This is a genomic window from Legionella sp. 39-23 (genome assembly GCF_001897665.1).
GTDB classification, from domain to species: Bacteria; Pseudomonadota; Gammaproteobacteria; order Legionellales; family Legionellaceae; genus Legionella; species Legionella steelei.
Genome location: NZ_MKTO01000007.1, coordinates 57,672 through 115,342 on the forward strand (window position 1 = coordinate 57,672; position 57,671 = coordinate 115,342).

Sequence of the window (57,671 nt, forward strand, 5' to 3'; positions counted from 1 at the left end):
TAAATTGATTTACATAATGGCTGATTTGCTCTGGATCTCCCTCTGGGAAACCAAGAGTTTTAAAGGTTTCACTGAACCGTTCTTCACGTTTTTGGCTTTCTACGGCAAATTCTTTTTGTGCTTCATAACGAGCAATAGCCACTGCAAAGCATTGTTGACATTGATTCAATGCTGGCTTTATTTCCTCAAGAAACTTCTCTGCTTCTTCTGCTTTGCCCTTTTTTAAAGTGATAACATTCTTCAGGCTTTGCCCAATGGCTTTGTACATTGAAGTCCATTGTAAGTCTATCCCTGAGGTTCCTGGATCCTTTTGTTTCAATTTTTTCGCTGCACCAACAGATGCTTTCTCCTCTAGGACTAAGATGTTAAAAGGAGTTCGCATGAAGTCAACCAATTTAAGTACGGAGTCAATGAGTTCATTTACTTTTTCTACATACTTATCTTTGAACATCCCTTTTTGATGTTCAGGAAGAATGTCTTTAAACATTAAAAGTTTTAATATTGCTGCATGTTTTTGGGATGGAGTGCCTTTGAGGCCTTCAAAAAATTGCTTTGGGGTAAAACCTTTAGGGATTAATGGGTTAACAAAAGCATGTACTGCCTCAATTTGTTCACCACTTAATTCAACGATAGGCTTGCCATCAAGTGTTATACCTAAACGTAAATAAGCACCTAACAAGGCGGAAGTATCAACTGCTGCTCTACCATGTTGAGGAATATGTAGTCTTTGAGCTCCTAGTAAGCTTATAAATTTACTTATATTTTCTGCGACTTTTGCATAAGCCAAGTGAAGATCTTTTCCTTCGTTTGTTTCTAATTGTAAAAAAGAAAAAAGATTAAACAGAAGTTTAGCTATTAGATCCGGATTGCCATGGGTCCATTGTGATAATTCATTTGCTTTTAAACTGCTGGGCATATATTAAAACCTTAAGTAAATTCTTGTAGCGAGAAGTATATAATGTGATCAATTTGATCACAAAATGAGTTTCAGACTAAAGTTGTAAGGGAGGTTTGATCTAGTTCATTGATTTTAAGAAGATTTTTCCATTGGGGATGACAAGGAAACACGCAAATACGGCCGTATTTACAACAGACACCAAAACACCTGCTCTCTGATACTGTTAGGGAGATAGAAAAAGACTATATGTTGCTGTATTCAAAAAGTAGTCTGGGTGAAGGTAAAGTCGTAAACTGGGTTGCCGATAAAAAATCAGCACTTCTACTCCTAACAACTTCGCCTAAACGTTGCAATGGTGGTCCCAAATAAATAGGAGGCCGGCCAATTTAAGATTAATGTGGAAAAATAAATTGATAATCAAAGGACTATTTTAATTACTGAATAGGTAAAGAGTATTAAAAGCAATCCATTCTTGACTCTTGTCATAGTTCAAAAATCCAAAATTATCGTTGATGTACAAAAAATTCACTCTTTAAATTTTAAATTGTTGGCAAGAACTGTCGATTTTTATCCAAATTTAGGATAAAGTAACGCACAAAAAAAAGAACAGGATATTGCGGTTATGTTCAGAAAATTAAGGGGCGTGTTTTCCAACGACTTATCAATTGACTTGGGAACAGCTAATACATTGATTTATGTAAGAGATAAAGGGATTGTCTTAAACGAACCCTCCGTAGTTGCTTTGCGTAATGAATCAGGACAAAAACGAGTTGCAGCGGTTGGCCTCGAAGCGAAGCGAATGCTGGGAAGGACTCCAGGCAATATTAATGCCATTAGACCAATGAAAGACGGTGTGATTGCTGACTTTTTTGTTACTGAGAAAATGTTACAGCATTTCATACATAAAGTTCATGAAAATAAATTTTTAAGACCAAGCCCGCGTGTTCTGGTTTGTGTTCCTTGCGGCTCTACACAAGTAGAGCGTCGTGCAATTCGTGAGTCTGCAATGGGTGCTGGAGCTCGCGAAGTATTTCTAATTGAAGAACCTATGGCAGCTGCTTTAGGCTCTGGAATGCCTGTTGAAGAAGCCAGTGGCTCTATGGTTGTGGATATAGGTGGCGGCACCACGGAAGTTGCTATTATTTCTTTAAGTGGTATTGTCTATCATCAATCGGTGCGTATTGGTGGCGACAAATTTGATGATGCTATTGTATCTTATGTACGCCGCAACTACGGTACGTTAATTGGTGAGACTACAGCAGAACGCATTAAGCATGAAATTGGCTCAGCGTTTCCAAGCCGTGATTTATTTGAAATAGAAGTTCGTGGAAGAAACCTTGCTGAAGGTGTTCCTCGTAGCTTCATCCTGACCAGTGCTGAAATATTGGAAGCACTGCAAGAGCCTTTATCCGGCATTGTTGGTGCTGTGAGAGCGGCGTTAGAATTAGCTCCACCTGAACTGGCAGCCGATATTGCTGAGCGTGGTATGGTTCTCACTGGAGGCGGGGCTTTGTTGAAAAACATCGATACTCTGCTGATGGAAGAAACTGGTTTACCTGTATTAATTGCTGAAGATCCGCTAACCTGTGTAGCACGTGGTGGTGGTAAAGCTTTAGAAACCATGGACTTGCGTGGCGGTGATTTCCTCTCAACAGAATAAAATATACAACAGATTATTTAGCAGGAGCGGGTACAGTTCTATAGGATTTGTACTCGCTCTTGTTTTTTCTGTTTTTTTAATGTTCTCTGATTATCACTATCGTTATCTAGATAATGTGCGTAGTGGCTTTTCCTTTATTGTTGCCCCTTTGCAATATGCGGTAGATTATCCTGTGCGAGTAATTGGCTGGGTGCAGTCACTTGTCAGCGCGAAAAAATCATTAATCGCAGAAAATATGCAATTGCGTTACCAGCAAGCCATGTTGGAAGCAGAATTACAAAAGTTAATTGTGATTCAAAAGGAAAACTCACAACTAAAAGAGTTGCTCCTTACTTCATCACAGGCAGAAATGCGTGCAATGGCGGCCCAAATCCTTGCTGTTGATACCAGCAATTCGCGTCAAGTAGTTGTTTTAAACAAAGGAAAACGTGATGGTGCTTATGTAGGCCAGCCTGTTCTGGATGCCAAAGGTGTTATGGGGCAAATTGTTGATGTTGGTCCTATAACCAGTACAGTCTTACTTATTTCTGACTCTAAGAGTGCAGTGCCTGTGCGCAACAATCGCACCGGAGAGCGGGCAATTCTTGTTGGCACAAATGATATAGAGAAATTATCCTTAATTAATTTACCCAAAACTTCCTCAATTCATCCTGGTGATGTATTGGTCACCTCAGGTTTAGATAGGCATTATCCAGAAGGTTACCCTGTGGGATCTGTCGAAGAGGTAAATAGCATTCCTGGCGAAGATTTTGTCAAAGTGAAAGTGAAACCGGTTGCACTTCTTAATCGTAATCGACTTGTATTGCTGATCTGGCCTGATACCGAGCAAGAGCAATTGAATGCACAAATTAATGAGCGTTTAAATGCTAAGGAGACGATGTGATGAGAAATCTTCGCGTACGTTTGTGCTTGGGATTTACTGTGGCTCTGCTTTTGTCTATTTTACCTATGCCTGAGTTAATCTCTGCTTTTCGACCTCCTTGGGTTTTATTGCTTGTACTGTATATAGAATATTTTTTGCCGGGTAATTTTAGACTGACCACATTGTTGTTTGTGGGATTATTATTGGATGTGTTACTTGCAACAGTAATTGGAGAACATTCATTTGCTTTACTTTCGGTAACCTGGCTTGCTTCCAACAAATCGAGACGATTCCAATTTTTTTCTATGATGCAGCAAATTTGCTTGATTGGATTTTTTTGTCTTTTATATCAATCGATTATTTCTTTAATCACCGCGCTACTCGGCTTTAATTATAGTTTATTCACACCTGTAACAAGTGCTTTAGTGGGTATGTTCCTCTGGCCATGGATTCGCCTACTAGGAGAAGACACTTTATTGAAGCGATTGGTTTATCGTTGAAAAATGTAGTTTGATGTAGGTAGGGCCTTGTCCAGGTTATACACGATATTTGAAATCGTGCTGTATTGTTCTATATTCACCAGGTTGTAAATTTTCTAATTTCCAATCACCAATTTGATGTCGTACTAATCTTAATGTGGGAAAACCAATTGCCGCAGTCATTTTGCGAACCTGATGATTCTTACCCTCTTTTAAAATAACTTCTAACCAGCAAGTAGGGATATTTTGTCTGAAACGGATTGGAGGATTTCGAGGCCATAATTGCGGCTCATTAATCAGTCTAACTTCTGCGGGCAAAAAGCGAATATCTTTAAGAACCAAACCTTTTTTAAGCGGCTCTAAATCGGCTTCAGAGGGTATTCCTTCGACTTGCACCCAATAATATTTTCTTTTCTCAAATTTTGGATGAGTTAATCGATGTTGTAATGCTCCATCATTCGTTAATAATAACAATCCTTCACTATTTTTATCTAATCGTCCTGCTGCATAAAAATTAGGCTTATTAATAAATGCAGCTAATGTGTGCTCATGCTCATCTCCAGAAAATTGACTGACGATACCATATGGTTTATTGAACAGAATAATTTCAGACATTAGAGATTTTATAAAAAGCGTTAAGAGCGCTTATAGTAGGTGTTTTCGCTATTGTGAGCAATTCCTTTAGTCAACTCATTGTTTTTATAGGTTAATTATTGTACAATAGCCGGCACTGTAAAATTACACTTGGATGGCTGTTGTTTATGAAATACACAATGCTGGTTTCACTTTTTTTCTGTCAATTTGCCTATGGGATGAATCATGTTGTTATGGTTGGTGATGAAAAAGTAGAAATTAAGCATGTAGTAGGTAGGGGAAAAACTTATATTCATGTGCACCATAATGAACAAACAGCTCTAAAGGCTGCTCAGGCGGTGATTCAAAAGGAAGGAGGGAGCCTTATTACTTTAGTCCATTCTGGAGGACGTAACATAGTATTCCGTTTAAATAACCAACGTTATGAATTTGATCCAAATCGTATTTTTACAGATAATGGAATTAAAAAAACCTTATCTCAGTTTGGCCAATATAATCCGCAAGCGCATCGAGAAGTAAATAAATTGGCAAGTAAAATCAAACAATTACTGCCTAAAGGCAAAGTAGTTGCCGTGCATAATAATTCAAGTTATTCACTTAAAGATTATCTTCCAGGAAATTCATTAGAAAATGATGCACAGGCGATTCATATGATTCCTGAAAATTATTTCCGTAATTTTTATCTAGTCACCAAAATCAATGATTTTCTTCGTTTAAAAAGCAAAGGATATAATGGTGTTTTGCAAAAATCTTCTGCAACAGATGATGGGTCATTGTCTATTTATTTGGCAAAAAATGATTATATCAATGTTGAGGCAGGATATGATCAACTCTTTGAGCAAATTAAAATGCTGCAACATGCATAAGCAAAACCGAATAAAATGCTAGGTATTTAATTCGGTTGCTTAGTAAGCATCCAAGTGAAGTAATTAAATAAAAATGATACTTGGGATTCCAAGTTATCACATGCTATCATTGCCTTTTCTCTAATTTTACGGAGTTGTCAATGACATACGATAAAATCAAAGTGCCTTCACACGGTGAAGCTATTACTGTTGCTCCAGATCTGTCACTTCGTGTACCTAATAATCCCATTATTCCTTTTATTGAAGGGGATGGTATTGGTGTAGATGTAACACCACCTATGATTCGAGTTGTTGATGCCGCAGTTGCTAAAGCATACGGCGATAAGAGAAAGATTGCTTGGATGGAAGTTTATGCAGGTGAAAAGGCAACTAAAGTTTATGGTGCCGATCAATGGTTGCCTAAAGAGACTTTAGATGCGATGAAAAAATATGTTGTTTCAATTAAAGGCCCCTTAACGACTCCAGTTGGTGGTGGGATTCGTTCACTTAATGTGGCAATTCGCCAAGAAATGGATCTCTACACGTGTTTACGACCAATTCGTTACTTCACTGGCGTTCCAAGCCCACTTAAAGAACCAGAAAAAACAGACATGGTTATTTTTAGAGAAAACTCGGAAGACATTTATGCTGGTATTGAATGGCAAGCAGATACTCCTGAAGCAAAGAAAGTAATTGAGTTCTTAATGAAGGATATGGGCGTTAAAAAAATCCGTTTTCCTGAGCACTGCGGCATAGGAATTAAACCAGTTTCTAAAGAAGGAACTACACGTTTAGTACGAGCAGCAATCCAATATGCAATTGATAATGATCGTCATACGGTTACTTTAGTGCATAAAGGTAATATTATGAAATTTACCGAAGGTGCATTTAAAGATTGGGGCTATCAAGTTGCGCGTGATGTTTTTGGCGCCAAGGAATATGAAGGTGGTCCTTGGATGGAAATCAAAAATCCTAAAACAGGTAAGCAAATCATCATTAATGATGTCATTGCCGATGCGTTTCTCCAGCAAATCCTTTTAAGACCAGAAGATTACAGTGTTATTGCTACACTTAATTTAAATGGTGATTATATTTCTGATGCTTTGGCAGCTCAAGTAGGTGGCATTGGTATTGCACCAGGTGCGAACATCAGTGATGAAGTTGCTGTATTTGAAGCAACTCATGGAACAGCACCAAAATATGCTGGTAAGAATAAGGTAAACCCAGGTTCGATTATTCTTTCTGCTGAAATGATGTTACGTCATATGGGATGGAATGAAGCCGCAGATTTAATTATCAAAGGCATGCAAGGTGCTATAGCCGCCAAAACTGTAACTTATGATTTTGAGCGTGGTATGACTGGCGCTACTTTGGTTAGTAGCTCTGGTTTTGGAGATGAAATAATTAAGCAGATGTAAATTGTATGGGTATGATGTAGCCGAAGTGAAATGTAGAAGTCATTTGAGAGTGCGAAGGCTGTCTCTTAGGGCATCTTACATTGCTAAGGCTACAAATTTATACCTTTTTTCAGTTTATACCGTAATGAATGCTATCTAACCAATATGTTTTTGATTATTTCAAAGGCTAATTTTTTCATTAAAAATAACTGATTTTACTGGCCAAAAGTGCATAGTGAGTCTATAAAAATAATATAGAGGTTGTATATTATGACTGGGCAAAATCTAGAGGAAATTGTAAGGCATGAAGTTGCTGAGCCGGAGTTGGGCACAGAAATTAGGGTGCCTAGAAAGTACAAGGTGGTGTTGCTCAATGATGATTATACACCTATGGATTTTGTAGTTGATGTACTGAAGCATTTTTTTCATCTTAACGAAGAAATTGCGATTCAGGTGATGTTACAGGTTCATATCCAAGGAAAAGGCGTATGTGGGGTATTTACGCGAGATATAGCAGAAACAAAAGTAGCGCTGGTAAATGAATACGCCAGAATGAATCAGCACCCATTGCTATCCAGCATGGAACCCGAGTAATTTGCTGTGGGCTGAAGAGGAGCAACGACAATGTTAAATAAAGAACTTGAATTCACCTTGAATTTAGCTTTCAAGGAAGCAAAAGAGAAACGTCATGAATTTATGACCGTTGAGCATTTGTTGTTGTCATTGCTTGATAACCCAGCGGCTGGAAGTGTATTGCAAGCATGTGATGCAAATATTGAAGCACTACGCCGTGATTTAGTAGAGTTCATTGATGAAACTACGCCTAGAATTCCTGAGGATGAGTTAGATAGAGAAACTCAGCCAACTTTAGGTTTTCAACGAGTACTGCAACGCGCTGTGTTCCATGTTCAATCTGCGGGGAAAACAGAGGTAACGGGGGCTAACGTTTTAGCAGCAATTTTTAGCGAACAAGAAAGCCAGGCAGTTTATTTCTTACGACGTGAGAATATCACTCGACTTGATGTGATTAATTATATTTCTCATGGTGTTTCTAAGTATCAAAACAATGACATGCATGAGAACATGAACTCTATGGAAGATGATATGAGTTCATCAGAAGGTAATGAGTCACCTTTAGAAAGTTATTGCACAAACCTCAACAGACGTGCAAAACAAGGTAAAATAGATCCTTTAATCGGACGCCACGAAGAAATCCAACGTACAATTCAAGTATTGTGCCGTCGCAGGAAGAATAATCCATTGCTTGTTGGTGAAGCAGGTGTTGGCAAAACCGCAATTGCTGAGGGACTTGCTCGACGTATAGTAGACGGTGAAATACCTGATGCAATCCGTGACTGCATTGTTTACTCACTCGATCTTGGCGCGTTACTTGCTGGTACTAAGTATCGTGGTGATTTTGAAAAACGATTAAAAGCTGTATTAAAGCAATTAGGACAACAAGAAGGCGCTGTTCTGTTTATTGATGAAATTCATACTATTATTGGTGCTGGTGCAGCATCAGGTGGTGTTATGGATGCATCAAATTTAATTAAACCTTTACTGGCAAATGGCGAGCTAAAATGCATTGGTTCTACAACTTATCAGGAATACCGTGGTATTTTTGAAAAAGACAGAGCCTTAGCAAGACGTTTCCAAAAGATAGATATTCCTGAGCCTACAATAGATGAAACTTTTGAAATATTGAAAGGGTTAAAAGGGCGATTGGAAGAGCATCATGGCGTCAAATTTACGATTCCTGCATTGAAAGCGGCTGCTGAACTGTCTGCTAAATACATTAATGATCGATTTTTGCCTGATAAAGCAATCGATGTTGTTGATGAAGCAGGTGCATATCAAAATTTATTAACAGCAAGCAAGCGTAAGAAAATAATTAGTGTCACTGAAATTGAGAGTGTTGTTGCAAAAATTGCACGCATCCCCATTAAGAAAGTATCTGCTCGTGATAAAGATACCTTGCGTAATTTAGAACGTGATTTGAAACTTTTAGTTTACGGACAAGATCAAGCAATTACGGCATTAGCTTCTGCAATTAAATTAGGACGCTCTGGCCTGAGAGATCCGCAAAAACCAGTTGGTTGTTTCCTATTCGCAGGGCCAACAGGTGTGGGAAAAACAGAAGTCACTCGACAATTAGCTAATGTTTTAGGCATAGAATTACTTCGTTTCGATATGTCTGAATATATGGAAAAACATACTGTTTCACGCTTAATTGGTGCTCCTCCAGGATATGTTGGTTATGATCAAGGTGGTTTGTTGACAGAGGCTGTGACTAAAAATCCTCATGCGGTGTTATTGCTTGATGAAATAGAAAAAGCACATCCAGATGTATTTAATTTGTTATTGCAAATTATGGATCATGGTACTTTAACTGATACTAATGGTCGTCAAGCAGACTTTAGACATATCATTTTGGTAATGACCTCTAATGCCGGTGCAGGTGAGTTAGTACGAAACTCTATCGGTTTTTCACAACAAGACAACAGCAATGATGGCCTTGAGGTAATTAAAAAGCAATTTAGCCCTGAGTTTAGAAACAGACTCGACGCAATCATTAATTTTGCTCCATTAGATGCAGTAACTATAGGTTTAGTCGTTGATAAGTTCATTATGGAGTTGGATGAACAATTAAGTCATAAAGGCGTTACTTTTAATGTGGATAAAATGGCTCGTGAATGGCTTATTGAGCATGGTTATGACAAAGTAATGGGCGCTCGTCCAATGGCCAGGCTGATTCAAGAAAATGTTAAAAAGCCTCTTGCTGACGAACTTTTATTTGGTAAGTTAATGCATGGTGGCCATGTAACCTTGAAAGTTAAAGATGGTAAATTACATTTTGATAGTCATGATCATAGAGAGGGCGTTTTTTAAATGACGTTGACTGTAATAATAATAACCAAAAATGAAGAGAGGAATATTAGACGGTGTCTGGAATCCGTTCAATTTGCAGATGAGATAATTGTTCTGGATTCGGGAAGCACCGATAAAACAGTTCCCATTGCCAAAGAATATACCGAAAACGTGTTTTCTACTGACTGGCCTGGTTATGGTGTGCAAAAACAAAGAGCTTTATCAAAAGCTCAGGGTGATTGGGTATTGAATCTTGATGCTGATGAATCAGTAAGTGAACAATTGCAACAGGAAATTCTTGATGCGATGGCATCTGATTCAGCGGACGCTTTTAGGGTTGCAATTCAAATGTATTTTTATAATCAGCCCCTAAGGTATTCTTCTAGTCCCAAGCGCCATATTCGTCTTTTTAAACGTGCAAATGCACATTTTAGTAATGATATTGTGCATGAAAAAATCGTGCTTCCAGAAGGGATCCGTATTGGTAAAATCAAAAATAGCATTATGCACCATTCGTTTAAAGATGTGAGTCATGTGCTTTATAAAATGAATAAATATTCATCTTATAGTGCAAAAACATATCTCATGAAAAAAAGAAAGCCAAGTTTCATTAAGACTATGGCAAGTACTTCGTGGATGTTTTTGCGATGTTATATTTTGCAGCGTGGATTTTTAGATGGACGATTGGGCTTTTTATTTGCGGTGTTTAATGCACAAGGAACGTTTTATCGTGGCATTAAACAGCTTTATCAAGACAGTAACTTAGATCAATTGCCTTCTTTGGCAAAAAGTGCTGAGGAATTAATTTGAGCTTGGACTTGTTAAAAGAAAAAACTAATTTATTAGTTCCTATTTTTCTTGTTCTGTTGATTTTTTTTATCCCTATAAGTTCCAGCATCAAATCAATTTTAATCATACCAACCTTACTCTTATTACTGTTCGCTCCTTATTATAGAGCCTATTTAAGTTATGCTTTGAATACATTATGGGCCCGTGCTGCGCTTATTTTATTTATTTATATTCTCATTTCTTGTTTTTGGTCAGAAGCACCTTTATCAATGCGATACAATGTGATTGATAAATATTACAAGTTAATTTTCTTACCCATTCTTGCTGTAGGTTTTATTAAACCACAAACAAGATTTTGGAGTTTAAATAGCTATATTTTCGTGGCGTTACTTACTTGTTTCCTTTCAATACTTAAAGCAAAAAATCTTCTGATGATAAATACCCCGGATCCTGGAGAAGTTTTTTATAATCATATTGTTACTGGTTTTATGATCGCTTTAGGGGTTTATTTTGCTGGAATCTTAGTGTTTCAAGCTAATATAAACAGCGGATTGCGAATTGTTTATATATTTATGATGTTATTAGGAAGTTATCAAATATTTTTTATCAATACGGGAAGAACAGGCTATGTTGCTTATGGAATTTTAATGTCACTATTGATTATTCAAAAATTTCCACCTAAAAAAGCGTTTATAGGCATTATGACTTTTCTGGGTATGATTAGTCTGATCTATGCTTTAAGCCCTGTCATGCAAACACATGCTCACATGATGATAAATGATATTAAGCTATTGCAAAATAATCAAACCAATACTTCTTTGGGTTTCAGAATACAGTTTCATCATTATGCTCAATCTTTATTTGAAAAAAATCCTGTGATTGGTGTAGGAACAGGAGGGTTCCAATACAGTTTTTCTAAAGATCAACCAGTTCCTTCTTGGGGGCATAAACTGAATGATCCCCATGGCCAATATTGGCTGGTTCTTGCAGAGCAGGGCTTGATTGGTTTGGTACTTTTTATTGCTTTTTTAGGGGCTTTATTGGTTACCACATTCCAACTTAAAGAAATGAAACCATTCCTTTTAGGACTGCTGGTTTCTTTTTGTATGCTATGTTTCTCAGATACGGTATTTTGCTATTCAACAATAGGCTATTTATTAATCTTCTTCAGTGCTCTATGTTTTGGTGAGCTAATTGAAAAAAGAGCGCATGCCACACTTAAAGAATTAGTTAAGAATCAATACGAACTTAATGCGGGTTCTTAAGTCCTCTAGTTTAACTACTTTGTAGCTTGGGTGAAGGCGCAAACTGTAACCCGAGTTTTCCTATTAGTGACTCCCTAGGTTTCGCCTCACCAAGGCTTCAAAACATCAAAGCTATATCTTTAAATATTGTCGAGCTGAACTGGCCAAAGATGATAAAAATGATGTACTGGCCCGTTTCCCAGGCCAACACTTTGTTCTTTTGCGGCATGTATGGCATGGAATAAATAATTTTTTGCAATGCGACACGAGGTAATTAAATCAATATTTTGAGCAAGACAGGCTGTTATTGCTGCCGAAAGAGTGCACCCAGTTCCATGGGTGTTTTTAGAGTTAATTCTTGGGCTTGTAAACCAATGAATGTCTCCATTTGCTCCCATTAATAAATCATTCGATTCTGGAGATTGTAGATGTCCACCTTTGAGCAAGACATATTTGGAACCAAATTCAAGTAGTTTATTACCAACATCCAACATTTCTTCTTCGTTCGTCGCATTTATCCCGGTAAACGCAGCAGCTTCAGGGAGATTCGGAGTAATTAGTGTAGCAAGTGGCATCAGCTGAGTAATTAACGAACTTACAGCTTCTGGTAATAGTAAAGGATCACCACTTTTAGCGACAGTTACAGGATCAATAACAATGGGAATATCAATTGCTTTTCTTTTAAGAAATGAAGAAACCAGCTCAATTATCTCGCTATTAAAGAGCATACCAAGTTTTATGCCGTCGGGTTTGATGTCATCAAACAGGACATTAAGCTGATCGTCTATAGCTTGTAAAGGTATATTGTAGCAGCGCTTAACGCCAGATGTGTTTTGTACAGGTAAGGCTGTAAGAACAGTCATTCCATAACACCCTAAAGCGGAAAAGGTTTTTAGATCCGCCTGAATTCCCGCACCACCAGAACCATCAAATCCTGCTATGGATAAAGCTTTATACTGCATCTTGTGATACCCTCTCAATGGTTTGTGACATCAAAGACCAGTCAGGATGAAACAGATTGTCGATAAATACTTGTTTGAAAGAGGCGGGGGCTTTTGCTTGCTCATGAGCTAATTGCCCGCATAAACCAAAATAAGCAGTTGCTTGCAGCGCTGCTTGAAAATAATCAGAATGACATGCAATAAATGCACTAAGAACGGCAGTCATGGTACAACCCATTCCTGTGATAAGTGGCATAAAACTCGAGCCAAAGGGCAGTATTTTATTCTGCACGCCATTCGTTATAAAATCTTTAGGCCCGCTCACTACAATCGTTGTCTGTGATTGTGCCAACAAGTGTGCACTTTGGATGGCAGTAGTTACTGAATCAGCGCTTTCAACACCTTTTGTCATTCCATTTGAACCTGCTAATGAAATGATTTCACTTGCATTTCCTCTGATAATTTGGGCATAAGGAAGTAATTTCATTGCTGAGGAAGTACGGAGTGTGCTTGCGCCGGCGCCAACAGGATCAAGAATTAATGGTTTACCTATAGAGTTTGCAATCTGAGCTGCGAATAGGGCTCTTTCCATAAATGGATCATTTAGAGTACCTATGTTGACATATATGGCTTGGCTAAGATGGACTAATTCTTCAATTTCTTCTCGAGACTCAGACATAAGTGGTGCCGCACCTATAGCCAATAGGCTATTCGCCATAAAATCCATAGTGACGTAATTGGTTAGGCAAAGGATCAAGGGCTTTTGTTTCTTTAATAAGCTGACAGTAGATTGTATCTGAGCGAGCATGGCGGGTCCTGATGGTTATACTGCACGGAATAGTAGAAGCCACGAAGTATAGATCGGAAACTTACCACGCTGCAATTTTCTGTTCTGGATTCAAAGAGCATTCTTCAGATATAGAACCATCATTACATACAACGAATCCTGTTATGCTGTAGGTAGTAACAGGGCCACCTTTCCATAAGCAGCAACCTCGAAATAGTTGCAAATCCATTACTGCGTGTGGTGTGCAATAACATGTTGAGTAAAAACCATTTTTACACACAAGCCGTCCTGCTGAAGAATCACAATAACTAATTCCACCCATGTTACTGCAACAGCCTTGTACATAAAATTGAGTTGTACCACCAGCATATGTGGGTGAGATCAGAATACTTAATATACTTGCGTAAAAAAAAGCTTTAAGTGATTGCATCTTGATTTCTCGAGTTATTTTTCTTTTTCTACGTTTAGAATAGCATAGAGCCTATTTACATTTCTACTGTCTTGACCAAGCTGGTACTGATTTTCTATGTCCCAAGGCTGTATCCGTCAGTCCCGTATGTGTTAGGTAGGCAGGGCTGTCAGCCCCGCGTTTGCTGCTTATCCATTGCTCCGAAGAAAGAAATATATTGGTGTTGTTACATTCTGGGCTTAGCAGCCCAGCCTACCTTTATTTAGCTTTAATGATTTAAAAATAATTAGATAAAACGATTAGCAAGTAATTGGGGTAAAGCCTAAATAAATAACTAACGGCTAAACCAGCTAGAAGGCCAAACAGATGGGATTCCCACGATACACCTTTTTCTTTAGGGAAAATTCCAAAGAAAATACCAGCAAAATAATAGACGCTGATGATACCTAAAATTATGGTAGTTAATGTACCCGTTTGGTAGATATTACTCACTAAAAATCCCCAATAACCAGTAATGAGGCCACTAGCTCCTACATGTAATCCTGGTTTAGCAAAGCACCAAATAGCAATTCCACTTAAAATAGTAATCATTACCGTAACAACTATGAAATAACCAGGCCCATTAATCAAAATGAAATTACTTAAAACCACTAAGGGGATTGAATTAAAAAAAATGTGATTGAAATTTGCATGCAAGAGTGGGGCAAATATAATGCCAGGCAAACCACGGATATGTCTTGGGATAATACCCAGTAATAATATTTTTCTGTAAACTATACTTACCAAAAAGAAAAACCAGGGTATTAGCAAAACGATTCCCAATATAGGAATGTTATTTTTAGTCTGGCTAATAATGAAGCTAAAACTGTTGTTTAATTCTTCAAGCATTTTTTACTCGTTTATTTGAGTGATTTCGCAAGTTAAATTTCCTTGTGCCAAAAGCACCTCGATAGAGTCACCAATAGTGACTTGTTGGCTGGAAAACAACACCTTATTTTTTTTCGTTGCAATTGCATATCCTCTATCCAGTGTAGCCAAGGGGCTGACCGCATGCAAGGTAGATAATTGCGTTCTTAATTGGTATTTCAGCTGATTCATTTTATTGTGCATGTGCTGAATTAATTCTGCGGTGATTTTTTGTAAAAGTATCTGAGTTTGCCTAATTTGTGTTTTGGGATTGTGGGCATTCAGATGATTGATGCACAGATGCAATTGATGCGTTTTTTGTTTGATAATAGAAACCATATGAGCAATTAATTGTCGCTCCAGATAGTCGGACGTTTGCCAGTAACTGGCAATGGCTTTTTGTGGTGAGGATATTTTGTCAATTAAATGGTGTAATTTGATTTGTTCTTTTTGCATCAATCGATGCATTGCTTCATACATCCGTGAGATGCAGTGATTTAATAATTTAAGTAACTCATTACAATCAGGAGTTACTGCTGTCGCAGCTGCTGTAGGAGTTTCTGCTCGATAATCGGCTACAAAGTCAGCAATTGTAAAATCTGTTTCATGGCCCACTCCAGATACGATAGGGATTGAGCTCATAGCAATATGACGAGCTAACTGCTCATCATTAAATGCCCAGAGATCTTCAATACTTCCTCCACCACGGGCAAGAAGAAGCACATCACATCGCTTTTCCTTATTGGCCTGTTGTACTGCTTTAATTAGCTGCTGTGCTGCACCAGCACCTTGAACTTCGCTAGGATAAATCAAAACATTTGCAATGGGGAATCGTCGAGCAAGAGTAGATAATATATCGCGGATTGCGGCTCCAGTCGTTGACGTGATTATTCCGATGACTCGAGGCATGACTGGAATGGCGCTTTTTTTTGCTGCATCAAATAAACCCTCTGCTGCAAGTTTATTTTTTAACTCTTCAAAACGTTGGTAGAGTGCCCCCAAACCTGCCTCAGTAATTTGTTCCACGATCAATTGATAATCGCCGCGTGCTTCATAAAGACTTAATCGCCCACTGGCAACTATATGTTGTCCATCAGTTAATTTGCTTGCATGTCCATTGATATTACGGTTTTTAAAGTAAACGCAACGGATTTGGGCATTGCTGTCTTTTAGAGTAAAGTAAAAATGTCCGGATGCGGGTTTACTCAAATTAGAGAGCTCTCCCTCAACCGAAACTATCCCCAGTTCGTTTTCAAGATAGCTTTTTACTTGTCGATTAAGTTGCGTGACAGTGAGAATTATTCTGTGTTTTTCCATGATAAATTAAGATGTTCCCATAAAATAACAAAAAGTTAGAGAACAATCCTTGGATGTAGATTAAATATTAAACACAAAAAGGAGGTTCTATCTATGATGCAGATTACCAAAATTCATCGCACACTTACAGCATGAAAGACTGAACTTCATGCATGCGCCATCTTGGCAAACCTTCTAAGAATAGGCTATGATCTTTCATCTAAAAAATAAGAATAAAATAAAATGAACTTTTTTGAAAATAGAAAATTAGGTGTCTTCAGCTCATTTTTGTTTTTACTCATCGCAATAAGCATGACTGGCTGTGTTGATTTATCGGGTGGTAGAGCCTCTGAGAAAAGGCCAATCCCCAAGACTGCTCAGTCTGTGTTTCCTAAATCTACGTCTCAGAAATCAGTGAAAACAGCAAAAACAGTGAAGGTGAGTAAGTCGCAACCCTATCATGGCGAAGTACATACTATGTTAGGTGGGCTAGGACTGTTTAGTACGGGTATGCGCACACTTAGTGGTACTGTTGTTGAAGAATGTAATATACCAGCTCCTAGCGATATGTGGTATAACGCAGGTGATGTGACACGTTCCATTGTTGCTTATTATCAAAAACATAAGCAGCATAGACCAATTATTCTAGTAGGGCATTCTTTGGGAGCTAACGAGCAAATTAAAGTAGCTCGCAATCTGGATAAATTAGGTATTTCTGTGGACTTATTGGTTACTGTTGATGCTGTATCTCAAACAATTGTACCGCCTAATGTAAAGCATGCGATGAATTTTTATAAACCTGGCTTTGTACCCATGTTTAGTGGTTTGAAGCTCAGAGCTGTCAATCCAGAACAAACGCATATTGACAATATCAATGTGACTAAGATAAAAGGCATTCAAGTGAATCATTTCACTATTGATAAAGATCCTGTAGTACAAGCAATGATTATGGATGAAGTGAAAAAGGTGTCGAGTAATGCAAATAAAGCAAAAGGGTAAAAACGACTGTCCTCGTGTCTGTGTGATTGGAGCTGGGCCCAGTGGGCTTGCTGCAATTAAAAATTTGCAAGAACAGGGAGTAACTGATATCACCGTATTTGAAAAAAACAATCAAATCGGTGGTAATTGGGTATATAGTGAAGAAAATAATCATGCCAGTATTTATGAGACCACACACATTATCAGCTCTAAGCGTTGGTCTGAGTTTGAAGATTTTCCTATGCCGGCGCATTTTCCCGACTATCCGTCACATGCTTTAGTTTTAGACTATTTCAGAAGCTATGCAAATCATTTTGATTTGACTAAATACATACGTTTTAACACCAATGTGTCAAAGGTAAAACATACGGACCAAGGCCAATGGCAAGTTATTTTTGAAAATGATCAAGGTACTCACGAAGAGTATTTCGATTATTTGTTAGTTGCTAATGGCCACCATTGGGATCCCTTTATGCCAGAATACCCAGGTCAATTTTCTGGGCAATTGCTTCATTCTCATCAATACAAAAAAGCCTCCATTTTTAAGGACCAGCGTGTTTTGGTAGTTGGCGGTGGAAATTCTGCTTGTGATATCGCTGTAGAGATAGCACGCATTTCTCCAAAAACCTGTATCAGTATGCGCAGAGGTTATAATATTTTCCCTAAATTTGTTTTTGGTAAACCAACTGATGATGCTGTGGCTAAAATCAGATGGATGCCTTCTTGGTTAAGACAGAAAGTTTTAAGTTTTTTTATTCGAATTCTGCAAGGACGATATGCCAAATACAAATTAATGAAACCTGATTGCGGACCTTTAGAAATCCATCCGACTATTAATTCAGAGTTGCTTTATTTTATTCGGCATGGAGAAATTTTTCCTCGCCCGGGAATTTCTCATTTCGAAGGAAGTCGAGTTTATTTTACTCATGGCGATTCTGAAGAGTTTGATACTGTAATTTTCGCTACAGGCTATAAAATCAGCTTCCCATTTATTGATAAAGAAATTGCTGATTTTAGTAACTCGACCAAAATCCCACTTTATCGAAAAATGATGCATCCAGACTATGATAATTTATATTTTATCGGTTTGTGTCAACCTCAAGGATGTATTTGGCCGCTTGCGGATTATCAGTCAAAAATAGTCGCACGTATTATTATGGGCACTTTAAAACGACCTGATAAATTGCACGACAAAGTACTTCAAGAAATGGATAAACCCCATTATCGATTTAAATCACATATACGACACGCCGTAGAGGTGGATTATCATAAATTCCGTCGAGAGTTGTTGGATATGTTAGAAGCATGATTGAGTAATTGTAGCCTGGGTGCAGCGAAGCGAAACCCGGGTTATTCTGTCGTCATCCCTCGCTATATTCGGGATTGTATGTGTTAGGTAATTCGTTGATGAATAAGCAAGTGTAGGCTGGGCTGTTAAGCCCCGCGTTTGCTGAGCTAACTCCTATTCTGCAAAATGTCCATGATGCTCATACATTGGCATTATTACATGTTGGGCTTAGCAGCCCAGCATGCACTTACCCCCTTGATTCTTGACGCTTCATGAGTGCACACATTAATTTTTCAATATTGGTAACATGCGGCTTTTCTTGCAATATCATTGCCTGGGTTCGCTCTTCACAATATCCCTTTACTTCCTTATCTGGAAAAATATAGAACTTTTTTTGCCCTACTTCATGAACTATATGTTCGGCAATATCGATGGCGGATCGTGAATGCGATAAAAGTGACTTTAATGCCTCATGAAAAGAAGAGTTAGTACTGGAGTTATGTGATAAAAGGGCTGTATCAGTAAAGGATGGAAACACTACTGAAACATCGACAGGTTTTTCTTGACGTATCAGATCAAAATGCAAGGATTCAGATAAAGCAAGTACTGCATGTTTTGACATCGCATAAGCAGCAGTTTGTGAACCTGTGCACAAAGCATATAAACTCGCTATATTGATAATATGTGAGTGGAATGTTTGGCGAAATAAGACAGGAGTAAATGCTTGAATGATATGAATCATTCCATATAGATTCACATCCATAACTTTTTGGAGCTGCTCGTGTGATAAGTCCCAGATAGGGGCTAATTGACCGATAATACCTGCATTATTATAAATCCAATCAACACGTCCCAACTGATCCACAATCTGTTTTACCAGCTGCGTCACTTCATTGGGTTGCGTCACGTCGCAAGAAATTTCCAAAATTTTTTCTGGAAATAGGGCCAATAATCGTTTGGCTTCCTGCTTGAGTTTTATACTGTCTTTATCCACCATCACTACAGTATTACCCCGTTGTAAATTGACTTGGCATAATGCTAAGCCAATTCCATTTGCAGCCCCGGTAATTACAGCGACATTCATTTTTTTTTCCTTTTGCTATAATGTTTTATAAATACTACAAACATAAGGGTGCTATTTTGAAAAACGGTGACGAAATACCTGAACCTTATGAGTTTCCTGATAAGCCTGATGAGTATCCATCAGAGCCAGAACCTTATGAGCCAGATGACCCTGGTGCTCCTGAGCCTTCACAACCCTCTGAGCCGAATTGGGAGTAGCCAGGCAACAAGATACTCGAATCACGTTAATTCCCATTTATCAGCTGATCTAGGGCATTCCCTATATCTTTTGCCCTCATTAAACTTTCTCCAATAAGAAATGTATTAATTCCATGAGCTTGCATCAAATTTATATCTGCACGTGTATTTATACCACTTTCAGTAATGATTATTCTGTCTTGAGGAATGTATTGTTTTAACTGGATACTGAGTTGAATGTCTGTCTTAAACGTATGAAGACTACGATTATTAATACCTATTAATGGTGTAGGTAAACGTAGTGCACGCTCCAATTCTTCTTCGTTATGGCTTTCTACAAGTACAGCCATTTTCAGTTCATGCGCTAATTGGCAAAAATCAGTTAATTGGACATCATCAAGGAGGGCAACAATCAGTAAGATACAGTCTGCGCCTAATGCCTGGCTTTCATAAACTTGATAGGGATCAATAATGAAGTCTTTGCGCAGTATTGGTAATGCACAATGATTTTTTGCTTGCACTAAATAATCTGGATGGCCTTGAAAAAAATCAATATCAGTAAGTACAGAAAGACAACGTGCACCATGTTCCGCATAGATTGCTGCAATCTCTTTTACATTAAAATCTTCTCTGATTAACCCTTTGCTCGGGGAGGCACGTTTAATTTCTGCAATAATTGCTGGAGTTTGCTCAGAGGCTAACGCAGCAACAAAATCACGCTGCTCCATAATAGGCTGTTGTACCAATAAACTTAGGGGTTTATCTTTTTTGGCAAGAGCAATTTCTTCTTGTTTGCGTTCGGCAATACGATGTAACACACTATTCATGATGCGATTTCTTTATTTAAAGTTTGAGTTAATTGGCTAAGTTGAGTAAAACATTGGCTGGCTTTACCGCTATCTATTGCGATTTTAGCTTGCTCCAATGCCTCTTCAAAAGAAGTATTTTCATGAGCACAGTAAATTGCAGCAGCAGCATTCAACAAAACCATATCACGCGCGGCTCCTTGCTTTCCAGAAAATACTTCTTGGATTAATTCTAAACTTTGGCGTGGCGAATCAACCATAACCTCATCTAAAGAATGGTGTTTGATGCCATAGTTTTGAGGATGAATTACCCAATGATTAAAAGTTCCTTCACGATACTCAATGACTTCTGTAGGCGCTGCGATACTGATTTCATCTAAGCCATCTTGGGAGCTTACTACTAAGGCTCTTTCACTCCCTAAGTGAGCAAGAACTGATGCTAAAGGTTTTTGCCAAGTTGTTGAAAATACACCCACAACCTGTTTCTTTACACGAGCAGGATTTATAAGAGGGCCAAGCAAATTGAACAATGTTCTAATACCTAATTGTTGACGTGCTGTGCGCGCATATTGCATGGCAGGGTGGTAGTGGGGGGCAAATAAAAATGCCAAACCACATTGTTGAATACACGTTTTTATTTGTTGATCAGTTAGGTTCAAAACAAAACCCGCCTGCTCCAATAGGTCTGCGCTACCACTACGACTCGAGACAGAGCGATTGCCATGTTTTGCTACCGAGAATCCTGCTGCTGCTACTACAAAGCTACATGCCGTAGATACATTAAACGTATTTTTTCCGTCACCGCCTGTGCCAACTATATCAATTAGATTGGAGCCTAGTTCGATATTATGGGCTAATTGTTGCATGATTTCAGCTGCAGCAATTAATTCATCTGTTGTTTCGCCTTTCATGCGCATGAGTGCTAAAAATGTTGCGATTTGCGCGTCATTGTATTCACCTGACATACATGCATGAATGACGGTATGCATTTGTTCTGGGCTTAAATTCTTTTTTGCGATCAAGTGTTCAAACAGCAGACTGGGTTTCATATTGTAAGAAATTCTCTAATAATTGCAGCCCATATTGGCTTAATATTGCTTCTGGATGGAATTGTAGACCAAAAACAGGGTATTGACGATGTGAAATTGCCATAATTGTATTATTTGCCCATGCATCGATAGTCAAACATTCTGGAAGGCTGTCATTTTCTACTGCTAAGGAATGATAGCGGGTTGCCTTAAAGTGGTTCGGAATATTTTTAAAAATTCCTTGTTGGTTATGTACTATAGCAGATGTTTTTCCATGCATTATTTCTGGGGCGGGTGTTATGCGGCCACCAAAAACCTGAGCAATACTTTGGTGCCCAAGGCAAATACCTAATATAGGAATAGTTCGATAAAATGTCTGAATTGCCTCCATAGAAATGCCCGCATCATTGGGGGCTTTGGGACCTGGGGAGATAACTAAATGTGCCGGAGCAAGGTTTTTTATTTGGCTTATGCTAATTTGATCGTGAGTATAAACCAATACTTCCTGATTAAGGCATTGGAAATATTGTACCAGATTGTAGGTAAATGAGTCATAATTGTCGATAATGAGTAGCATATTAAATCAAAAGGTTAATCAATTAGTGTAGCTCGGGTGTAGAGTAGCGAAACCCATTTATGTGCCACAAGCTTCCCGGGTTACGGACACCCAGGCTAAAAAATATCTAGGCTATAAATTACCCGCACTGCAGTTTTATTACAAAGTAAATTCTTCGCCTAAATAAACTGCCCTGACTTGTTGATTGGCCAGTATAATCTCGGGGGTTCCTTCGCACAAGATTTTTCCTTGACTGACTATATAAGCTCGTTCACATATATCCAAGGTTTCTCTCACATTATGATCAGTGATTAAAATGCCAATACCTTTATTACACAAATGTTGAATGATTTTTTTTATATCAAGAACCGAAATAGGGTCGACTCCGGCAAAGGGTTCATCAAGAAGAATGAAGGATGGTTCTATAGCTAAGGCTCTCGCAATTTCAACACGGCGTCGCTCTCCACCAGATAATGCCATACCTAGGCTTTTTTCCAGATGTGTAATATGAAATTCTTGGAGCAGTAAATCCAGTTTTTCTTCACGAGCCTGATCATTTAAATCTGATCTAAGCTCCAAAATGGCCATGATGTTCTCTGCAACAGTAAGTTTACGGAAAACAGAAGCCTCTTGGGGGAGATAGCTGATACCTAAACGTGCTCTTTGATGCATCGCACTTGCTGTTATGTCTTGGTCAGCTAAGAGAATTTGTCCTTCATCGCAAGATTGCAAACCTACTATCATATAAAAGCAAGTTGTTTTCCCAGCACCATTAGGGCCTAGCAGGCCGACGCATTCACCTTTTTTTATGTGGATGCTGATGCCATTAACTACCGTTCGCGATTTAAATGATTTTTTTAGATTTCGCGCTTCAAGGATGCTCATGATGATTTCTTTTCTGGATAATAAATAATAGTGATTCTTTGACTTTCATTACCTTGAGACAGAACATGTTGTTTTTCAGTATCATAACTTATTTTTGCAGCAGAAAAAGAGTTTTCTCCTTGCTCTACGCGAGCATTTCCTATTAACTCAATTAAATGACGTAATGGATAATAACGAATAGTGTCTGCATAAGCATGTACTGGTGGTTTGTTAGGGTCTGTTATGGTCCAATAGTGCGCCTGTTTCCCAGTTACTCCATTAGCTATAGCAAGAACGAGTTGATTTTTTTCATTGCCTAGAGTCACTGCTTTTTCGGCCTGCAAATTGGTTGTTCCTTGTACTAATTCAACATTACCAGTATAAGTTCCTTTATGTTCTTGTTGACTTAGATTAGCCGAATTGGCCATGACATGCATGACTTTTTCTTTATCCTCTGCCAGAGCATACACAACAGAAGAGGTGAGCATGAAAAGAAAGATCAAACTGTAGTTAACCATTTGCTGGAACATAACTTCCTCTTGCTTGGTGGAGTAATTCTACTCTTTTTTCATCAAGGTATGCATTCATTCCAGTCGATTGAATGATGTTTCCTGGCTGCTCATAGGTCACGAGCATATCAGAGCTGGCTTTCTTTTCTTTAGGAAAATAGGTTACTTCTTCTGTTTTTAAAGTACTTTCTTGAGATTTATTTCCTGTTTGTTGACGCACTATGACATTGCCTGTAAAAGTGATTCGTTGACCACCTTCAAATGATTTCGCTTTTTTTGAGCTAATATCCCAAGGTGCTTGTTCTTCCTGGCTTACTATAATATGCGGATTTTCAAATAAATAAACATTACCTTTTTGAATATGTTGCATGGTTGGGGCCGAGAGGATGTTGGCCAGAGTTCCTTGTTGATTAAACTGACGTACGGTGACATTAAAAATAGTCATGTCTACTGAATTTGCTAAAGTTTCCCTATCTAGGCGAATCATGGTTGTTGAATGGCCATAATACCATCCCGAACATGCTAGGATAACCAAGGTAAAAAAAAGCCACATGAGTTGTTTTGCTGCATTCATTATTTTAGATAACCTGCTATAGCAAAATCCATTTTATTTTGTGCATTCAGAATAAGGTCGCATAACTCACGTACAGCTCCACGACCGCCCGGTAGAGTTGTCTGCCACATGGCAATTTCTTTAATTTGATGTACTGCATTGGCAACTGCGACACTCAGACCGACTTGTCGCATAATTGGTGCATCAGGAAGATCGTCGCCAATATAGGCAAAATGCTCATCTTGAAGATTTAATTTATTTTTTAGTTGCTTGTATGTATCTTGCTTATCTAATTGATCTTTATAATAATGAACAATGCCTAATTGCTGCATCCGATGATCGACTACTGCATTGCGTGAACCGGTAATAACAGCGACTTCGATTCCTGCTGTCATGAGCAATTTTAAGCCTACTCCATCTTGAATGTGGAACGTTTTTAGTTCATTAAAGTGATTATCAATATATAGAAGGCCATCAGTTAGCACTCCATCCATATCACAGATTAAGCATTTAATGTTTTTGGCTCGTTCAATTAATTGATTCATTTAAAAAACACCTGCTTTTAATAAATCATGGAGATGAAGCACGGCTGTAGGTCGTTTCTCTTCATCAACGACAATTAATGCAGTGATAGTGTGTTTTTGCATAATTGTCAAAGCTTCTGCGGCAAGCATTCCTTTAGGAATTGTGCGTGCATTACGCGTCATGACTTCTTTAATTGGTGTGGTATTAATGTCATATTGGCGGGTTAAAGTTCGTCGCACATCTCCGTCGGTATAGACTCCAGTCAGATAACCTTTATGGTCAATGACACAGGTCATACCCAATTTTTTGTCTGTTACCTCAATCAAGGCCTCACTTACAGTCGCATTTTCATGAACGAGTGGCAATTGATCTCCATGGTGGCAAAGTTCATCAATGCGCAATAAAAGTCGTTTACCTAGAGAGCCTCCGGGGTGTGATAATGCAAAGTCTTCTTCACTAAACCCTCTGGCTTGTAAAAGCGCAATCGCTAGTGCATCGCCCATAACTAAAGCTACAGTGGTACTGGTTGTTGGCGCAAGACCAAGTGGGCATGCTTCCTGATGAATACTGACATCCAAATTCACATCCGCTGCTTTTGATAAAGTAGACTCAGAGTTTCCCGTCAGGGTAATGAGAGGCACTTCTAATCGTTTTAATAAAGGAAGCAGGGTTACTAGCTCTAATGTGTTGCCTGAGTGAGAAATCGCGATCACTGTATCTTGTCGGGTTATCATGCCGAGATCCCCATGGCTTGCTTCGCCTGGGTGCATGAAAAATGAAGGGCTGCCAGTGCTGGATAAGGTTGCCGCGATTTTGTTCGCAATATGACCGGATTTTCCCATGCCCGTTACTACAATCCGTCCCTTACAGGCAAGCAATAGTTCGCATGCTTTTTCAAATCGGCTATCAATTCTTTGTGATAGTTCAAAGACAGCTTGTGCTTCGGTTTCAATAACGGCGAGTCCAAGTGTACAAAAATTCATAGGATAATTGATGTTTTTTTGTTTATTTTTCATTCTAACAAAAAAACATTTGAATATATAGGATTAAATACTTCAATTTTGCAATCCAGTTTCAGCACCTCAATATGTACTAACATCCTATTTTTGCCTATTCTTTTTCCTCTCAGTAAACTTTTTAAAGATTCGCAATAAAATCTGGCGCTTACTTGCCTTTAAAAATCCTCTTCAGTGAAAAATCAAGTCGTCTAAAACCTAGCATTTTGAAGTATCTTGGGTATACTTCTACTTTTGGCTATAACCGGAAAAATGAGAATGCCTGAAAATTGGGTCGAAATCAAAAATTTAATCTTCACTCGTGAGAGTCGTTGCATTTTCAATAATGTTGATATGGTGGTTAAGCGAGGAAAAATTACTGCAATTATGGGGCCTAGTGGTTCTGGAAAAACAACTTTATTAAAGCTAATTGGTGCTCAATTAAAACCAGACGGCGGTTTGATTCATGTCAATGGCCAAAATATACATCAATTGCCGCGCAAGGCTTTGTATGATGCACGACGTAATATGGGTTTACTTTTTCAAAGCTCAGCTTTATTTACCCATCTTTCGGTATTTGATAATGTGGCCTTTCCTTTGCGAGAGCACACGTTATTAAATGAGTCCATGTTACGTGACATCGTATTGATGAAATTGGAGGCTGTGGGATTGCGGGGGGCTGCAAATCTGATGCCTGATCAATTGTCAGGCGGAATGGCTCGTCGGGTAGCCTTGGCTCGTACTATCGCTTTGGACCCAGAGCTTATGATGTACGATGAGCCATTTACTGGGCAGGATCCGATTTCTCTGGGGGTTTTAGTCCGTTTAATCAAACGCTTAAATGAATTGTTGCATACAACAACAATTATTGTTTCGCATGATGTTGAAGAAACCTGTTCTATAGCAGATTATATTTACCTTATTTCTGGTGGAAAAATCATAGGCCAAGGAACTCCAGAAGAGCTAATTCAATCATCTGAACCTCAAATTAAACAATTTATGCATGGTGAAGCTGATGGGGTTGTTCCTTTTCATTATCCTGCCAGATCGTACATAGAGGAGCTATTAGATGCTTGAGTTCATCACGCGTGCCGGTAATCGTGGTTCACGGATTTTGCAAGACTTAGGAAGTTCTGGCCTATTCTTGTTTTTGATGCTGTTCAGACGACCTGGCATTTCAAGGCTTTGGCCTTTGCTGCGCTATCAAATCTACTTTGTTGGGGTTTTGTCGTGTTTAATTATTGTAGTGTCCGCATTATTTATTGGTATGGTTGTTGGTTTACAAGGTTATAATACGCTGCAGAAATTTGGTGCTTCAAGCCAACTAGGCCAATTATTGGCCTTAAGTATCTCAAGAGAGCTTGGACCAGTAATCAGTGCTTTATTGTTTGCTGGACGTGCGGGGTCTGCTTTAACTGCTGAAATTGGTTTAATGAAAGCAACAGAACAATTATCCAGCATGGATATGATGGGTGTTGACCCTTTAGGCAGGGTTATTTATCCTCGTTTTATAGCAGGTTTTATTACCTTACCACTTTTGGCATTAATCTTTTCAGCTGTAGCGATTTTTGGTGGTTATTTTATAGGTGTGCACTGGTTGGGCGTAGATGCGGGAAGTTTTTGGTCCAACATGCAGGCGGCAGTGGATTTCCGAATTGACGTACTCAGTGGTATCATTAAAAGTTTAGTTTTTGCTTTTGTTGTAACCTGGATTTCTGTATTCCAGGGTTTTGAGTGTGTTCCTACTGCAGAAGGTATTAGTCAAGCGACGACTAAAACAGTAGTTTATTCATCGCTTGCTGTATTAGGGCTTGATTTTTTGTTGACCGCAATGATGATTGGAGATTGGTAAATGAGTAAGCAACGTTATGTAGATTTTAGTGTTGGGCTATTTATGTTGCTTGGTATATTGGCTTTATTGGTCATGACAATGAAAGTGAGTAATCTTTCTAGTTTTATGTCTCATGACAATTATGATGTAACGGCTGATTTTACTGATATTGGTGGTCTAAAAGTACGCGCACCTGTTACTGTAGCAGGGGTTAAAATTGGAGAGGTAACTCATATTGAGTTGCAGCCCGGGGAGCTTAATGCCAAGGTCACTATGCGTTTACGAAGTGATAAGAAAATACCTTACGATGATGCATCTGCACGAATTTTGACGGAGGGTTTGCTTGGTTCCAATTACATTAGTATTGTTCCAGGTTTCGAGGATGAAGAGGACAAAGACCATCCTTATTTGAAAAATGGCGATGTGATTGGAAAAACTCAAGAAGCAATTATTCTTGAAAATTTAATTGGTCAACTACTATTTAACATTAAAAAATAAGGTCAAAGACATGAGAATAATAAAAACAATTTTATTAGTTGTCAGTGTGATTTTATCCCCTGTAATGAATGCACAAAACTCTCCTATACCTATGCTGGAGCAAACTGCTAATAACATCATCGCTACTCTTAAAGAAAATAAATCCAGTTTGAAAAATAATCCTAATATCATTTATAAGGCTGTAGAAACAAACTTACTCCCTATAGTTGACGTTGCAGGTATGTCACGTTCAGTACTGGGAAGACAAGCATGGAGTAAGGCAACAAATACGCAGCGAGCGCAATTTTCAAAAGCGTTTACTCGATTGGTTATTCGTACTTATTCTAGTCCATTAGCACAATACTCCGATGAAAGCGTACAATTTCTACCTTTAAGAGGCTCATTGGACTCTCGTTTTTTACGGGTTAACAGTATTATTATTCGTGCTGAAGGTCAAAACATCCCATTGTCTTATAGCCTTGTTGCTAAAAATGGCCAGTGGAAGATTTATGATATTAGTGTTGAAGGGGTAAGTTTGCTGCAAAGTTTCCGTTCACAGTTCGCGGCGGCATTACAAAATTCCAGTATTGATGAAGTCATCAAGTTAATGGAAAAAAAGCAACTTAAAAGGGCTGCATAATTGTGAGTACAGTTTATTTTAAGCCTGGTAGTGATCTTTCATTTAAGTCTGTTGTTGCAGTTCGAGCAAAACTCTATCAAGCTTTGATGGAAGATAAAAGTGGCAAGTTTGGTTTGGATCTTAGTGATGTGAGGCACTGTGATAGTGCTGGTCTAGCATTACTTATCGAGGCCAGGAAATTATGTAAAAAAAATAACAAGATTTTTGAAATTATTGGAGTTCCAGCTGATACCCAATCCTTAGCAGAGTTTTGTGGTGTGAGGGGGATTTTGGAGGCCGTATAATTTTTTGATTACTCAGTGAGAACGATCCAAATTTTTTGGAGAACGGTTACTTTTTAGAGTGATGAAATTTAGCCTGGGTGAAGGTGTGAACCGTAGCCCGGGTTTTTGTTTTTTTATTTGGATGACAGAACGTGGAGAGGCCTGTGCTTTGCCTAGATAAATTTGTTACCAAAAGTTGTATTTATTTCAATTTGTGAGCTAATTTTAATGATAAGTAATGAAGAAATAGAACAAAAATTTAAAGCCATCGATGATGTTTCTTACATCAAAGTGGAGGGGGATGGTTATCAATATCAGATAACTGTTGTAAGTGACGTCTTTTTAAATAAATCCAAGGTAGCCAGACAGCAGTGGGTCTATGCACAGCTGAGCGAATTAATTACCTCTGGCAAACTACACGCTGTGAGCATGAAGACGTGGACCAAAGAAGAATGGGGAACGCAACATGGATAAATTATTAATTAATGGTGGTAAAGCACTGAATGGGGAGGTAGTTATTTCCGGCGCAAAAAACGCAGCCTTACCTATTATGGCGGCAAGTTTACTTGCACGAGATCATGTGACCATTTCCAACGTCCCTCATCTCAAAGACATAACGACTATGATGGAATTGTTAGGTCAATTAGGTGCTCATTTAATCGTTGATGAAAAAATGAATGTCCAGGTTGATGCCAGTCAAGTGAATGAGTTTGTTGCTCCCTATGATTTAGTTAAAACAATGCGTGCTTCAATTTTAGTATTGGGCCCTTTGCTTGCTCGATTTGGTAAGGCGGATGTATCTTTACCAGGGGGATGTGCTATTGGGACAAGACCTGTTGATTTGCATTTAAAGGCATTGAAAACCATGGGGGCTGATATCACAGTAAAAAATGGTTATATCAATGCGCGTTGCAGACGTGGCCGTTTGCAAGGTAAGCGTTTAATGTTTGATACAGTTACAGTGACTGGTACTGAAAACGTACTCATGGCAGCAACCCTTGCTGAGGGTACAACAGTTATTAAAAATGCGGCTCGTGAACCTGAAGTAGTTGATTTGGCTAATTTTTTAATTCAAATGGGCGCAAAAATTTCTGGGGCTGGAACGTCAATAATTGAGGTTGAAGGTGTTGAGTCGCTTTCTGGTGGTACTTATTCTGTAATGTCCGACCGAATTGAAGCCGGTACTTATTTAGCAGCGGGTGCTCTAACTCGAGGACATGTTACTGTGAAACGAGTACGTCCCGATACTTTATTATCGCAACTGTGTAAGTTTGAAGAGGCTGGCGCTGAGTTAACGATAGGAGAAGATTGGGTTAGTCTTAATATGCACAATCAACGTCCTCAGGCAGTAAATATTTCTACTGCACCTTATCCTGCGTTTGCAACAGATATGCAGGCTCAATTCATGGCTATGAATTCCGTAGCAGTTGGTTCCTCGACTATAGTTGAAACGATATTTGAAAATCGTTTTATGCATGTACAGGAGCTACAACGTATGGGGGCTCAGATCCAACTCAATGGAAACACAGCGATCATTAATGGTGTAGAAAAATTAACCGGTGCACCAGTAATGGCAACTGACTTACGTGCTTCAGCCAGCTTGATCTTAGCTGGATTAGTTGCAGAAGGGGAAACTTCAGTTGAGCGTATTTATCACGTGGATAGAGGTTATGAGCGTATAGAAGAAAAATTATCTTTATTAGGCGCGGACATCAAACGAGTTTCTGACCGGTGATTACTAAAGAAGAACTGTCATTATACCTGCATCAATTGTTGGCGTGTGAACGATACAATGATTACGCGCCTAACGGAATGCAGGTTGAAGGAAAAGAACAGATTAAACGAATTTGCACTGCTGTAACCGCTTCTGAAGACGCAATTTCTCAGGCAATTGCCTGGAATGCAGATGCATTGTTGGTTCATCATGGTTATTTTTGGCGTGGCGAAGCGTCAACGATTGTAGGAATGAAACGCCAGCGGATTTATAAGCTGTTATGTAATGAGTTAAATTTATTTGCATACCATCTTCCTTTGGATTGCCATCCTGATCTGGGAAATAATGCTTGCTTAGCTAAATTATTTGAAGTCGACATGGTACATATGCACCGGGCAGGAAGTACTGACAGCATACTCTGGTCGGGAAAGTTAACTCAAGCCATGCAGCCAGCGCAATTTACTGAGTATTTGGCAAAAAAATTACAGCGTGATCCTTTGTTTATTGCCGGTAGTAAAAAGCCAATTACGCATATTGCATGGTGTAGTGGGGGAGCGCAGGATTTTATTGAGGATGCATACCGTTTAGGTGTCGATGCTTATATCAGTGGAGAGGTTTCTGAACGAACATATTATCAGGCAAAAGAATTAGGTATTCACTACTACTCTTGTGGACATCATGCAACAGAACGTTATGGCATTCAGGCTTTAGGTAATCATCTAGCCTCTCAATTTGAGTTAGCGCACTTATTTATTGATAGTGATAATCCTATTTAGCGAAACTAAAAAATTGTAGCCTGGGTTATGCTACGCGTCCCCAGGCTACAGCAACAGGAAGCTAATGTATGACGTGTAAAGGTTCTATATCACCCACAGTATACGTAGGTCCATGATCGCCTGGCTCAAAACTGTCAGGATTTTGGTTATCCAGAACTTCCAGTTGAATACTTACTCCGTCTAATGGAAAATCTTTCATTAAATCTCTGCCCATTGCAGGTGCAAGAATTTCCCAAAATACTTCCGCAGGAAACTCTTCAGAAGGTTCCATATATTTTAAAACAGCTGTGCGCAGCACCCTGTAATCAGGATACTGGTTAATTGATAGATTTTTCTTATAGGCATAACGCACATAAATGTTAACTGTTTGTCCTGATTGTCTACTCGTTTGGTATTTGGGAATAGTGAATTGAAAATAATTTTTTTCTATAAGACTTTCATTACTCACTGACGCCAATGAAGAGATAGGAAAAGAGAAAACTGCCACAGCTAATAAAATAATTTTAAACACATTTTTCATGAAATTCTCCAATAAAATAACGGACCAATGATGCAACAATCATCGGGATGAAGGGTTTGAGAACAAAGGTTAATTATTGGAAAATGATCGAGGTGGTTTATAGATACGCGCTGCGAATCCAGTACATAGAGAGAGAAGAAAAAGGAAAAAAGAAAATAAGCCCACAAGTGAATAAGTTTTTGATAAGATGTATGCTGTTGGTATTACATAGGTCTGACTAAAATTACAGCGAATAAAGCGGGTAAGGGGGCTTTTTTGTGGACACGGATTTTTAGATCCAACAGCTGTAGTGGTCACGGGGCTGAGGACATCGGTCTTGTTGCTTATTGTATAGGGGAATATTACAAGAAGCATTGAAAAAAATATCAAGAATACTTTCATGGCCATTATTTTATCAGATTAACTATTTTTATCAAAAAAAATCATTATTGAAAATGAGTGAAATGAAATGTGCTACATTTAATAAATCAATAGTGATTTACCCTCATGCAGCTCTTGTACCAGTAGGCATCATAAGCTAACATGATTTGATAATCGCTAAAGGATTGTTTTAATGATCAATTTCCGATACTTTATGTTTTTAGTTTTTTTATTTTGCTCTTTTTCGAGCCATTCAAATACAAATGGAAAGCACAATAAGGCTTTTCGAAATTTTTGGCATCCTACTTTTCTTGGAGAGCGTCTGGATTATTGCTCCATGGATGGTAAGGAATGCGGTAAAGTTGTCGCAGATCGTTATTGTCAAATGCTTGGCTATGAATACTCCAGTGATAATGAAATCGCCTATAACATAGGGTTAACACATTACTTATCAACTGGCGCGAGTTGTAAAGGTTGGCGTTGCAATGGCTTTATGACTATTGCGTGCGCCACGAGCTTATCACATACCCCGCCAAAACCTTATCATTATCGGGAAAAACGGTTTGCTGTTCCTCGTTTTAATGATTATCGTGTGGATTGGTGTTATGACCAAAAACAAGGTTGTGGTTCACGAGCAGCTAATTCTTTTTGCAGCCGCATGGGTTTTCTACAAGCCAAACATTTTGTGAAAGAAACTCAAGTTGGTGCTACGAGAACAATTGGTAGTCAGGAATTGTGTTTTGGTAATCAGTGCAATGCTTTTAAATTGATTGTGTGTTACCGATAGTTAATTAAGAAAATCTTTCCTTGCTTTATGAGTGAAAGAATGATGGTGCAAGTTTATAAAACTTAAGGATAAGTTTATGAGTATGAATGACAAGGTTTTTATCATCGATAATAATGAACATCGTAGTGACAAGCTGCACACGATACTTGATTTTATTGGTGAATCAACTGAAGTCAGTAAGTATGGTGAGTGGCAAATTGCTGATATAAATCCTGATGTGATTCTTCTTGGTGCAAGTGAGTCTATTCAAGAAACTATAAATGAACTGGATTTGTTGGTTAACCAATTTGTCAAAGTGCCGGTTATCGTTGTGGGACAAAAATTAAATAATACTCAATGCCTCTTGCGTAATGTGGTTGCCTGTCAGCCGTTCCCATTTACTTATGCACAAATTATGGAGTCTTTACACCAATGTCAAATTGCGAAAGAGGCGGTCAATTCTATTATTATTAGTAATCAAAAAAATCCTTTATTACGTAGTCTTGTGGGGAGTAGTGCAGGCATTCGTAATGTACGCAGGCTTATAGAACAAGTATCGGATACAGAGGCCAGTGTTTTAGTTTTAGGAGAGTCCGGAACAGGTAAAGAAGTGGTTGCTCGTAATATCCATGCTCTGTCATCAAGAGCCAGCAAGCCGTTCATTCCCATTAACTGCGGAGCTATTCCTGGAGAGCTGCTCGAAAGTGAATTATTTGGCCACGAAAAAGGCGCGTTTACTGGAGCGATTACTTCTCGACAAGGTCGATTTGAATTAGCAAATGGAGGTACTTTATTCCTTGATGAGATAGGTGATATGCCGTTACCTATGCAAGTAAAATTATTGCGAGTATTGCAAGAGCGCTGCTTTGAACGGGTGGGCTCCAATAAAAGTATCGAAGTGAATGTTAGAATTATTGCAGCGACTCATAGAAACTTAGAGGAAGCGATTAAAGAGGGGAAATTCAGAGAAGACTTATTTTATAGACTTAATGTATTCCCCATAGAAATGCCTCCTTTAAGAGAGCGTGCAGAGGATATTTCCTTATTATTTAACGAGCTGATTTCACGTATTGAAAGTGAAAACAGACCTAGTGTGCGTTTAATGCCAGATGCTATGGTTGCATTGAGTGAGTACAATTGGCCAGGTAATATCAGAGAATTGGCTAACTTAGTAGAGCGCTTAACTATTTTGTACCCTAAAGGAATTTTGAGCAAAGACGATTTACCGCAAAAAATTCGAGGTGAATATAAACCACCATATACTGAATCTGATACGTCAAGCTCTGAGCGAGAAGCTTTGTTAGATGCGATGAGTCAAGAACAGATTTCCAGTACAGAAGGTATTGATTTAAAAGAACACTTAGTGAAAACTGAGCTGGCTCTGATTAGTCAAGCATTAAATGAAGCCGATTGGGTGGTTGCTCATGCCGCAAGCTATCTGAATATGCGACGTACTACCTTGGTTGAAAAAATGCGCAAATATGGACTTACGCGCCCTGAACGGGTCTGAATTCAAACTACGCCCCTACAATAAATATATTATAATTATTATTATAAAATAATGGGGCGTGTGTTATGGCATATTCTAAAATGGGCAATATTCAGAGTGGTTTGCTTGATATCATTAATCTTTTACCCCATTAAATTGCAATGAATTTCAGACTTCTCTGGCTGCTCAATTAGCTTCTGTCGCCGCTCAGACTGAGCCAACAGCCGATGCAATTGCTGGCATTCTTCATTCAGTTCGAGAGCATCTTCTGATGACACCGGGGGAGATTTCAGATACAGGCGCTGAAGAGCCAAATAAAAAATATCAATTTATAAATACCCCCAATCCATCGTTGACCCAGAAAATTTTCCATCAGCTGATTGAGGTGGCAGCGAAGCAATTGGGCGCTGAACGGATGCATGAAGACAATGACCTAGTGATAAAACATATTTTGCCATTAAGCACATCAGCAAAAATTGAGGATATCTCGCCGGACGGCATTCAAGGACTTAAGGGGCGATTAGAACAAGACAAAACCGACATAGTACATCAAGCTGGTATTCGGTATCGTATGGCTTTGTTGCTTGGTAATGATGTTTACAAGAGCATTCCAGATGATGCGGATCATTATTGGGTGTTGCACTTATTTCAGGCTGATGACGATGGACGAGGAGTGACGAACAGAATTCAAAAAACTTTTGCAGGGGGGCCTCACTTATCGAGGTCAGCGTGGATATGGTAGTGGTTAATAGAAATCAGGGACATGAAAAATTCCTGAAAAGATGAACAGATAGAAATGCCCTTATAAGGCATCAGAATGAGATTGTAATATTTAGTAAAGACGTTCAATCGCAATGGTTTTTTCAGGCCAGAGAACAAGAAAATATGGCGGTGATCGCATTTCTTCGCAATTTGGATAAAATTGAAATTTACAAGGCAGGTGAAACAACATGTAATCTAAAAGACACACAAGAAAACGTCTTTAAAACACTTGCCTTGATGTCTGAGAGGACATCAAGGCCTGGCAATTAGCTTGTAATCATTTGAACAAAGGCGTCAATTTAAAAGATATAGGGGCCACACTTTCCCCTTAGAGTGACGCCATGATTGGACAGGGCTTGATTAATTGGAGTGTAAGATCACTGTGCTTATTCAAAGCACTCCTCATTGACGTGTTAAATTATAACAATTAAAGGAGATGGCACAGTTATTTAAACACTATCAACAGTTATTGTTTGGTCTCATCATTTTTTGATTTTTCATCGGCACTAGGTTCTGCAGTCGATATATTTTCTTCAACAGTTTTTTTGGGCTTGGCTTCTTTAACAGGCTCTTCATGAGTTTGCTCTGTTTTTTTTGCTTCTTCTGCTTCTTGTGCTCTATTTTCTTTATAGTTTTGGACGATTTCACCTACACTCTTTTTGATGTCAGTATATAACTTGCCTGTCATTGAAGCTAACTCTTTGAGATCAGGTAGTTTTGATTTAAAGTCACTCATCGCTCACTCCATATTGTAATCTAAATTAATTATATACCATTATCTCGAATTCGGCAGTTAATCCAGCATTTTGAATCTTAAAGATTTTTTACTATTCATTATGCTGAATTAACTGCCAATTTAGATTGGTTGGCTCTTTTAGCCCCATGGGTGCATCAATCTCATTGCTGGCTTAAGTAATTTATTAGTCAGCGATGCTTTGGGAGGAATAGTGAGTTTGAATGCTTTATAGGCAGCAATTTTTTCTATGAGATAGTCGTCACTTGTGCATAGCTTATCTACAAGCTTTAGATCAAAAGCATCTTTAGCTAACCAATGTTCTCCTGTAGACACTTCTTCAATATCTAATTGCTCCCGATTACTTGCCACATAATTTCTAAATGCAGCGTGTATTTTCTCTATATCATCTTGAGCTTTCTCTCTGCCTTTTTCAGTATTTTCGCCGAACAGGGTCAAGGTTCGTTTGAACTCTCCAGCGGTCAATAATTCTACATCAACATCGTGTTTTTTAAGCCAGCGATGAAAATTAGGTATTTGTGCTACTACACCAATAGAGCCAATAATTGCAAAAGGAGCAGCAATGATTTTATTGGCGACGCAGGCCATTAAATAACCTCCACTGGCAGCCATTTTATCAATGCTCACAGTTAAAGGAATATTTTTATCACGAATGCGTTGGAGCTGCGATGCAGCCAGCCCATAACTGTTGACTACTCCGCCAGGACTGTCCAAGCGAACTAACACTTCATCTCCAGGTTTAGCGGTGCAAAGAATAGCCGTTACTTCTTCTCTAAGCTGTTCCACCTGGGATGCTTTGATGTCGCCTTGAAAGTCGATCACATAAAGTGTGGGATGATCCTCTTTAGTTTTTTTATTTTTTTTCTTCTTGGGTGGTTTTTTGCCAAGAACTTCTTTGTTCATTATGGATATGATATGATCATAATGTTTGTTTAAAGAAGTGATTTCCAGTTTGGGCTTTGGTTTGCGACTTATAGAGAAAAAACCAGCAAATACTATGAGGAAAGCAATAACAACAGTTATTGCTTTTAAAAGAAACATACCATATTGACTTAAAAATTCCATTACAAAACAAACCTTTTAAAAAATAAAAATAAATTATGGCGATCAATAAGAGACTTCGCAAGAGCTGATTAAGTATTTAAATCGTCTGCCAAGAGTTTGAGGATAAATCAAATCACTTGTTTTGTTTTTTAGTTAGGGTACCATTTCTTATAAAAGTGTGGCCCGGTTATGCTATGCTTCATCCAGGTACTTAAATGCCCAGAAACTCAACCTACAGTGTATTATTGTCCTATGCTTGATGTGATTAACCTTCATTTTGATTATCAGGATCAGCCTTTACTCAATAAAGTAGCTTTTCATGTGCCAGCAGGGGGATTGCTGCATTTGCGGGGTAGAAATGGAGCAGGTAAGACAACTTTATTGAAGTTAATTGCCGGTTTATTTTATCCACATCAAGGGGAAGTTCAATTTTTGGGACAAAATATAACTAAAGATCGCCCAGCTTATCAGCGTCAAATGTGTTTTGTTGGACACAAAGCAGGGATTAATCCTAATTTAACGCTAAGAGAGAATTGTTATTTTGATCTTCATTATGCGCCCGCAACTGTAAATATAAACGACCGATTTGATAAAATAGAAGAGCTTGCTTCAATATTTAAACTGGAACATCATCTTGATGTTTCTTGTGGTTTATTATCTTCTGGGCAACGGAGACAAGCTGGGTTACTACGTTTATGGTTCTCTGACGCCAAATTATGGCTTCTTGATGAACCTTTAGTTGCTTTAGATAAACACGCTATCACGCAGGTTATGGATAAAATAGCGACTCATCGACAACAGGGAGGGGGGGTGTTATTGACATCTCACCAGCAATTACCACTAAGTTCCTCTGATTATGAGGAGTATTGTTTGTGAGTTCTTCTTTTTTACTATTTACCAAACAATTTAGGCGTGAGTTACTCATTCAGATGCGCCAGATCCGTTTTCTAGTAAACGCATGCTTGTTTTTCTTAATTTTTCTTTTTATGTTCCCACTGACTATTAAGCCGGAAGTCGTATTGCTTAGGACTATTGCTCCTGGTTTAGTGTGGATGGGGATCATGTTGTCTTTGTTGCTTTCAGCAGAACGTTTATTTCAACAAGATTATGAGCATGGTGTCATTGAGCAATGGATCGTTTCAGGGCAGTCTTTACCTTTACTTGTTGCGGCGAAAGTAATCGCCCATTGGTTATTTAACTTACTGCCTTTGCTCGTTTTATGCCCATTGGTTTCCTTGCTTTTTTCATTAAATGCTTGGGAAACTGGTGTACTTGCATTGACCATTATTTGTGGCACGCCTTCTTTATTATTTCTTTGTGCTCTGGCTGCAGCATTTAGTGTGGGAATCAACCAAAAAGGTCTTTTGATGGCTTTAATTTTGTTACCGCTAACGCTCCCTATACTTATTTTTGGCAGCGGAACAGTACATATTGCCATGCAAGGTTTACCAATTAGTGCTTATTTGTCCTTATTATCTGCCATGTCAGTCGTTGCTATGGGATTTTTACCTTATGCAATCGCCGGTATAATACGTATCAGCCATGTTGAATAAATTAGAGATGAGTTTATTGTAGCCTGGACTCCGCTACGCTGCACCCTGGCTACTTTATTTTATAACAAATTTTGCGAATGAGTGGATGCGTGTTAAAATCCGCTTTTTTTGATTTCAATTATTCCTATGTGGAAATTATTATATCAACTGGCATCGCCTAAGTTTTTTTATAATTTCGCTGGACGCCTGACTCCCAGTTTGTCTGTAGGTGCTTTAGTGGCATTAGTTGTTGGTATTATTTGGGGGTTGGCATTTACTCCGCCCGATTATCAACAAGGTGACGCATTTCGTATTATCTATGTGCATGTTCCCAGTGCATTTTTGTCTATGATGCTTTATGCCTGGATGGGTTTTTTAGCAGTATTGCTTTTAGTTTGGCGTATTAAAATAGCCGGTCTTTTAATCAGTATTATTGCTCAAATTGGCCTTAGTATGGCCTTTCTTGCTTTAGTCACCGGAAGTATTTGGGGTAAACCTATGTGGGGCGCATGGTGGGTTTGGGATGCTCGCCTGACTTCTGAATTAATTCTTTTATTGCTGTATGCCGCAATTTTGGCAACACACTATGCTGTAAAAAACAAAGAAGATGGAGATAAAATTATTGCCATCTTAACCTTAGTAGGAATTATTGACTTACCCATTATTCATTATTCGGTATATTGGTGGAATACCTTGCATCAAGGGTCTACTTTATCAGTTTTTGCCAAGCCGAAGATTGATGGCAGCATGTTGTATCCTTTGTTGCTCACTCTAACTGGATTTTTCTTGTACAGTTTGTGGATTATTTTAGAGAAAGCGCGCCAAGAATTATTGCTTAGAGAAAAGAGACAATCATGGGTTAAGATTCAATTTGAAGGGGAACTTAAATGAATCAATTCTTAGAATGGTTAGCAATGGGAGGATACTCTATCTACGTTTGGCCGGCTTATGGTTTGGTTTGTGTTGTTTTGGTCATGAATATGTTAGGTATGAAATGGAAAGGGAAACAGACACGCCAAAAATTACAACAATGGTTTAAGCGATAGAAAATGACTCCAGCCCGCAAACGTAAGATAACATTTTTAGTATTCACCATGTCTATTGTATCTATAGCTGCAGCACTGGTTTTATATGCGCTTCGACAAAATATCAGTTTATTTTATACTCCGAGTCAGGCTGTAACAGGCGAAGCGCCACAACAGCATACTATTCGAATAGGGGGTATGGTAGAGAAGGGCTCCATTCTTCGTTCGAAAAAAGGCTTGAATGTAGAATTTAAGATAACTGATTATAATCAAACAATTAGCGTGACTTATACTGGTATTCTTCCCGATTTATTTAGGGATGAACAAGGTGTGGTTGCTGAAGGGCAACTGATAGATGGTCAACATTTTCGCGCCTCACAAGTATTGGCGAAACATGATGCGAATTATATGCCGCCGGAAGTGAAAGCCGCTTTAGCCCAAAAGGTACGCTCATGATCGCAGAATTAGGACTTTTTTCTTTGGTTTTGGCTTTACTCTCCTCCATTATGCTTGCATTAATTCCACTAGCGGGCTTGCAATTAAAACGTGTGCATTGGATGAGTGCTGCCAGTACTTATGTGGTTTGTCAGTTTTTCTTTATTGCTTTGTCCTATCTTTTTCTGACGCTTTGTTTTTTAAAGAATGATTTTTCGGTAATTTATGTGCTGAAAAACTCCAGTATTTCTTTGCCCTGGTTTTACAAGCTCTGCGCGGTTTGGGGTGGCCATGAAGGCTCCATGTTGTTATGGGTTGCCATCCTTAGTTTTTGGACTTTGCTTGTGGCTTTTTGTAGTTCTGGTTTAGATAGAGAAATGCGTACACGAGTTTTAGTGGTTCTCGGCTGGTTAAGCATTGGATTTATCCTGTTTTTGCTGACTACATCTAATCCTTTTTTGCGCCAATTTCACGTTTTGGATACCCAAGGACGTGATTTGAATCCTTTATTGCAAGATCCTGGCTTTTTATTCCATCCACCTATGTTGTATATGGGCTATGTAGGTTTCTCCGTTGCTTTTGCTTTCGCTATTGCAGCGCTTTGGGCTGGTAAGGTAGAAGCCAGTTGGTCCAAGTGGACTAGACCTTGGACATTAGCTGCTTGGTGTTGTTTAACTGCAGGGATAACTTTAGGAAGCTGGTGGGCTTATCGTGAGTTAGGCTGGGGAGGATGGTGGTTTTGGGATCCGGTAGAAAATGCTTCCTTTATGCCTTGGTTGGTAGGAACTGCGTTATTGCACTCTTTAGCCGTAACTGAGCAGCGCCAACAATTTAAAGCTTGGACTATGTTGCTTGCCATTGCTGCATTTTCTTTAAGTTTAATTGGTACTTTTCTTGTACGCTCCGGTGTTTTAACTTCAGTTCATGCATTTGCTGTAGATCCTCAGCGCGGTTTATATATTTTAGGATTCTTATTGTTGGTGATTGGCGGTTCTTTATTATTATTTCTTTTTAGAGCGCAGACTTTACACTCAGGTGGCAATCCTAGCCCTGTCTCTAGAGAAAGTGCTTTATTATTAAACAACGTTTTTTTAGTGGTAATTATGCTCACTGTATTAATGGGAACGGTATACCCGTTACTTGTTGAAGGTTTGGGACTAGGTAAGTTGTCAGTAGGAGCGCCTTATTTTAATTCTGTATTTGTTCCCTTAATGATTCCATTATTGTTATTGATGGGAGTTGGCGTTCATCTAAAATGGAATAGTGATCAGTGGCGTAGTGTTTTAAAAAAACTGTGGAAGGTCGCTTTGCTTAGCGTGTTAATTCCGCTGCTTTTATTCATTGTCACTACTAGGGAATTTAATGGATCAGCCTTTATGGGACTAATTCTGGCGTTCTGGGTGATTTTAAGTACCACTAAAGCAGCTTACAAGCGTATTTATGATCGTGGTTTATCCGAAGTAGGACAAGCTTATTGGGGAATGATTCTGGCGCATCTGGGGGTAGCAACTACGGTAATTGGTATTGTCGTTTCTACTGCTTATGGTGTGCAGGATGATGTACAAATGGAACCCGGAAAAACAGTAACTTTGCATGATTATTCGATAGAGTTTATGTATCAGGAGCCCCTATCTGGACCGAACTATAAAGGAACCAAAGCACAGTTTAAAATAAGTCATAAAGGAAAAACGAAGCTGATTTATCCTGAAAAAAGGCTGTATACGATAGGTCAAATGGCTATGACTGAATCAGCAATTGATGTAACACCTTTTAGAGATATTTATGTTGCTTTGGGTGAGCCATTAACTGATGATTCCTGGTCAGTAAGATTATACTATAAACCATTAATTCGCTGGATTTGGACTGGTGGATTTATGATTTTAGCAGGTGGTTTTTTTGCGCTAACAGATAGACGATATTATCAAAAAAGGGCAATCGTAGTTGGTGCCCAGGAGTTGGAGGCATGAGAAAAGTAGGATGGAAGATTGTTCCTATTACCCTTTTTTTGCTGCTTTGTGTTTTCCTTTGGCGGGGCTTGTCTTTAAACCCGCATGAGTTACCTTCGGTACAATTAGGTAAGTCGTTACCACAATTTAGTTTACCCCAATTGCACAATCCGAATTCTGTTTTTAGTTCCAACCAATTACGGAACCAAGTTATTTTGTTAAATGTTTGGGCTAGTTGGTGTGCCGCTTGTGTTGACGAACAGGTTTTGATGTTGCAACTGGCGCGTGAAGGAGTGCCAATTTATGGGTTAAATTATAAAGACAAACCTGTCAATGCACTCCGATGGTTAGAGCAGTGGGGAAATCCTTATAAGCTCGTGATTCAAGATCAGGATGGGAAAGTTGCTATCGATTTGGGTGTTTATGGAGCACCAGAAACGTTTGTGATTGATAAGCATGGAATCATTCGTTATCGACATGTTGGCATTATGACTCAGGACGTTTGGTTAAAAGAGATTTCACCCTTAATAAAGCGTTTGGAGCAGACTTAGTGGTTAGAGTATATTCCATACTTTTAGGTTTTTTGATGTTTCTATGTTCATCTGTATGGGCGAACAGTACTTATCCTTTGGATTCAGTGCAAAAAGAAGCTCAGTTTCAACACCTTCTCAAAGACTTACGTTGCTTGGTTTGTCAAAATCAAGATTTGGCAGACTCTAATGCTGAATTAGCAAAAGACTTGCGTGCCCAAGTTTATCAAATGGTAAAAGATGGGAAGAGCGATACGGAAATTAGTGATTATCTGACTGCACGATATGGGGATTTTATCCTGTTTAATCCACCTGTTAAGGCAGTAACTTTTTTATTGTGGTTTGGACCCATTTTATTTTTATTATTCGGTTTTGTTATTTTCTGGCGGACTTGTTTTGCCGTTCGTAAAAAGAAACTTAGTGAATAAATCCTGAAAGGAAAACTCTTGTGTGCCACAGTAGATTATTTTTAAATGAAGTGAGTTCCTTATGAGTGAGTGGTGGTTGTTGGGATTATTATCAGGGCTTGCTGGACTAGCCTGTATTTTTATGGTGTACCCATTCAAACGTCGTTTTATTACTAGCTTGTTCGTGGTTCCCGTTGTTTTTTTGATGGCATTTACCGGATATTTTTATTGGGGTAGTTTTGGCGGATGGCAGGAGTATATCCACCACCTGCAAACACAAGAACAAGCTAAAAAAATGTTGGAATCCGTTAAAAGCCCTCAAGAGTTAATCGATAAATTAAAGGCAAAATTGGATGACAGCCCCAAAAGCGCTAAAGGCTGGTACCTCTTAGGGCGTTTGTACAGTAGCCAAAATGACAAACAAAACGCCGTGATTGCTTTTGCAAAGGCCTATCATTTTAAGCCAGGTGATGAACAATATGCAGTCAATTACGCGCACAGTTTGTGGGTAATGAATAATCAGCAATTTACGACACAGATTACCGAGATATTTAATCGATTATTAAAAAATAATCCCAACCAACCCGACGCACTCGCGATGCTTGCAATGAATGCTTTTGTTAGTCATGCATATGAAGATGCTATAGATTATTGGCAACGGTTATTAAAATTAGCGCCAGAGCAATCCGATGAGGCTCAAGCAATTCGTAAGGCAATTGCTAAGGCTGAGGAGCGCATTAAGTTAAGAGCTAAAAATCTGGATTGATTTATAGCCAATGTTGTATTGATTTATTAAGTTAGTAGATTTTAAGTTTGCAAGCGATACGAAACAATATCTATTTGTTAATGCAATTAATTTTAAATCTGCTAGTCTATAAATAGGCATCAGAATTTTAAGGAGAAAATGATGTATAAGAGGGTATTGTTTGCTACTGACTTTGACGAGGTTGGTATTATAGCAGCGCATAAGGCAAAAAAAATTGCTGATGAGAATGGTGCTGACTTGATATTAGTTCATGTCGTAGAACCCATTCCTGCTTATGCTTATCCTGGTTTTGCTGGGTTTGCTGAGGTTGAATTATCCATTCGTGAGCAAGCTGAAAAAGAGCTCAATGATTTGGGTAAAAAATTAGGGGTAGACGCAAAACATCGATTCATTGAATTTGGCTCCACTAAAAATGAAATTTTAAGAGTCGCTCAAGAGCGACAAATCGATTTAATTGTTACAGGAAGTCATGGAAAACATGGTCTTTCATTATTGCTAGGATCAACTGCAAACTCCATTTTACATGGCGCTCAATGTGATGTTTTAATTGTCCGTTCTATTCCGCCAGAGAAGCATGCGTAAAGAATAATTATAAAATAAAAAGAATGTAACCTGGGTGTAGCGTAGCGTAACCCGGGTTGTACTTCTTTATTCCTTGGTTTCGCTACTCGAATATCAGGTTTGAATCTCTCTTAATATTTCTCAATAGCATAGAAAACAAGTATACTATCAGATTTCACGTGACACGATTGAACTACATATGAAATTGTTGCGCGGCATTCAACACGTTTCTGCTTTTGATAAAGGCGTGGTAGCTACTATTGGTAATTTTGATGGAGTACATTTAGGCCATCAAAATCTTCTTAAGACTTTAAGAAATAAAGCAAATCACTTAAAGTTGCCATTAGTCCTTATTTTATTTGAGCCTCAGCCCAGAGAGTATTTTCAACAGGAGAAAGCACCTGCCAGACTCTCAAGTTTAAGAGAAAAATTAGATGTTCTACGTACGTGTCAGATTGATTATGTATACTGTATTAAGTTTGATAATGCATTAGCACAAACATCAGCAGCTGATTTTGTCCGCACTTATTTATTTTCTATATTAAATGTGAACTATCTTTTGGTCGGTGAGGATTTTCGTTTTGGTAAAAACAGGGAAGGGGATGTACGTTTGTTGATGGAGTTGAGCGCAGAACATGCCTGTGATGTGAGTATTTATTCAAATTTTTGTATGAATGAAGATCGAATTAGCTCAACACGAATTAGAATGGCCTTGCAGCATGGTGATCTGAATACTGCCGCAAAATACTTAGGCAGACTTTATAGTATTTGTGGACGTGTATTACATGGGGATGGTCGAGGACGTCAGTGGGGGATTCCAACGGCAAATCTCGCTCTTCATCGTACCGCACTTCCTATACAGGGCGTGTTTGTAGTGCAAGTTCGAATCGTATCCCAAATAGTGTATGGTGTCGCTAATGTTGGTCGTCGCCCTACAGTGGATGGAAGTAAGAATGTTTTAGAAGTGCATCTATTTGATTTTGAACGGTCAATTTATGGCGAATTATTGCAGGTGTTTTTCTTGCACAAATTGCGCGATGAAGTTAAATTTACTTCAGTGGATGCTTTAATTGCGCAGATTTATGATGATATTGCAGCAGCAAAGGAATTCCTTAGGAATTATAATGAACTACCTCAATATCAAAATCTGGGTGTGGATTTGAATGCAGATTGAATGAAAAATATTTTGGATTGGCCGGGGCGTGCTGTTTAAAATCTTTTTCATTCAAGATGCATTAAATGTGATTATTCCCTGATCCGAGGTGAGTAATCACCCAAGTTTAACGATTTGCAGAGTGAACCTTATGGCAGAATATAAAGATACATTAAATCTTCCCAATACCTCATTTCCGATGAAGGCAAGTTTGGCTACTCGAGAGCCGGAGGTTTTGGCCAATTGGCAGGCTAAAAAGGTATATGAAAAAATTCGTAGTGCGCGTGCTGGAAGTAAGCGCTTCATTTTGCATGATGGTCCTCCTTATGCGAATGGCCATTTGCATTGCGGACATGCGCTAAATAAAATTCTTAAAGATATTATTGTTAAATCTAAATCATTCAGCGGATATGACGCCCCCTTTGTCCCTGGTTGGGATTGTCATGGATTACCTATTGAACTCAATGTAGAGAAAAAGATAGGACGTGTTGGTGATAAAGTAACTGCGAAAGTATTTCGTGCCAAATGTCGCGAGTATGCTGCCGGCCAAATCGATATCCAGCGCGATGAGTTTCAAAGACTTGGTGTGTTTGGCGATTGGTATAATCCCTATGTCACTATGGATTTTCGTTATGAAGCCAATATTGTGCGTGCACTCGGTCTAATGATCAAAAATGGTCATTTGCAACAAGGTTTTAAACCCGTACATTGGTGTATTGATTGTGGTTCAGCTTTAGCTGAGGCAGAGGTTGACTACGATGAGAAAACCTCACCATCAATAGATGTTGCTTTTTTTGCAGTAAAACCTGAAGAGTTTATTGGTTTATTTCCTATAAATGCAGAAATAAAACCGCTTAGCCTGCCTATTTGGACGACTACACCATGGACCTTACCTGCCAATGAAGCGGTATGCTTGCATCCAGCAGTTGATTATTCTTTGGTTGATACTGGTGATTCTTATTTAATACTTGCCACTGATTTGGTGGAGTCTGCGATGGCTCGCTATGGGATGAGTCACTACACAATTCGTGGGTCAGCAAAAGGAAAGGTTTTTGAACATTTGAAGTTAAAACATCCTTTTTACAATCGAGTTGTACCTGTGATCTTAGGGGAGCATGTCACTACCGAATCAGGTACTGGAAGTGTACATACTGCACCTGCTCATGGCCCAGATGATTATTTAGTAGGACAAACTTATAATTTACCGCTAATTAATCCAGTTAAAGGAAATGGTTGTTTTGCTGATGATGTAGAATTATTTGCTGGGCTTTCTGTATTAAAGTCGAATGACACGATTTTGGGCGTTTTAGCTGAGAAAGGTGTGCTTTTGGCTAAAGAGAATATCAGACACAGTTATCCTCATTGTTGGCGGCATAAATCACCAATGATTTTCTTAGCTACGCCTCAATGGTTTATCTCTATGGATAAAAGCCAGCTAAGAGAACATATTGTTAGCGAAATTGATAAAGTTACATGGGTTCCTGATTGGGGGAAGGCCCGTATCAGTAATATGGTTGAAAATAGACCTGACTGGTGTATATCAAGGCAAAGAGCTTGGGGTACTCCCATGCCTTTATTTGTCCATAACACGACACGTGAATTACATCCTAAGACACTAGAGCTCATTGAGCAAATTGCTTTACTGATTGAGAAATCGGGTATTGATGCATGGTTCGAACTGGACGCAAGTGAGTTACTTGGGGATGATGCGGCGTTTTATGACAAAATTAATGACACTATGGATGTGTGGTTTGATTCTGGTGTCACCCATTTTTGTGTTTTACAACAAAATGATACGTTAGCTTTCCCCGCAGATATTTACTTTGAGGGTTCCGACCAGCATCGTGGCTGGTTTAACTCGTCACTCACTACTTCAGTGGCTATGTATGGTGTTGCTCCTTATAAAACCGTGTTGACCCATGGTTATACTGTGGATGCTGAGGGTAAAAAACTTTCAAAATCCAAAGGAAACTATGTGGCATTAGATCAACTGGTCAATCAGTATGGCGCTGATATTTTGCGTTTATGGGTGGCTTCTACGGATTATCGACATGAAGTGAGTATTTCGGACGAGATTATCAAACGAAATGCAGATGCTTATCGAAGAATTCGTAATACAGCTCGCTTTTTATTGGCAAACTTATTTGATTTTGATCCGGTAGTTGATTGCGTACACGAAAAAGATCTTTTGGAATTAGATAAATGGGCATTAAAGCGTAGCCAGCTCTTGCAAGAAGAAATTATAGAAGCCTATGAGAGCTATCAATTCCATATTATTTACCAAAAAATCCATAATTTCTGTGCAGTTGATATGGGAAGTTTTTATCTTGATTTGATTAAGGACAGACAATACACCAGTGCTAAAGAAAGTAAGGCCAGACGCTCTTGCCAAACTGCGATGTATCATATAATTCGATCGTTCACTCTTTGGCTCGCACCTATATTGTCTTTTACTGCAGAAGAAATAGGACGCTATATACCTGGTTACAATCAAGATTCGGTGTTTACTGAGCTTTGGTATGATTGGCCAAAGATAGATGATGTAAATATGGCGGATTGGGATGAGTTGCATTTAATTCGTGACGAAGTCAATAAGGCTTTGGAAGAAACACGTCAAAAAGGAGAGATTGGTTCTGCTTTAGCTGCTGAGGTGACTTTGTATGCAGACGATAAAGTACTACCTAAGCTAACGCGTTTGGGCGAAGAGCTACGCTTTTTATTAATCACATCCGATGCGATAGTTCATCCTATGAGTTCAGCCCCAACTGGATTGTCGGCTACTGCATATGGTGTTTCTATTGCAGTTTCTGCAAGTTCACACGAAAAGTGTGCTCGTTGTTGGCACAGACGACCTGATGTTGGCCAAGATGGACAGCATCCAGAGTTGTGTTTACGATGTGTTGGTAATATTAGTGGTCAAGAGGAAATGAGGCAATTTATATGAAAAAATGGCCGTGGTTTATGCTCAGTCTTGCAGTAATTGTTTGTGATCAGGCAAGCAAATACTTAGTGAGCGTTCTTTTAATTCCGTATAAACCATTGCCTGTTTTTCCTATGTTTAATCTGACCCTGGCTTATAACTCCGGTGCAGCATTTAGTTTTTTAAGCGGTGCCGGGGATTGGCACCGATGGTTCTTCTCTGGTTTTAGTCTCATTGTAAGTATTATTCTTGCTATCTGGTTGTATCGCACTGCGAGTCAGGCCAAATTGCTTTTGGCGGGAATTAGCTTGATTTTAGGAGGAGCGATTGGTAATTTGTTCGATAGAGCCTTTCATGGCTACGTGATTGATTTCATAGATGTCTACTATAAACACCATCATTTTGCTACTTTTAACGTAGCGGACAGCGCGATTTGTATCGGGGCTGGATTTTTCCTTTTGGATTTATTGGTGAATAAACAGGACTCGTAATTGTTCACTACTTAGTAATCCTGAGGCGTTTACGAAACTGCGTACATGCTCATACATATCGTCTATTAGACTAGATTACTCTTGATGAAAATTCATTTTTTCTTATGAATTATTTCCATAAACGGGTATTTTGTCACTCAGAGTTTCTTCTGCTTTTTCTTTTAATTTTTTAAATTGACCTGCAATTTCTTTTTTTTGTGAAGGCTTATCAGTTATACCTAATACCGCTTTCATCTTATTAAATTTTATTTCAGGTGACTTCTCTTCTAGAGTACTTTTTAGCGCATCAAACAGTGTCCTGTAAGAAGATGAAAAAATCGATAATAATGTATGACCCAATGTATTTTCTTTCGATTCGACAAATTGAGTCACTAATTGAATGACACTCTCTTTTTGCATACTTTTTGCTTGCTCAGTAGATGCTTCAACCATATGATTGAGACTCAATTGGAGTCCTTGTACGTTATCGGTGGCTCTAGTTAGTGATTTGTCTAAGGCAATAAATTTTTCTGCTGTGGGTAAGTCAGATGGGAAAGGGGCTTTTGTGTAGCTAATGGTATTAATCGCTTCATTTAGAAATAGTGCAAAGGCTTTTTCAACTTCAGGACAATCTACATTGTTTTTCAATGTTTCAATTTTTTCATGAATTTCTTTTAGAGATTTGACCATGACTTTTTGTTTTTCTAAATTCCTTTTAAATTCTTCGATATCACTATTTATTTTCTCTAAGGTATTTGTTTTTTTGTGCTCCATAATGCTGTGAAGGTGCTCTCCTAGCGAATCCAGCGTGACCTTTTTTAAATCCGCTAAGTTTTTTAATTCCTTTTCTATCTCTGCAATGAGTCGGTATGATTTTTTATCATCTGTTGATTTTTGTTTTTTAATTTGAGTGGAAATGTCTTGTAGCGGTTTGATAACAGCATCACTTTTGCCGATGAGTACTGTCAAAGAAATCGTATCACTTGCAATTCCACCCCATTTTGTAGAGGGCCCCCAATTCCCGGTCCAAAATGTTGCTGCAGCTTGTTGTAGATACGAGCCATGCTGGTAATTAAAGTATTGTTGCCAACTAGGTCTTTCTTGTTGAGGTACATTAAGATCCGCCATAAGTTGATTGAATTTTTCTGAGGTATCATACTTTTTCCAAAACTGGCTCATTTTATTCTTTTCGTTTATTTCATGAGCGTTCACCAACAGTTGTAATTCATTGAGTCGGTCCAATTTTTCTTGTGAAAAGTCATGTATTTTTTGTTGGATTTGCTCTTGTTGTATTTTTAAAAGCACTAATTGTTCTTTGAACTGTCGATATAAAACCTCATTTTTAGGGAGAAGTGGCATCAACGCTCCACTTACTGGGGTTGGAGCTTTATCGAGTCTGCTTTCCTGATTCAATTGTTGTTTTAATTCATTAAACTTGTTAGCAATCAAGTTTTTTATATCTAACATTAGCGGTGGAAATCGTTCTGGCACCATACTGGAGCTTGCTAACTTTTGCTCAAGTGCGCATGCTGCAGCATAAAGTGCTAATAAAACTTCATGCGTGGATTCTTTATCTTGTTTGATGTCATATTTTTGAATCCAACCCTTCATTCCTTCTAGGAGGTTATTAATTGCATCATTATTAAGTTTTAATCCCAATCGTATAGAAGCAAACTTATTAACCCATCCATTGCTTAATCCGGATAGTAGTTTATCGATAGGGGCGATTTCTGGATGACCTGGGGCTAGATCGTGTTTGCGTTCTATTGCCAATGCTGCTAAAGCAAACATTAAAGTCCAGGTACGATTTTTACCACTAGAATCTTCAATTTTCGCAGACATATTCTCTTTGTTGCCTGGGATGTCATGCATTTCTTTAGCAATATACTCTAACTGCTGGCTAAGCGGCAGTTTCTTGCAATGTATAATAAACCCAATGAGTTGGTCTTCTATGCCTTTTTTGTATTGATTAAAGTTAGGATCTTTTTTAGTTTTTCCATTAAAGCTGGAAAGGGTGGTAATCGCTTCTTGTAATATAGCCTCTGTAAGCATAAAGACCCCCTATAATAATACTGCGATTATCTTTATTATAGGCTGTGTAACATTAAGGAAACATTACATGGATTTTTAGCGTAGAAATGGCCACCAGTAGAAATGGTCACCAAGATTATCCTCGTGACCCATTTTTAAAAATTAGGGCTATGCCAAAATGCTTGTTGTAAGGGAACTGAGCTGTTTTGTATCTGGATTATGGATACTCACAGCGGCTACTGCAGGTAAATTTAGAAAGTGTTCTGCTTCTTCCCATTCAATTTCAGCAGGGAATAATTTGAGGTGCGGCAGGCATTTATTCAAAAGAGTACAAAAGGCTAAGTCCGCAGGGAAGGGGCGAACATGTGTGTAACCGAGGCTCATTACAGCCATGGCTTCTGAAATGGTAGCCACTCCTGGTAAATAATTGAATGAATAAACATTTGCTGTTTGAGCTATTTCAGGTAGATGGCCAGGGCTGGTCGCGAAATGTACTCCTGCCTGATAACAGTTTTCAAGTTGTTGCGTGTCAATTACACCACCGGCACCAATTTTAAGAGAAGGATAGTGGGCAATTGTTTGTGCTAATAGATTTTGATCGGTTGAGTTAATTTCTACTAAGTCAAACCCAGCTTCTTGAATTTGTTGTAATCGTTCAAACAAAAAATTGTCTACATCCAGTGATATAATTACAGATTGATTGCCCAGTAACTTATCTAAGATCATAGTGAGTCCTAACAGTGATGTATATTTTTTAGTAAATTTTGTTGCAAAAGGGTAAAAGCATAAAGCTTAATGTTAGAAGAGTTAGATGGTATTGGCAAGTATATTAATGATTGTTGGCTGAAGAAATTAAGGATATTAATTAGTTTAAAGAAATTCAAGTGTAACCCGAGCATCCGAGTGGATGTTCTCAGGTTACATTTTCTCTGAAGCGAAGATACTTATGTATTGGTAGCGGAGGGAGAAACCGGCTCTTGTCGTTGTTGTTGTGCCAAGGGACTCTTTTCTGCAGTGACAGACGGCTTATAAGCATTTTCAAATTTTTCCATATGTGCTAGAAAGGCATTCATTGTGACCTCAGGTACTGGGGTACTTTTTAACATTGCCTTTATTTTCTCCAGAGTAGTTGGCTTGTCTTTCATTTTGATGTTTTCTAGCTCTTTGTTTAAGAACTTCTCTGCTTCTTTTTTTTCATCTTCATTTTCAATTTTATCGACAAATGTAAATAACTTACCCCAAGTCATTTGAGAACCATGCTGTTTTGCTTTACCTAGGGTTTGGACAAATGCAGATTGATAAACTTGTTGTGGTGTGGGTACCGGGGTCGAGGTGACTTTCGGTGATTGTGTTGGTGATGGTGTTGGTGGCAGTGAAATCAAGCTTGGTTGAGTACCAGCGGTGATGCTGGATTTTGGTGGGTGCATAGGCAACCCATCATGAGCCAACTGTTGTGTTAAAGCTTTCGTTAGACTTGCACGGGCTGAGGCCATTGCGTTGATTTGGTTTTGTACCATTAATTTATCAGTTTTAACTTGTGCCATACTTGCCGTGTTGGAGTGTAATGCTGCCTGCTGGGTGTCTTTTATGACGTCTTTTACGACTTGGATGTCTTTTTTCTCCAGTTTGAATGCTTCTCGCGCGTCATTCTTTTCGGTGTCACTCAAATCTTTAAGATCTTTCCCATTTTTTATAAGATAATAATTCCCATCTGGATCTTTGACAATTTTTTGATTTTTAGGAATAACAAAAGCAGCCTTTTCATAGGAAGATGGTTTTCCATTAGCATCAACAAATTGTTTGCCATCTACTTTTTTGCTAGCAAGTATATCATTTAAGTTTGCAATTTTTGCGGTTATTGCATTGAGTTGATCGCCTTTTTTATAAACTTCCTCGTCTGATAAGCCTGGAGTCATCATGGAATCAGCGATTTTATCAGCTTCTCTCTGGAGTTTTACAATCTCAGCTTGAATTTCTTTATCCGTTTTTTGTACGAATTTAGGCGCATCGGCTAAACTATTCTGCATCGCATTGTATTTATTATTAATTAATTTGCGATCTTGTTTTAACCTGTCTCTACGCTTATCAAGAGCTTCAAGTTCGTCCATCAGTTTATCTATTTGTTTATTATAATCTTCGATTCGCGCTTCAAGTGCCTTACTCGATTGAGGCGTAGCTGCTTTTTGCTGCGCTTTTTGCTCATCTTTTAGCGTTTTTTCTTGCTGCATTGCAATCAGCTCGTACTGAGCTTTTTGGGATTCGGCTTCTTCTTCTGTCAGGAGCCAATGTAAAAAGGCTCTTCTTTGCGCCTCCATCCTGATTTCTTCTTGGTACTGCAGTAGCCGCTCTGCTTCAATTTCTCTTTCTCTCTCTTTTTCAGTAACAAGTCGCTCAGTTGTTGTTTCGCCAGCAGGTGTTAACAAGAAACGTCGTAGACTATCGGGCCCCTGTAGGCCGAAATGGCTTAAATTTATTGAAGAGTTAGGATCAAAAGTAGGATCATCACCGAATTTTGATTTTATCGCATCACCTAGTTTTTGGTCTAGAGCGTTCATTTCTTCTGGTGAAAGCTTTTCCTGTTTAAGCATTTCTGCGAGGGAACGTTTCGCTATGGTCATATGTCTATATCCTCTTACAGCATATTATAATTATATAATACTGTTCAATAAAACACCAAAGTGGACTGCTTTAAAAATACGTACCCTACATACTATAGTTAATTACCTCTTTTTGGGAAGCTTTGAGGTTATTTTTCGAATTTTTTACTGAAAACATAGGAGGATGATGAGGCATAGGATTATGACTACCATCTGATACGTGTGATTCGCCGCTGTTGTCGAGCAGTGTTTGCAACAAACAATGACTGCTTGAGTGTGGGATCAACTCATAACGTCTGGGATCACTTGAGTAATATTCTGCATCGTTTACTGTAGTATGTGACTTTAGGTCTTCAGGTGCAAATGCCCAATAATATAAATGACCGCGTTGACTTTCTATAAAGGATAACAAAGTTTGTTTCACCGTACAGGCTTGGTTATCAACCCAGTTGCAGGCTATAGCGAGTCCTTTTGCACTGGCTGCAAACAGAAGACCAAAAGACTGATCCCATACCGCACCGAGAGCACATGTGATACTACCTAAAGCATAGGCAAGAATGCGTGTTATAGGATTTAAAAGAGTAAGTCCTACGCGTGTAGAAAATGAAATGAAATCAATGATAGGTAAAATAATGCAATTTTTTGTTAATTGTAAGAGTGGTAAACATAGTGCACGTACACTATTAATACAGATATTGAAAAATGCATTATCAGAAAAATGCCCAAATGGCCAGGTAAAACCATAGAGCGGTGAAAATCTGAAACTGGCTATTAAATTGTCTGATGGTGGCCGTGTAGAAAAAGACAGTAATAATTTGCCTATATCATTGATGTTACCAAGAATTGCAAGGGTTTTAGTGAGTAGATTCGTAATCCCACGAAATGGTACATGTATAAAAAGAGCACTTACCTCGAGTAGTGGCACAGTCAGCAGCGCTAAAATAAAATCCGCGCTGGCTGCAAGAACTTGCTTGCTGAGGCTTGTAAAAAGAACGCCACTTTTTCTCCAACCTTTGAGAAAACCATCATGAAATCCATAATAATAACCTTCAAAAAGGGGGGCGATGCATAGTTTTCCTAGGTTGATAAAGCTTTTACATAACCATTTACAGGTGCCTAAAAGCCAATCATCACCAGGATGCATGATTGTATCATAAACGGCAGCGCCGCCTTTTCCACCTAAAGCAGCATAATTGGTATAAGGAAACTCCCCCATTTCATGTCCTAGTGAAGGAATTATTTTGGTTAAACTATAGCCTAGGCCAAGTGCCAATGAAGCAATAATAGCAATTTCCGCTGGATCTTCTTTAAGTACATTCACCGCTTCAACAAAAAACTTATCCAGATTACCTCCTGCTACAACGCCTTGCCAGTAGGTTATAGATGCCGAGATCGCTTCAGAAATTGTGCCATGACTCATCCAATGAGCTAGTTTTTGTGTCGGCTCAATGCCTGAGATTAAACCATGCAAGTGCAATTTGGTTAAAATCGATTTAAGAAACTCAGGAGCAAGTACTGCGCCACCGCCGTAAGCATATGCAGCCATCGCTAAACTACCAATCAAGGGATTTTTTTCACTGACGTCGATGAAAAAACTGGCGATATGGCGTATTACTTCTAACGCTCGATGAAAGGGATTGTCATAAGCATGTGGGCTTGGTGGATGATTGGGACGTGCAATGATGTAAGGGCTGTTACTAATTTGCTCTTTAATGAATTCTTCTATGGTTTGGCCAGTAGCTAAAAGCCCTTTATTTTCTAAAGCTAAAATCAATGAGTTTCTTGCTTTAGCGCGTTGCGTTTGTTGTTTGTTTAATTCAGAGGAGTCTTTTGGCGGGAGGTGTGTGTCATGAATATAATTGAAAAAATCGTCATGTAAGTGATGAATAAAACGATACATGCTTTTATAGAACTTATAGAAAAATCGAGGAATTCGCGAAATAAACGCATTCAGTTTAAGGCTAACACGCTCGGGTAAATAAAGATGACGTTTACTGACTTGCCCTAAAGTGTATAAGTCTTGTCCTTCTGGCAAGGGGTAGAAAAGTTCTTCATGCATAAAATAACGTAATTGTATGATTTTGCTTTCTTGTCTTATCAGGAGGAGTTGCTTGTGAGCAATAATTGCCCAGCTGCCATAGGGTAGTTGGTTGAGCGCTTTTTTCGCTTTTCTTGTATTACCTGCTGATATTGGTTCGCTAGGGCTGTTTGTCAGTTGGGTGATTAAGCTTTTTAAATCAGGATAACCCTTTTGTGGAACTCCTTGCAGTTTGTAGTATGGGGTTATTTTGGTTATCGTAAGCCCATCTAAACGTTTTAGTACTTCGGTTTTATGTTCAGGTTTGGCATTCATGGCCAAATAATTGATCCAATCGTGGCCATCTCGCCATAACTTACTAAAAAAAGCAGCCAGTTGTGCCAGTCTATTTGCAGGAACATCACTTAAATTTGCCGCAAGGGGTAGCTTATAATAGCCACAAATAACTCTTAAGGCATCGTCCAAATCCTTGCTGTTATGTCCTATATGGAGTTCACTATCCCAAATAAGGCAAGGGTGCCCAGCCTCATGGTTTTTTACGATACGACTAAAATCCATTTGGTCTTGCCGTGATATGGAATAAACACGGTTAAAAGAATAATGCTGTGCTGTTTTATGAGACTCATAAAGAATGTCTCCAAAAGTACCCTCAGAGATGAGAGGGGCAGTTGCTATTATGCGATTTTGATTAGAACAATGCCCTATGATGTCAATCACTTGTTTTCTTAGTTCTTCGTGCCCCTCATGATCCTGACTGGCTAATTTGCGCTCTCTTTTCAATAACCCTTTTAATGAATCAATGCATTCATTTGCGAGTTGCAATTTTTGTTCTTGTGCTGAGGTGAGTGGTTGGTTGTAACTTGCTGAGCGTATTCGATAACGATGAACTTTACTTATAATGTTAGATACCAATGAGGAAGGTCGCTCACCTGGAAGAAGTTGTATGAGATCTGCCTGATGAGTGAACAACATAAGTTGCACGGTTTTTTTATCATGGTTGGCTATTAAACGCAGCCTATCGCCTCCTGGGAGGAGGTATTCCATATCATAATGTCCATAGAGTACTGTTCCTGCTTCATCACTGAATGGGCTTCCTGTCACCGTAGGTAGGGCTTGGTGACTAAAGGGAGTGATAGTTAAAGGAACAATAATTTGTGTGTGGCCATTCGTCGTTACAAAATCAGGCATTGGAACTATCCGCTGTTCACATACTGCACAGGATACTTGGTTTTTTAATGAAATATCAAGTAGAAGCGGTGACAAACCTAGAAATTTTATACTGTCACTGATAAAATGTTTTAAAAATAAACAGGAATCCATTTTAATGACTAGTTATTGCGGTTATATCGCTTTAGTTGGTAGACCTAATGTAGGTAAATCAACACTTCTCAATTGTATTTTGCAACAAAAAGTGAGCATTACTTCAAGAAAGCCACAAACAACACGACATAGTATCTTGGGAATTCGTACGGAAGGTGATTATCAATTTGTTTATGTAGATACACCTGGAATTCATCAAGGAAGTAAAAAAGCAATGAATCGCATGATGAACAAAACGGCGATTAGTGTATTGCGTGATGTGGATGTGATTGCTTTTCTAGTTGATGGAACTCATTGGCAAGAAGAAGATGAATACGTTTTAAGTTTGGTAAAGCAGGCTAAGGTACCTTGTGTTTTAGTGGTAAATAAAGTAGATAAAATTGATGATAAAACTCAGTTGTTACCGTGGATAGAACAAATGAGTCAAAAACATGAGTTTGCGGCAATTATTCCCATATCTGCGAAAACAGGGGTTCAAGTCGATGAATTGCAGGATAAGTTACAGAATTATTTGCCTGAGGGACCTCATTTGTTTCCTGACGATCAGCTGACTGACCGTTCGATTAAATTCTTATGTGCTGAATTATTGCGTGAAAAAATTTTCCGCTTTTGTGGGCAAGAATTACCTTATGCTGTTACTGTAGACATTGAATCATTTAAAGATGAAGGCGCGCTAGTGCGTATTCATGCATTGATTCTTGTGGATAAAGACAATCATAAACGTATGATCATTGGTGATAAGGGACAAAAATTAAAGGAAATGGCAACAAGTGCACGGATGGACATGGAAAAATTATTAGGTAAAAAAGTATTCTTACAGTGCTGGTGCAAGGTCAAATCAGGCTGGTCGGATGACGAGCGTATATTAAAACAATTAGGCTATGACCACTAAGACAATAGAGGCTTGGGTTTTACATAAGAAATGGTCTGGAGATACGAGTGCTCATGTGAGTTTTTTTACGCGTGAGTCAGGATTGATTCAGTGCCTTTGTAAAGGGGGGCGCACACCTAAAAAGCAAGCCCTTTTACAACCGTTTACTCCTTTATGGCTTAGTCTTGCTGAACGTCATGAGCGATATTATGCTCAAACTGTTGAAAGTATTTCTCCAACACTGCACCTGACAGGCAGCTCGCTTTTTGCGGGTTTATACATCAATGAAATCCTTTATCATGCACTAAGCCCCAATTATTCTGATTCAACATTATT

The 57,671-nt window shown here is 38.7% G+C and carries 61 protein-coding genes (2 of these 61 cut by a window edge); 38 read left to right on the forward strand and 23 right to left on the reverse strand.

Annotated elements, in window-relative coordinates:
* Positions 1-916, reverse strand: partial view of a coiled-coil domain-containing protein gene (locus tag BGO44_RS03945; RefSeq protein ID WP_273199399.1) — the start only. Its footprint begins 1,217 nt before the window's first position; 916 of the gene's 2,133 nt are visible here — the first part of the coding sequence; its start codon is at positions 914-916; its stop codon lies off the left edge, out of view.
* A gap of 604 nt (positions 917-1,520) precedes the next feature.
* Here BGO44_RS03945 and BGO44_RS03950 point away from each other — a divergent pair.
* The 3 genes from BGO44_RS03950 to mreD are packed head-to-tail and all read left to right on the forward strand — an operon-like array spanning position 1,521 to position 3,920.
* Positions 1,521-2,558, forward strand: coding sequence for a rod shape-determining protein (locus BGO44_RS03950; protein WP_003636696.1), 1,038 nt, complete (start codon positions 1,521-1,523; stop codon positions 2,556-2,558).
* Positions 2,536-3,441: a rod shape-determining protein MreC gene (gene mreC / locus BGO44_RS03955; protein ID WP_286822656.1), complete on the forward strand. Its 906-nt coding sequence runs from the start codon at positions 2,536-2,538 to the stop codon at positions 3,439-3,441. Before BGO44_RS03950 ends, mreC begins: the two co-directional genes overlap by 23 nt.
* Positions 3,441-3,920, forward strand: a complete 480-nt coding sequence (mreD, locus tag BGO44_RS03960; protein WP_058510912.1) for a rod shape-determining protein MreD — start codon at positions 3,441-3,443, stop codon at positions 3,918-3,920. Before mreC ends, mreD begins: the two co-directional genes overlap by 1 nt.
* 36 nt (positions 3,921-3,956) lie before the next feature.
* Here the strand turns inward: mreD and BGO44_RS03965 are convergent, their stop codons facing one another.
* Complete coding sequence (locus BGO44_RS03965; protein WP_058510911.1) at positions 3,957-4,514, reverse strand: pseudouridine synthase; 558 nt, start codon at positions 4,512-4,514, stop codon at positions 3,957-3,959.
* 146 nt (positions 4,515-4,660) lie between these two features.
* On the opposite strand from BGO44_RS03965, the gene BGO44_RS03970 reads away from it, so the two are divergent.
* The 6 genes from BGO44_RS03970 (at position 4,661) to BGO44_RS03995 (ending at position 11,657) form a co-directional block, all read left to right on the forward strand.
* Complete coding sequence (locus BGO44_RS03970; RefSeq protein WP_193393399.1) at positions 4,661-5,359, forward strand: protein tyrosine phosphatase; 699 nt, start codon at positions 4,661-4,663, stop codon at positions 5,357-5,359.
* A gap of 140 nt (positions 5,360-5,499) precedes the next feature.
* Complete coding sequence (gene icd / locus BGO44_RS03975) at positions 5,500-6,756, forward strand: NADP-dependent isocitrate dehydrogenase (protein ID WP_058510910.1); 1,257 nt, start codon at positions 5,500-5,502, stop codon at positions 6,754-6,756.
* A gap of 249 nt (positions 6,757-7,005) precedes the next feature.
* On the forward strand, positions 7,006-7,329 hold the full coding sequence (clpS, locus tag BGO44_RS03980) for an ATP-dependent Clp protease adapter ClpS (RefSeq protein WP_058510909.1): 324 nt from the start codon (positions 7,006-7,008) through the stop codon (positions 7,327-7,329).
* A gap of 30 nt (positions 7,330-7,359) precedes the next feature.
* Positions 7,360-9,624 carry an ATP-dependent Clp protease ATP-binding subunit ClpA gene (clpA, locus tag BGO44_RS03985; RefSeq protein WP_058510908.1) on the forward strand — a complete coding sequence of 755 codons (2,265 nt, stop codon included), beginning with the start codon at positions 7,360-7,362 and terminating at the stop codon, positions 9,622-9,624.
* Positions 9,625-10,413 (forward strand): glycosyltransferase family 2 protein, encoded by a 789-nt coding sequence (locus BGO44_RS03990; RefSeq protein ID WP_058510907.1) that lies wholly within the window; start codon positions 9,625-9,627, stop codon positions 10,411-10,413. It abuts the gene before it with no gap.
* Entirely contained in the window at positions 10,410-11,657 is a 1,248-nt protein-coding gene (locus BGO44_RS03995; RefSeq protein WP_273199391.1) for an O-antigen ligase family protein, read from the forward strand. The genes BGO44_RS03990 and BGO44_RS03995 overlap by 4 nt, the downstream gene beginning before the upstream one ends.
* A 119-nt stretch (positions 11,658-11,776) precedes the next feature.
* Here the strand turns inward: BGO44_RS03995 and thiD are convergent, their stop codons facing one another.
* The 5 genes from thiD to xseA form a co-directional block, all read right to left on the reverse strand.
* Complete coding sequence (gene thiD / locus BGO44_RS04000; RefSeq protein ID WP_273199389.1) at positions 11,777-12,598, reverse strand: bifunctional hydroxymethylpyrimidine kinase/phosphomethylpyrimidine kinase; 822 nt, start codon at positions 12,596-12,598, stop codon at positions 11,777-11,779.
* A complete protein-coding gene (thiM, locus tag BGO44_RS04005) occupies positions 12,588-13,385 on the reverse strand; it encodes a hydroxyethylthiazole kinase (RefSeq protein ID WP_058510904.1) in 798 nt (265 codons plus the stop codon). Before thiM ends, thiD begins: the two co-directional genes overlap by 11 nt.
* Positions 13,386-13,446: 61 nt before the next feature.
* Positions 13,447-13,794 (reverse strand): neurogenic locus notch, encoded by a 348-nt coding sequence (locus BGO44_RS04010; protein ID WP_273199388.1) that lies wholly within the window; start codon positions 13,792-13,794, stop codon positions 13,447-13,449.
* 255 nt (positions 13,795-14,049) lie between these two features.
* Positions 14,050-14,661 (reverse strand): rhomboid family intramembrane serine protease, encoded by a 612-nt coding sequence (locus BGO44_RS04015; RefSeq protein WP_273199387.1) that lies wholly within the window; start codon positions 14,659-14,661, stop codon positions 14,050-14,052.
* Positions 14,662-14,664: 3 nt separating this feature from the next.
* Positions 14,665-15,996 (reverse strand): exodeoxyribonuclease VII large subunit, encoded by a 1,332-nt coding sequence (xseA, locus tag BGO44_RS04020; protein WP_058510901.1) that lies wholly within the window; start codon positions 15,994-15,996, stop codon positions 14,665-14,667.
* Between the two features lie 222 nt (positions 15,997-16,218).
* Between xseA and BGO44_RS04025 the strand changes: the two genes are divergently transcribed.
* Both BGO44_RS04025 and BGO44_RS04030 read left to right on the forward strand, forming a co-directional pair.
* Positions 16,219-16,974: a thioesterase domain-containing protein gene (locus BGO44_RS04025; protein WP_273199385.1), complete on the forward strand. Its 756-nt coding sequence runs from the start codon at positions 16,219-16,221 to the stop codon at positions 16,972-16,974.
* Positions 16,952-18,262 carry a flavin-containing monooxygenase gene (locus tag BGO44_RS04030; RefSeq protein WP_273199383.1) on the forward strand — a complete coding sequence of 437 codons (1,311 nt, stop codon included), beginning with the start codon at positions 16,952-16,954 and terminating at the stop codon, positions 18,260-18,262. The genes BGO44_RS04025 and BGO44_RS04030 overlap by 23 nt, the downstream gene beginning before the upstream one ends.
* Positions 18,263-18,488: 226 nt before the next feature.
* Here BGO44_RS04030 and BGO44_RS04035 read toward each other — a convergent pair whose 3' ends face one another.
* A complete protein-coding gene (locus BGO44_RS04035) occupies positions 18,489-19,325 on the reverse strand; it encodes an SDR family NAD(P)-dependent oxidoreductase (protein ID WP_058510898.1) in 837 nt (278 codons plus the stop codon).
* A 56-nt stretch (positions 19,326-19,381) separates the two neighbouring features.
* Here BGO44_RS04035 and BGO44_RS04040 point away from each other — a divergent pair, with 56 nt between their 5' ends.
* Positions 19,382-19,522: a hypothetical protein gene (locus BGO44_RS04040; protein ID WP_273199381.1), complete on the forward strand. Its 141-nt coding sequence runs from the start codon at positions 19,382-19,384 to the stop codon at positions 19,520-19,522.
* A gap of 26 nt (positions 19,523-19,548) precedes the next feature.
* Here BGO44_RS04040 and trpC read toward each other — a convergent pair whose 3' ends face one another.
* The 8 genes from trpC to BGO44_RS04080 form a co-directional block, all read right to left on the reverse strand.
* Entirely contained in the window at positions 19,549-20,328 is a 780-nt protein-coding gene (trpC, locus tag BGO44_RS04045) for an indole-3-glycerol phosphate synthase TrpC (RefSeq protein WP_058510897.1), read from the reverse strand.
* Entirely contained in the window at positions 20,325-21,356 is a 1,032-nt protein-coding gene (gene trpD / locus BGO44_RS04050; protein ID WP_058510896.1) for an anthranilate phosphoribosyltransferase, read from the reverse strand. Before trpD ends, trpC begins: the two co-directional genes overlap by 4 nt.
* Positions 21,334-21,912, reverse strand: a complete 579-nt coding sequence (locus BGO44_RS04055; protein WP_273199380.1) for an anthranilate synthase component II — start codon at positions 21,910-21,912, stop codon at positions 21,334-21,336. Before BGO44_RS04055 ends, trpD begins: the two co-directional genes overlap by 23 nt.
* Positions 21,913-22,050: 138 nt before the next feature.
* On the reverse strand, positions 22,051-22,776 hold the full coding sequence (gene lptB / locus BGO44_RS04060; protein WP_058510894.1) for an LPS export ABC transporter ATP-binding protein: 726 nt from the start codon (positions 22,774-22,776) through the stop codon (positions 22,051-22,053).
* Entirely contained in the window at positions 22,773-23,285 is a 513-nt protein-coding gene (lptA, locus tag BGO44_RS04065; protein ID WP_058510893.1) for a lipopolysaccharide transport periplasmic protein LptA, read from the reverse strand. The genes lptB and lptA overlap by 4 nt, the downstream gene beginning before the upstream one ends.
* On the reverse strand, positions 23,266-23,838 hold the full coding sequence (lptC, locus tag BGO44_RS04070) for an LPS export ABC transporter periplasmic protein LptC (RefSeq protein WP_058510892.1): 573 nt from the start codon (positions 23,836-23,838) through the stop codon (positions 23,266-23,268). The genes lptA and lptC overlap by 20 nt, the downstream gene beginning before the upstream one ends.
* Positions 23,838-24,362, reverse strand: coding sequence for a 3-deoxy-manno-octulosonate-8-phosphatase KdsC (gene kdsC, locus BGO44_RS04075; protein ID WP_058510891.1), 525 nt, complete (start codon positions 24,360-24,362; stop codon positions 23,838-23,840). The genes lptC and kdsC overlap by 1 nt, the downstream gene beginning before the upstream one ends.
* On the reverse strand, positions 24,363-25,325 hold the full coding sequence (locus BGO44_RS04080) for a KpsF/GutQ family sugar-phosphate isomerase (RefSeq protein ID WP_273199414.1): 963 nt from the start codon (positions 25,323-25,325) through the stop codon (positions 24,363-24,365).
* Positions 25,326-25,616: 291 nt separating this feature from the next.
* Between BGO44_RS04080 and BGO44_RS04085 the strand changes: the two genes are divergently transcribed.
* The 8 genes from BGO44_RS04085 (at position 25,617) to BGO44_RS04120 (ending at position 31,038) form a co-directional block, all read left to right on the forward strand.
* Positions 25,617-26,414 (forward strand): ATP-binding cassette domain-containing protein, encoded by a 798-nt coding sequence (locus BGO44_RS04085; protein ID WP_273199379.1) that lies wholly within the window; start codon positions 25,617-25,619, stop codon positions 26,412-26,414.
* A complete protein-coding gene (gene mlaE / locus BGO44_RS04090) occupies positions 26,407-27,189 on the forward strand; it encodes a lipid asymmetry maintenance ABC transporter permease subunit MlaE (protein WP_058510889.1) in 783 nt (260 codons plus the stop codon). The genes BGO44_RS04085 and mlaE overlap by 8 nt, the downstream gene beginning before the upstream one ends.
* Positions 27,190-27,666: an outer membrane lipid asymmetry maintenance protein MlaD gene (gene mlaD / locus BGO44_RS04095; protein WP_058510888.1), complete on the forward strand. Its 477-nt coding sequence runs from the start codon at positions 27,190-27,192 to the stop codon at positions 27,664-27,666.
* 10 nt (positions 27,667-27,676) lie between these two features.
* The gene (locus BGO44_RS04100; RefSeq protein ID WP_058510887.1) at positions 27,677-28,285 is read left to right on the forward strand and encodes an MlaC/ttg2D family ABC transporter substrate-binding protein; all 609 of its coding nucleotides are present in this window, start codon (positions 27,677-27,679) and stop codon (positions 28,283-28,285) included.
* A gap of 2 nt (positions 28,286-28,287) precedes the next feature.
* Complete coding sequence (locus BGO44_RS04105; RefSeq protein ID WP_058510886.1) at positions 28,288-28,569, forward strand: STAS domain-containing protein; 282 nt, start codon at positions 28,288-28,290, stop codon at positions 28,567-28,569.
* Positions 28,570-28,776: 207 nt separating this feature from the next.
* On the forward strand, positions 28,777-29,022 hold the full coding sequence (locus tag BGO44_RS04110; protein ID WP_058510885.1) for a BolA family protein: 246 nt from the start codon (positions 28,777-28,779) through the stop codon (positions 29,020-29,022).
* On the forward strand, positions 29,015-30,283 hold the full coding sequence (murA, locus tag BGO44_RS04115; protein WP_058510884.1) for a UDP-N-acetylglucosamine 1-carboxyvinyltransferase: 1,269 nt from the start codon (positions 29,015-29,017) through the stop codon (positions 30,281-30,283). Before BGO44_RS04110 ends, murA begins: the two co-directional genes overlap by 8 nt.
* The gene (locus tag BGO44_RS04120) at positions 30,280-31,038 is read left to right on the forward strand and encodes a Nif3-like dinuclear metal center hexameric protein (RefSeq protein WP_058510883.1); all 759 of its coding nucleotides are present in this window, start codon (positions 30,280-30,282) and stop codon (positions 31,036-31,038) included. Before murA ends, BGO44_RS04120 begins: the two co-directional genes overlap by 4 nt.
* A 61-nt stretch (positions 31,039-31,099) precedes the next feature.
* On the opposite strand, the gene BGO44_RS04125 is transcribed toward BGO44_RS04120, so the two are convergent.
* Positions 31,100-31,558, reverse strand: coding sequence for a hypothetical protein (locus tag BGO44_RS04125; protein WP_058510882.1), 459 nt, complete (start codon positions 31,556-31,558; stop codon positions 31,100-31,102).
* A 553-nt stretch (positions 31,559-32,111) separates the two neighbouring features.
* On the opposite strand from BGO44_RS04125, the gene BGO44_RS04130 reads away from it, so the two are divergent.
* From BGO44_RS04130 to BGO44_RS04140, 3 genes are all read left to right on the forward strand, one after another.
* Complete coding sequence (locus tag BGO44_RS04130; RefSeq protein ID WP_058510881.1) at positions 32,112-32,705, forward strand: hypothetical protein; 594 nt, start codon at positions 32,112-32,114, stop codon at positions 32,703-32,705.
* Between the two features lie 76 nt (positions 32,706-32,781).
* The gene (locus BGO44_RS04135) at positions 32,782-34,194 is read left to right on the forward strand and encodes a sigma-54 dependent transcriptional regulator (protein WP_058510880.1); all 1,413 of its coding nucleotides are present in this window, start codon (positions 32,782-32,784) and stop codon (positions 34,192-34,194) included.
* 250 nt (positions 34,195-34,444) lie between these two features.
* Positions 34,445-34,915, forward strand: coding sequence for a hypothetical protein (locus BGO44_RS04140; protein WP_058510879.1), 471 nt, complete (start codon positions 34,445-34,447; stop codon positions 34,913-34,915).
* 486 nt (positions 34,916-35,401) lie between these two features.
* On the opposite strand, the gene BGO44_RS04145 is transcribed toward BGO44_RS04140, so the two are convergent.
* The gene (locus tag BGO44_RS04145) at positions 35,402-35,671 is read right to left on the reverse strand and encodes a hypothetical protein (protein ID WP_058510878.1); all 270 of its coding nucleotides are present in this window, start codon (positions 35,669-35,671) and stop codon (positions 35,402-35,404) included.
* Positions 35,672-35,809: 138 nt separating this feature from the next.
* A complete protein-coding gene (sohB, locus tag BGO44_RS04150) occupies positions 35,810-36,754 on the reverse strand; it encodes a protease SohB (RefSeq protein ID WP_058510877.1) in 945 nt (314 codons plus the stop codon).
* 231 nt (positions 36,755-36,985) lie between these two features.
* Here sohB and ccmA point away from each other — a divergent pair, with 231 nt between their 5' ends.
* The 13 genes from ccmA (at position 36,986) to lspA (ending at position 48,499) form a co-directional block, all read left to right on the forward strand.
* A complete protein-coding gene (ccmA, locus tag BGO44_RS04155; RefSeq protein WP_058511711.1) occupies positions 36,986-37,609 on the forward strand; it encodes a heme ABC exporter ATP-binding protein CcmA in 624 nt (207 codons plus the stop codon).
* Complete coding sequence (gene ccmB / locus BGO44_RS04160) at positions 37,606-38,286, forward strand: heme exporter protein CcmB (protein ID WP_058510876.1); 681 nt, start codon at positions 37,606-37,608, stop codon at positions 38,284-38,286. The genes ccmA and ccmB overlap by 4 nt, the downstream gene beginning before the upstream one ends.
* A gap of 111 nt (positions 38,287-38,397) precedes the next feature.
* On the forward strand, positions 38,398-39,156 hold the full coding sequence (ccmC, locus tag BGO44_RS04165) for a heme ABC transporter permease CcmC (RefSeq protein ID WP_502688215.1): 759 nt from the start codon (positions 38,398-38,400) through the stop codon (positions 39,154-39,156).
* Positions 39,153-39,311, forward strand: a complete 159-nt coding sequence (ccmD, locus tag BGO44_RS04170; protein WP_058510874.1) for a heme exporter protein CcmD — start codon at positions 39,153-39,155, stop codon at positions 39,309-39,311. Before ccmC ends, ccmD begins: the two co-directional genes overlap by 4 nt.
* 3 nt (positions 39,312-39,314) lie before the next feature.
* Positions 39,315-39,746 carry a cytochrome c maturation protein CcmE gene (ccmE, locus tag BGO44_RS04175; RefSeq protein WP_058510873.1) on the forward strand — a complete coding sequence of 144 codons (432 nt, stop codon included), beginning with the start codon at positions 39,315-39,317 and terminating at the stop codon, positions 39,744-39,746.
* Positions 39,743-41,692, forward strand: coding sequence for a heme lyase CcmF/NrfE family subunit (locus tag BGO44_RS04180; RefSeq protein ID WP_273199376.1), 1,950 nt, complete (start codon positions 39,743-39,745; stop codon positions 41,690-41,692). Before ccmE ends, BGO44_RS04180 begins: the two co-directional genes overlap by 4 nt.
* Positions 41,689-42,222 carry a DsbE family thiol:disulfide interchange protein gene (locus BGO44_RS04185; RefSeq protein WP_273199375.1) on the forward strand — a complete coding sequence of 178 codons (534 nt, stop codon included), beginning with the start codon at positions 41,689-41,691 and terminating at the stop codon, positions 42,220-42,222. Before BGO44_RS04180 ends, BGO44_RS04185 begins: the two co-directional genes overlap by 4 nt.
* 35 nt (positions 42,223-42,257) lie before the next feature.
* Positions 42,258-42,629, forward strand: a complete 372-nt coding sequence (locus tag BGO44_RS04190; protein WP_058511710.1) for a cytochrome c-type biogenesis protein — start codon at positions 42,258-42,260, stop codon at positions 42,627-42,629.
* Between the two features lie 61 nt (positions 42,630-42,690).
* Positions 42,691-43,374, forward strand: a complete 684-nt coding sequence (locus BGO44_RS04195; protein WP_273199374.1) for a tetratricopeptide repeat protein — start codon at positions 42,691-42,693, stop codon at positions 43,372-43,374.
* A gap of 141 nt (positions 43,375-43,515) precedes the next feature.
* Positions 43,516-43,956 carry a universal stress protein gene (locus BGO44_RS04200; protein ID WP_058510869.1) on the forward strand — a complete coding sequence of 147 codons (441 nt, stop codon included), beginning with the start codon at positions 43,516-43,518 and terminating at the stop codon, positions 43,954-43,956.
* A 178-nt stretch (positions 43,957-44,134) separates the two neighbouring features.
* A complete protein-coding gene (ribF, locus tag BGO44_RS04205) occupies positions 44,135-45,109 on the forward strand; it encodes a bifunctional riboflavin kinase/FAD synthetase (RefSeq protein WP_058510868.1) in 975 nt (324 codons plus the stop codon).
* Between the two features lie 130 nt (positions 45,110-45,239).
* On the forward strand, positions 45,240-48,032 hold the full coding sequence (ileS, locus tag BGO44_RS04210; protein WP_273199373.1) for an isoleucine--tRNA ligase: 2,793 nt from the start codon (positions 45,240-45,242) through the stop codon (positions 48,030-48,032).
* The gene (gene lspA, locus BGO44_RS04215) at positions 48,029-48,499 is read left to right on the forward strand and encodes a signal peptidase II (RefSeq protein ID WP_058510866.1); all 471 of its coding nucleotides are present in this window, start codon (positions 48,029-48,031) and stop codon (positions 48,497-48,499) included. Before ileS ends, lspA begins: the two co-directional genes overlap by 4 nt.
* 102 nt (positions 48,500-48,601) lie before the next feature.
* Here the strand turns inward: lspA and BGO44_RS04220 are convergent, their stop codons facing one another.
* From BGO44_RS04220 to BGO44_RS04235, 4 genes are all read right to left on the reverse strand, one after another.
* Positions 48,602-50,530 (reverse strand): hypothetical protein, encoded by a 1,929-nt coding sequence (locus BGO44_RS04220; RefSeq protein WP_058510865.1) that lies wholly within the window; start codon positions 50,528-50,530, stop codon positions 48,602-48,604.
* A 147-nt stretch (positions 50,531-50,677) separates the two neighbouring features.
* A complete protein-coding gene (locus BGO44_RS04225) occupies positions 50,678-51,235 on the reverse strand; it encodes a bifunctional 4-hydroxy-2-oxoglutarate aldolase/2-dehydro-3-deoxy-phosphogluconate aldolase (protein WP_058510864.1) in 558 nt (185 codons plus the stop codon).
* Positions 51,236-51,453: 218 nt separating this feature from the next.
* Positions 51,454-53,127 carry a coiled coil protein gene (locus tag BGO44_RS04230; protein WP_273199370.1) on the reverse strand — a complete coding sequence of 558 codons (1,674 nt, stop codon included), beginning with the start codon at positions 53,125-53,127 and terminating at the stop codon, positions 51,454-51,456.
* Between the two features lie 85 nt (positions 53,128-53,212).
* On the reverse strand, positions 53,213-56,332 hold the full coding sequence (locus tag BGO44_RS04235; protein ID WP_273199368.1) for a hypothetical protein: 3,120 nt from the start codon (positions 56,330-56,332) through the stop codon (positions 53,213-53,215).
* Positions 56,333-56,468: 136 nt separating this feature from the next.
* Between BGO44_RS04235 and era the strand changes: the two genes are divergently transcribed.
* Together era and recO are read left to right on the forward strand one after the other, a co-directional pair.
* Entirely contained in the window at positions 56,469-57,356 is an 888-nt protein-coding gene (gene era / locus BGO44_RS04240; RefSeq protein WP_058510862.1) for a GTPase Era, read from the forward strand.
* Positions 57,346-57,671, forward strand: partial view of a DNA repair protein RecO gene (gene recO / locus BGO44_RS04245; RefSeq protein WP_273199367.1) — the beginning only. The gene runs 367 nt beyond the window's last position; only the first 326 of its 693 coding nucleotides appear in the window; the start codon lies at positions 57,346-57,348; the stop codon falls past the right edge of the window. Before era ends, recO begins: the two co-directional genes overlap by 11 nt.

Bases quoted from the DNA above. Each gene is read 5' to 3' on its own strand.
- BGO44_RS03950 (WP_003636696.1), top strand. From the start codon at position 1,521: ATGTTCAGAAAATTAAGGGGCGTGTTTTCCAACGACTTATCAATTGAC.
- mreD (WP_058510912.1), top strand. From the start codon at position 3,441: ATGAGAAATCTTCGCGTACGTTTGTGCTTGGGATTTACTGTGGCTCTG.
- BGO44_RS03965 (WP_058510911.1), bottom strand. From the start codon at position 4,514: ATGTCTGAAATTATTCTGTTCAATAAACCATATGGTATCGTCAGTCAA.
- BGO44_RS03970 (WP_193393399.1), top strand. From the start codon at position 4,661: ATGAAATACACAATGCTGGTTTCACTTTTTTTCTGTCAATTTGCCTAT.
- icd (WP_058510910.1), top strand. From the start codon at position 5,500: ATGACATACGATAAAATCAAAGTGCCTTCACACGGTGAAGCTATTACT.
- clpS (WP_058510909.1), top strand. From the start codon at position 7,006: ATGACTGGGCAAAATCTAGAGGAAATTGTAAGGCATGAAGTTGCTGAG.
- clpA (WP_058510908.1), top strand. From the start codon at position 7,360: ATGTTAAATAAAGAACTTGAATTCACCTTGAATTTAGCTTTCAAGGAA.
- BGO44_RS03990 (WP_058510907.1), top strand. From the start codon at position 9,625: ATGACGTTGACTGTAATAATAATAACCAAAAATGAAGAGAGGAATATT.
- thiD (WP_273199389.1), bottom strand. From the start codon at position 12,598: ATGCAGTATAAAGCTTTATCCATAGCAGGATTTGATGGTTCTGGTGGT.
- thiM (WP_058510904.1), bottom strand. From the start codon at position 13,385: ATGCTCGCTCAGATACAATCTACTGTCAGCTTATTAAAGAAACAAAAG.
- BGO44_RS04010 (WP_273199388.1), bottom strand. From the start codon at position 13,794: ATGCAATCACTTAAAGCTTTTTTTTACGCAAGTATATTAAGTATTCTG.
- BGO44_RS04015 (WP_273199387.1), bottom strand. From the start codon at position 14,661: ATGCTTGAAGAATTAAACAACAGTTTTAGCTTCATTATTAGCCAGACT.
- xseA (WP_058510901.1), bottom strand. From the start codon at position 15,996: ATGGAAAAACACAGAATAATTCTCACTGTCACGCAACTTAATCGACAA.
- BGO44_RS04025 (WP_273199385.1), top strand. From the start codon at position 16,219: ATGAACTTTTTTGAAAATAGAAAATTAGGTGTCTTCAGCTCATTTTTG.
- BGO44_RS04030 (WP_273199383.1), top strand. From the start codon at position 16,952: ATGCAAATAAAGCAAAAGGGTAAAAACGACTGTCCTCGTGTCTGTGTG.
- BGO44_RS04035 (WP_058510898.1), bottom strand. From the start codon at position 19,325: ATGAATGTCGCTGTAATTACCGGGGCTGCAAATGGAATTGGCTTAGCA.
- trpC (WP_058510897.1), bottom strand. From the start codon at position 20,328: ATGAATAGTGTGTTACATCGTATTGCCGAACGCAAACAAGAAGAAATT.
- trpD (WP_058510896.1), bottom strand. From the start codon at position 21,356: ATGAAACCCAGTCTGCTGTTTGAACACTTGATCGCAAAAAAGAATTTA.
- BGO44_RS04055 (WP_273199380.1), bottom strand. From the start codon at position 21,912: ATGCTACTCATTATCGACAATTATGACTCATTTACCTACAATCTGGTA.
- lptB (WP_058510894.1), bottom strand. From the start codon at position 22,776: ATGAGCATCCTTGAAGCGCGAAATCTAAAAAAATCATTTAAATCGCGA.
- lptA (WP_058510893.1), bottom strand. From the start codon at position 23,285: ATGTTCCAGCAAATGGTTAACTACAGTTTGATCTTTCTTTTCATGCTC.
- lptC (WP_058510892.1), bottom strand. From the start codon at position 23,838: ATGAATGCAGCAAAACAACTCATGTGGCTTTTTTTTACCTTGGTTATC.
- kdsC (WP_058510891.1), bottom strand. From the start codon at position 24,362: ATGAATCAATTAATTGAACGAGCCAAAAACATTAAATGCTTAATCTGT.
- BGO44_RS04080 (WP_273199414.1), bottom strand. From the start codon at position 25,325: ATGAATTTTTGTACACTTGGACTCGCCGTTATTGAAACCGAAGCACAA.
- BGO44_RS04085 (WP_273199379.1), top strand. From the start codon at position 25,617: ATGCCTGAAAATTGGGTCGAAATCAAAAATTTAATCTTCACTCGTGAG.
- mlaE (WP_058510889.1), top strand. From the start codon at position 26,407: ATGCTTGAGTTCATCACGCGTGCCGGTAATCGTGGTTCACGGATTTTG.
- mlaD (WP_058510888.1), top strand. From the start codon at position 27,190: ATGAGTAAGCAACGTTATGTAGATTTTAGTGTTGGGCTATTTATGTTG.
- BGO44_RS04100 (WP_058510887.1), top strand. From the start codon at position 27,677: ATGAGAATAATAAAAACAATTTTATTAGTTGTCAGTGTGATTTTATCC.
- BGO44_RS04110 (WP_058510885.1), top strand. From the start codon at position 28,777: ATGATAAGTAATGAAGAAATAGAACAAAAATTTAAAGCCATCGATGAT.
- murA (WP_058510884.1), top strand. From the start codon at position 29,015: ATGGATAAATTATTAATTAATGGTGGTAAAGCACTGAATGGGGAGGTA.
- BGO44_RS04125 (WP_058510882.1), bottom strand. From the start codon at position 31,558: ATGAAAAATGTGTTTAAAATTATTTTATTAGCTGTGGCAGTTTTCTCT.
- BGO44_RS04130 (WP_058510881.1), top strand. From the start codon at position 32,112: ATGATCAATTTCCGATACTTTATGTTTTTAGTTTTTTTATTTTGCTCT.
- BGO44_RS04135 (WP_058510880.1), top strand. From the start codon at position 32,782: ATGAGTATGAATGACAAGGTTTTTATCATCGATAATAATGAACATCGT.
- BGO44_RS04140 (WP_058510879.1), top strand. From the start codon at position 34,445: ATGACACCGGGGGAGATTTCAGATACAGGCGCTGAAGAGCCAAATAAA.
- BGO44_RS04145 (WP_058510878.1), bottom strand. From the start codon at position 35,671: ATGAGTGACTTTAAATCAAAACTACCTGATCTCAAAGAGTTAGCTTCA.
- sohB (WP_058510877.1), bottom strand. From the start codon at position 36,754: ATGGAATTTTTAAGTCAATATGGTATGTTTCTTTTAAAAGCAATAACT.
- ccmA (WP_058511711.1), top strand. From the start codon at position 36,986: ATGCTTGATGTGATTAACCTTCATTTTGATTATCAGGATCAGCCTTTA.
- ccmD (WP_058510874.1), top strand. From the start codon at position 39,153: ATGAATCAATTCTTAGAATGGTTAGCAATGGGAGGATACTCTATCTAC.
- ccmE (WP_058510873.1), top strand. From the start codon at position 39,315: ATGACTCCAGCCCGCAAACGTAAGATAACATTTTTAGTATTCACCATG.
- BGO44_RS04180 (WP_273199376.1), top strand. From the start codon at position 39,743: ATGATCGCAGAATTAGGACTTTTTTCTTTGGTTTTGGCTTTACTCTCC.
- BGO44_RS04185 (WP_273199375.1), top strand. From the start codon at position 41,689: ATGAGAAAAGTAGGATGGAAGATTGTTCCTATTACCCTTTTTTTGCTG.
- BGO44_RS04190 (WP_058511710.1), top strand. From the start codon at position 42,258: ATGTTTCTATGTTCATCTGTATGGGCGAACAGTACTTATCCTTTGGAT.
- BGO44_RS04195 (WP_273199374.1), top strand. From the start codon at position 42,691: ATGAGTGAGTGGTGGTTGTTGGGATTATTATCAGGGCTTGCTGGACTA.
- BGO44_RS04200 (WP_058510869.1), top strand. From the start codon at position 43,516: ATGTATAAGAGGGTATTGTTTGCTACTGACTTTGACGAGGTTGGTATT.
- ribF (WP_058510868.1), top strand. From the start codon at position 44,135: ATGAAATTGTTGCGCGGCATTCAACACGTTTCTGCTTTTGATAAAGGC.
- ileS (WP_273199373.1), top strand. From the start codon at position 45,240: ATGGCAGAATATAAAGATACATTAAATCTTCCCAATACCTCATTTCCG.
- lspA (WP_058510866.1), top strand. From the start codon at position 48,029: ATGAAAAAATGGCCGTGGTTTATGCTCAGTCTTGCAGTAATTGTTTGT.
- BGO44_RS04220 (WP_058510865.1), bottom strand. From the start codon at position 50,530: ATGCTTACAGAGGCTATATTACAAGAAGCGATTACCACCCTTTCCAGC.
- BGO44_RS04225 (WP_058510864.1), bottom strand. From the start codon at position 51,235: ATGATCTTAGATAAGTTACTGGGCAATCAATCTGTAATTATATCACTG.
- BGO44_RS04230 (WP_273199370.1), bottom strand. From the start codon at position 53,127: ATGACCATAGCGAAACGTTCCCTCGCAGAAATGCTTAAACAGGAAAAG.
- BGO44_RS04235 (WP_273199368.1), bottom strand. From the start codon at position 56,332: ATGCCTGATTTTGTAACGACGAATGGCCACACACAAATTATTGTTCCT.
- era (WP_058510862.1), top strand. From the start codon at position 56,469: ATGACTAGTTATTGCGGTTATATCGCTTTAGTTGGTAGACCTAATGTA.